Source organism: Bradyrhizobium sp. BR 10289, from assembly GCF_019455385.1.
GTDB lineage: Bacteria > Pseudomonadota > Alphaproteobacteria > Rhizobiales > Xanthobacteraceae > Bradyrhizobium.
The window spans coordinates 1-57671 of record NZ_JACOFR010000025.1 but is presented as its reverse complement, the minus strand read 5'-3'; the positions used below and the strand labels follow the sequence as shown (position 1 = coordinate 57671).

Sequence of the window (57671 nt, the reverse complement as noted above, 5' to 3'; positions counted from 1 at the left end):
GTCTACAATGCCCGCAAGCGCCAGGAGGACGGCGATGCCGCCGCCGCCTATTTCGAGCGCACCGAATGCGTGGCCGGCGTCCAGGACGCGCGCTTCCAGCAATTGATGCCGGATACGATCCACTGGCTCGGCCTGAAGCGCATCGACCGCTTCCTGTCGATGAGCGACATGAAATATGACGCGCTGACCTCGCAGGGCATCGACATCGTCGAACGCGTGCCGATCCCGCTGGAGCTGATCCCCGCCGACGCCCATGTCGAGATCGCCGCGAAGAAGGCGGCCGGCTATTACACCACCGACATCGCGCCCGAGAAGGACGTGAACGGCGTGGTCGGGCGTTCGCTGGAAAAATACTGATCGCGATGGCGGACGCTTTGGAACGAGAGGCCCGCTCGCTGCTCAGCGCAGCAGCGGTCCGCGCGCGTGCCGGCAAAATGCTGGAGCTCGGCCTTGCCGGCGGGCTCGACCATTTCACTGTCGACCTCGACCGCATGGACGGCGTCGCCGATGCCGTGCTCGCGGTCACGCGAAAAGCCTATCCGACGCTGGAGGTGCCCTTCCACGCGCGGTGGCGGCATTTTGTGCTCGGCGGTGTCGACCGCTGGGCAGCTCTGGCGGATGCGGCCTCATGGTCCGATCGCGCCGCGCGGGCGCGGGCGGAGTTTGACCTCGCCATCGTCAGCGTGCTGCTCGATGCCGGCGCGGGCGCGACGTGGCGCTATCGCGACGCGGTGACGGGGAACGCCATCGGTCGATCGGAGGGGCTTGCGATCGCAAGCCTCGACATGTTTGCAAGCGGGCTGTTCTCCAGCGATGCGCGTGCGCCCTACCGGGCCGATGCGGACGTGCTCTCACAACTGCCGCTCGCCGCGCTGACGTCGGCGTTTCAGGTGAGCGATGCCAATCCGCTGCTCGGGCTCGAGGGGCGCACCGACCTGCTGCGACGCCTCGGCAAGCTGGTCGCCAAACGGGGGGACATTTTCGGCCTGAACGACACACCGCGCCCGGGCGGCCTGTTCGATCACATCGCCGCACAGGCCGTGAGCGATGCGCTTCCCGCGCCTGCGATCCTGTCCGCCGTGTTGAACCAGCTCGGGCCGATCTGGCCCTCGCGGCTGGAGCTATCAGGCATTCCGCTCGGCGATTGCTGGCGTCATCCCGCGATCAAGGCGGACGATGGCACCGCCGGCCTCGTGCCGTTGCACAAGCTGTCGCAATGGCTGAGCTACTCTCTGATCGAGCCGCTGCAGCGCGCGGGCTTCACGGTGACTGACATCGATGGCCTGACCGGGCTCGCCGAATACCGCAATGGCGGACTGTTCGTCGACCACGAAGTGCTGCGCTTGCGCGATGCCGCCGATGCCGAGCGTGCCCATGCGGTGGACTCGCTGCTCGTCGTGGAGTGGCGTGCGCTGACCGTGGCGCTGCTGGATCGCGTCGCCGAGCTCGTGCGCGTCAAGCTCGGCCGCACGCCTGACACATTGCCGCTCGCCAGCATTCTGGAAGGCGGCACCTGGGCCGCGGGCCGTGCTATTGCGTTTGCGCGCCGTCCGGATGGCTCGCCGCCGCTCAGGGTCATCAGCGACGGCACTGTGTTTTAAAGCATGAAAAAGATTTGCGACCACGCGCGTCATTGCTCGCAATGACGGCTCGATAGATTTCAGGAGCATCCGATCATGGAAGGCGTCACGATCGTCGATCATCCGCTGGTGCAGCACAAGCTGACGCTGGTCCGAGACAAGTCGATCTCGACAAAGTCGTTCCGCGAGCTGATCAAGGAGATCGGCATGCTGCTGTGCTACGAGGTGACGCGTGACCTGCCGCTCACCGACACCGTGATCGAGACGCCGCTGGCGACGATGCACTCGGCCAAGATCGCCGGCAAGAAGCTGGTGTTCGTGCCGATGCTGCGCGCCGGCACCACTTTCGTCGACGGCATGATGGACCTGGTGCCGACCGCGCGTGTCGCCCATATCGGGCTCTACCGCGAGCCCGAGAGTTTTGCCGCGGTCGAATATTTCTTCAAATCGCCCTCCGACCTCAGCGAGCGCCTCGCGATCGTGGTGACGCCCGTGGTTGCCACCGCCAACACCGCCGTCGCCGCAGTCGATCGGCTGAAGGAGCGCGGCGCCAAGGACATCCGCCTCGCCTGCCTGATCGCCGCCCCGGAAGGACTGGAGCGGCTGCGCGGCTTGCATCCGGACGTGCCGATCTGGACCGCCGCGGTGGACGAAGGCCTCGATGAGAACGGCTTTATCCTCCCCGGCCTCGGCGATGCCGGCGACCGTGCGTACGGGACGCGATAGGCGGGAAACCTAAATCTTCCCACTGCCGCAAATCCCCTTCAGCGCCTGCCACTCTGTGTCGGTCAACAGCGGCGGGCCGCTGGCGGGGCGGTCTTCCTTGGTCATGCGCGCGAGGCGATCCTCGGTCAGCGGGTGGCTGGCGAGGATGGTGAAGCCGGAGCCGCCTTCCTTGCCGGTGATGCGGAACATCAATTCGGCCGCGGGCTTCGGCGAGCGGCCGAGCGCGTGCATGATGTCGATCGCAAAGGTGTCGGCGGCGGTTTCGGCCTCGCGCGAATAGGAGGCTTCGACCACGCTGCGCGAGGCGAAGATCACGGCGGAGGAGCCGGTGACGTCACCGAACAACAGGCCGATCAGGAACGAAGTGCCGCCGTTGTAGATCAAGCCGCGCATGTTGTCGTGATGCTTGAGATGGCCGAGCTCGTGGGCGAGGACGCCGGCGAGCTCGTCGGGGTTTTCGGCCTTGTCGATCAGGGCGTTCAGCACGTAGACCTTGCCGCCCGGCAGCGCGAAGGCATTCGGTATCGCGCTCGGCAGCACGCCCGCCGTCATGCTGTCGTCATCGAGACCTGCGGCATCGCGCAGCCGGTTGACGAGCTTCGTGAACGCAGCCCTGCCCGCAGGGTCGTCGCATACGCGGCGGCCGAAGATGGTCTTGACCTGGACCTCCGAGGCATCGCCGATGCGGCGCTCGATCGGTTTCGGCACCAGCGGCGCGAGACGGTCGGCGGCAAGCGGAACGCCGAACAGCACGACGCAGACGATCGAGACGGCGGCGGCCACCGACCAGCCGACGATTTTCGCGACACCGCGCCCCGTCGTCAGGTGCTCGTCGAGACGGGCGCACCGCGCGATCACTTCCGCGCCGAGCGCGGTATCGCGGATCTCGAGCCGCGCCAGCGGCGGCGCGGAGATTGAGGCGAGACGCAGGATGCCGAGCGGGCTGTCGCTGCGGCGAATATCGTCATAGGCCCAGCGCACGGGCGCGGCGCCCTCCTCCACGATCTCGAGCGCATCGGCGAGCACGAGCGACACCTGCCGCTTGCGGCTCGATACGCCGTCGAAAAAGACAGTAATCTTTGCGGATGGCACCGCCGCCTCGGCAGATATGTCAGTCACGACCTAGAATCCTGCGACATCGAGTCCATCGGCAAAGCCTTCGCCGAGTGCGTTGGCGAGTTCGCCGCGCCCCTGCACGTCCGCCGCCGCGCCGATGTCGTGCACTTCGAGCGTTTCGAGCGCCTTCACCCAGATATCGTGCTGGAGATACATCCGCATGACGACGTTGAGTGCAAGCACCGTGGCAAGATAACCGATCACCATCGCCACCAGAAACGGGATGCTCCGCGCGAACGCGTCGGGTCCGGTCGGCGCCACGCCGGCCGCAGCGATAAGCCCGGTGACACCGGCGATATAGAGCCCGAACAGGACGCTCAGCAACATCCACCAGCCGATCACTTTCCAGTAGACGCCGTAGAACGCGTTGTGTGGTAGCTGCGAGGAGACATTCACGCCGCCGATGCGGAGGCCATCGAGCCACCAGCGCCATTCACGCGCCTTGAACTCGGCATAGACAAACGGGGCGAGCGGAAAAATCACCACCGCGACCGGGCTGAGCAGCCACAGCCACCAGCCGCGCTTGAAGAACTCCCAGCCGTCGCCCACGAAGTCACCGCGCAGATCGCCGTAATGGGTATGCTGCATCTTGTAGCGTTCGAGCGAGGCCTCGCGCCACGGCAGCGCGATGCCGAGCGTGAGGAACACCAGCAGGCCCCACGCCATGGCGCGGACCGAATAGGCCCAGCCCGAGCCGTCCATCCAGAACCGCACGCCGCGCCACACCGTGCGCGTCAGGCGATACCGCCGCGCGCGAAAGATCGCGAACTGGCCGAAAGCGTAGAAGCTGATGAAGAGCGGCGTCGAGGCGAAGCCCTGCCAGCGTTCGAACTCGATGCCGACGAGGAAATAGGCGAGATAGATCGGCACCAGGATCGCGAGCGCGACCAGAAAGCCGATTAGAAGCTCCTTGGCCCGTCCGGTGTATTCGGCGGCGTCGCCGTCGATCGCGGTGTTCGACCACAGATGACGGCGGATGTCGGTGACCATCCAGAAACGGTAGAAGCCGAAGGTGACCAGTTCCAGCATGGCCCCCTTGGTGACCATTTTGCGGAACACGGAGCGGTCGCCGGTGAAATCGACTCGCGTCGGCGGCAGCGGCGGGGGTAAGGGTTCGGAGCCGATGGGGGCCCATTGCATGTCGTTCACGGCGGCAACCTCGGGATGCTGACCTGATCCGATCAAACTATAGATCAGAGGTTAGTCGATCCCCAAGATTGACGGGTTCGATTTACCTCGATTTCGAGCGATTTCTGGCATGATTCCAGAGCGAGCGGCGTGCGGAGGGTCACGTTGACGGATCCGCGTGAGGATTCGTCGACCCTCGCGCAAAGGTTGGATGTGGCAAAACTCGCCCTTGCTCCGGCGCAGACAACGGGTTGTAATTGCAAATCAAATACCGCAGCGCAGAATTCATAAAAACGCGCGCGGGGGAAACGCCAGGGAGAACGGTCATGCACGGGACCATCGAGAGCGCGGCCAAGCTCGACGCATTGCGCAAGCGCGCATCATCACTTCCGCTGGAGCAGTTCGATCCCGGCGATCCCGAATTGTTCAGGACCGATACGTTCTGGCCCTATTTTGATCGCCTGCGCCGCGAAGATCCCGTGCATTATTGCAAGGACTCGATGTTCGGGCCGTATTGGTCGGTGACGCGCTACAACGACATCATGGAGATCGAGACCAACCACGCGGTGTTCTCCTCGGCCTCCGCGCTCGGCGGCATCACCATCCGCGACATCGATCCGGATCTGCGCCGCGAGAGCTTCATCTCGATGGACCCGCCACGGCATGCCGCCCAGCGCAAGACCGTGGCGCCGATGTTCACGCCGACGCATCTGGACAATCTCGCTATCAACATCCGCAAGCGCTCGGCCGAGTGCCTGGACAACCTGCCCCGCGGCGAGGTGTTCGACTGGGTCGACCAGGTTTCGATCGAGCTGACCACGCAGATGCTCGCCGTGCTGTTCGACTTTCCGTGGGAGGATCGCCGCAAGCTGACGCGCTGGTCCGACATCGCCACCACCATTCCCGGCCCCGACGGCCTCGTCGCCACCGACGAGGAACGGATGGCCGAACTCGGGGAATGCGCGGCATACTTCGCGCGCCTCTGGAAGGAACGTGCCGAGCAGCCGCCGAAGAGCGACCTGCTTTCGATGATGGCGCACGGCGCCGCCACGCGCGACATGGATGCGAAGAACTTCCTCGGCAATCTCATCCTTTTGATCGTCGGCGGTAACGACACCACCCGCAACACGATGTCGGGATCAATCTACGCACTGAGCCAGCATCCCGAGCAATACCGCAAGCTGCGCGAGAACCCCGCGCTGCTCGACAGCTTCGTGCCGGAAGTGATCCGCTGGCAGACGCCGCTGGCGCATATGCGCCGCACCGCACTGGCCGATTTCGAGTTTCGGGGAAAGCAGATCAAGAAAGGTGACAAGGTCGTGATGTGGTACGTCTCGGGCAACCGCGACGAGGAGGCGATCGAGAATCCTTACGATTTCGTCATCGACCGCGCCCGCCCGCGCACGCACCTGTCATTCGGCTTCGGCATCCACCGCTGCGTCGGCTTGCGGCTTGCTGAACTCCAGCTCAAGATTATTTGGGAGGAGATCCTCAAGCGGTTCGACCATATTGACGTGGTCGGCGAACCCAAACGGGTCTATTCGAGTTTCGTGAAGGGTCTTGAGACGTTGCCGGTGAAGATTGCGGCGTGATCTGAGGAGACTCCCTCTCCCGCTTGCGGGAGAGGGCCGGGGAGAGGGTCTCTCCGCGACGGGACAATCCCCAAGAGGAAAGAACCCTCACCCGCGCTACGCGCGAACTCTCCCGCAAGCGGGAGAGGTTAGTAACCAACTGGAGCCACCACCATGAACATCCAAGCGCCGGTGAAAGTGGACAAGGCCGAACGCATGCGCAGGGCCCGCGAGGAGGCCTATGCGACGCCGCTTTCACAATTCCATCCCGGCGCGCCCAGGCTGTTCCAGGATGACACGCTGTGGCCGTGGTTCGAGCGGCTGCGCAAGGAAGAGCCGGTGCATTACTGCACCAACGCCCCGATCGCGCCGTACTGGTCGGTGGTGAAATACAACGACATCATGCATGTCGACACCAACCACGGCATCTTCTCCTCGGACTCGACGCTCGGCGGCATCGCGATCCGCGACGTGCCGGAGGGCTATGACTGGCCGAGCTTCATCGCGATGGACCAGCCCAGGCATTCGGCGCAACGCAAGACGGTATCGCCGATGTTCACCCCTCAGCATCTGGACGAGCTCGCAAAGCTGATCCGGCAGCGCTCGCAGACCGTGCTCGACAATCTGCCGCGCAACGAGACCTTCAACTTCGTCGAGCGCGTTTCGATCGAGCTGACGACGCAGATGCTGGCGACCCTGTTCGACTTCCCCTGGGAGGAGCGGCGGAAGCTGACGCGCTGGTCCGACGTCTCGACCGCGCTGCCCAAGAGCGGCATCGTCGCTTCGGCCGAAGAGCGCCGCCGCGAGATGGACGAGTGCTACGCTTACATGTCCAAGCTGTGGAATGAGCGCGTCAATTCCGAGCCGCGTAACGATTTGCTGTCGCTGATGGCGCACAACCCGGCGACGCGCTACATGGATCCCGACAACCTCATGGGCAACATCATCCTGCTCATCGTCGGCGGCAACGACACTACGCGCAACACCATGAGCGGCTCGGTGCTGGCGCTGAGCGAGAACCCGGACCAGTTCGACAAGCTCCGCGCCAATCCGGAGCTGATCGATTCCATGGTGCCGGAGGTGATCCGCTGGCAGACCCCTTTGGCGCATATGCGCCGCACCGCGCTGGAGAATACCGAGATCGGCGGCAAGCAGATCAAGAAAGGTGACCGCGTTGTGATGTGGTACGTCTCCGGCAACCGCGACGAGGAGATGTTCGAGAGGCCGAACGACTTCATCATCGACCGCCCGCGGCCGCGCACCCACCTCTCCTTCGGCTTCGGCATCCACCGCTGCGTCGGCATGCGCCTCGCCGAGCTGCAACTGCGGATCGTCTGGGAAGAGATGCTGAAGCGCTTCGACCGCATCGAGGTGGTCGGCGAGCCGAAGCGAATCTATTCGAGCTTCATCAAGGGCTATGAGTCGCTGCCGGTGAGGATTCCGGCCTGAGCTCTCTCCGCCGTCATTGCGAGCTACGCTCGCAATGACGAGGGTGGAGCAGCGCGCTCGAATCTCCGACCGTCATCCTGAGGTGCGAGCCATGGGACGCAACGCGGCCCATGGGGAGCCTCGAAGGATGTATGGCCCCGATGCAGCCGGGCCGTCGTCCTTCGAGGCCCGCTCCGCGGCGCGATGCGCCGCAGAGCGCGCACCTCAGGATGACGGGGAGAGATAAGCGCCCGCCGCCTCCACACCGTCATCGCGAGTGCAGCGCCCCTGCCCAGCTATAAAATTCCGGCATGACAGTTCGCTCAATATGCGAAGGGCCGGTTGCAAGCTTGTGTCCTAAACCATCTCCAAGACGTCGCTGCGCTCCCTCGCCCCGCTTGCGGGGAGAGGGTTGGGGTGAGGGGGAGTCTCCCCGGGGACGGTGACAGTTGGACGCGCGGAGACTCCCCCTCACCCGGAATTTGCTGCGCAAATTCCGGCCTCTCCCCGCAAGCGGGGAGAGGCGAAGAAGGGGTCAACTCAACTTGATGTCCCACACGCCTTCCCTGCGGCAGGCGGCGACTTCGTCGCGCAACAGGGCGGTGATGGCCAGCGAGGCCGTGGAGGCCGGTCGATCGATTGGAGAGGCGAAAATGAGCTCGCGGGTCATCGGCTTGGAGACAGCCGTTGTTTCCAGCCGCCCGTCCGCCACCTCGCCGTGGACCGACGACGGCGGCAGCAGCGCAAAGCCGAGGCCTTCCTCGACCAGGCTAGTCAGCACCCGGAACGAATCCGCTTCCAGCTGGACGTTGAGCTTGATCTTGCGTTGGGCTGCCGCGTGCTCGATCAGCGCACGGAGGCCGTGGGAATGACTGGGCAGCACCAGGCGCTGCCGCAGCAGCCAGCCGACATCGACACTCTTCTTGCGGGCAAGGCCGCAGCCGCGCGGGCCGACGGCGACGATGTTGTCGCGGCCGAGGCTCTCGACGTTGAGATGCAGATCAGCCGAGCGGCCGTACAGGATGGCGAGGTCCATCTCGCCGCGATGCAGCCATTCGACCAGATGACCGCTGTAGCTCTCGACGATGCGCAGCGAGATGCCGGGAAACTTTTCCACGCAGCGCCGGGCAAAGCGCGCCGACAGCACGCAGCTCACGGTCGGAACGAGGCCCAGCACGACCTGGCCCGCCGGCGGCCCCTTCGCCGACTGGATGTCGTCGCGGATCTGGTCGATCTGCCGCACGATGCCGGAGGTGCGCGCGAGCAGCAGCCGGCCGGCCTCGGTCAGCACCATGCCGCGGCCGTTGCGGGTGAACAGTTCGACGCGCAGTTCGTGTTCCAAGAGCTTGATCTGCCGGGACAGCGCCGGCTGCGCCACGCGCAACGTGTCGGAGGCCTTGGAGAGGCTGCCGAGCTCCGCCACGCAACTGAAGGTCCTGAGCTGCCGGAAATCCACGCTTGCCAATCCTGGAAGGCTACTTCATACGCTATAGCAAATGAGCATAGGGGGCTGGCGATGTTTTCACAACGCCAGAGGATGGCCGGCGTTATCTTGACTGCCGCACCAAACAGGAAACGCCATGAGTGAAGACCACCATCTTGAGGATCACGCCGACATCCGCGAAGCCGTCGCAAAGCTGTGCGCGCAGTTTCCCGGCGAATACTGGCGCAAGCTCGACCGCGAGATGGCCTACCCCAAGGCGTTCGTCGATGCGCTGACCGAGGCCGGCTATCTCTCGGTGCTGATCCCCGAGGAATATGGTGGCGCCGGGCTGAAGTTGTCCGCTGCCGCGGCGATCCTGGAAGAGATCCAGCGCGCCGGCTGCAACGGGGGCGGCTGCCATGCCCAGATGTACACGATGGGCACCGTGCTCAGGCACGGCAATGACGAGCAGAAGGCAAAGTACCTGCCGAAGATCGCGAGCGGCGAATTGCGGCTGCAGGCCTTCGGCGTGACCGAGCCGACCAGTGGCACCGACACCTCCTCGCTGAAGACCTTCGCACGCAAGGACGGCAACGACGGCTACATCGTCAACGGTCAGAAGATCTGGACCAGCCGCGCCGAGCATTCCGATTTGATGGTGCTGCTGGCGCGCACCACGCCGAAGGAGCAGGTCAAGAAGCGCACCGATGGCCTCTCCGTGTTCATCGTCGACATGCGCGAGGCCAGGAACAATGGCCTCGAGATCCGCCCGATCCGCACCATGATGAACCACGCCACCACGGAAGTGTTCTTTACCGACATGAAGGTGCCCGCCGAGAACCTGATCGGCGAGGAAGGCAAGGGTTTTCGCTACATCCTCTCCGGCATGAACGCCGAGCGCATCCTGATCGCGGCCGAATGCATCGGCGACGCCAAATGGTTCATTGCGAAAGCGACCAACTACGCCAAAGAGCGCAGCGTTTTCGGCCGGCCGATCGGCCAGAACCAGGGCATCCAGTTCCCGATCGCCAAGGCCTACGCCTCGATGCGCGCGGCCGAGCTGATGGTGAAGGAAGCGACGCGCAAATACGAGGCCGGGCTCGACTGCGGCGCCGAGGCCAACATGGCCAAGATGCTGGCGGCGGATGCGTCGTGGGAAGCGGCGAACGCCTGCATCCAGACCCATGGCGGTTTTGGATTTGCCGAGGAATACGACGTCGAGCGCAAATTCCGCGAGACGCGACTGTATCAGGTCGCGCCGATCTCGACCAATCTCGTGCTGTCCTTTGTCGCCGAGCATGTGCTCGGCATGCCCCGCTCGTACTGAGGTCACGCAATGGGAGCACTTGACGGGATTAGGGTGATTGCGGTCGAGCAGGCAGTGGCGGCGCCATTCTGCTCCTCGCGGCTGGCCGACGCCGGCGCGGAGGTGATCAAGATCGAGCGGCCCGAGGGCGATTTCGCCCGCGGCTATGATGCCGCGGCCAAAGGGCAGAGCAGCTATTTCGTCTGGCTCAACCGCGGCAAGCAATCGGCCGTGGTCGATCTCGCCACCAAGGAAGGCTGCGCCGAGCTCGAAAAGCTGATCGCGAGCGCCGATGTGCTGATCCAGAATCTCAAACCGGGCTCGATGGACAAGCTCGGCTTTTCGCGCGAACGGCTGCTGAAGGATTATCCGAGGCTGATCTCGTGCACGATCACCGGCTATGGCGACGAGGGCCCCTACGCGCATCGCAAGGCCTATGACCTCCTGATCCAGGCCGAGAGCGGGCTTGCCTCGATCACCGGCAATCCTGACGGCGCCTCGCGCGTCGGCATGTCGATCGTCGATGTCGCCACCGGCGCGACCGCACATGCGGCGATCCTGGAAGCACTGATCGGGCGCGGGCGCACCGGCAAGGGCTGTGACATCCGCATCTCCATGTTCGACGTGATGGCGGACTGGTGTACCGTGCCGCTGCTCAACGCCGAGGCCGGCAATCCGCCCAAGCGCATGGGCCTGCGGCATCCCTCCATCGCGCCCTACGGCGTGTTCACCTCGAAGGACGGCAAGGACATTCTGATCTCGATCCAGAGCGAGCGCGAGTGGAAGACGCTGTGCGCGAAGGTGCTTGACAAGCCCGACCTGCCTGCCGATCCTCGCGTCGCCAATATGGTCGAACGCGTGCGTAATCGCGATTTCACTGACACCACGGTGGCGAACATTTTCGGCAAGATGACGCGCGATGAGCTCTTGAAGCGGCTGTCGGACGCCGACATCGCCTTCGCCGAGGTCAACACCATGGCCGACCTCACCAACCATCCGCATCTGCGCCGCATCGAGGTCGATACGCCGAACGGGCGCGTCAGCTATCCCGCGCCGGCGCCGATCATCGTCGGCGAGCCCCGCACTTACGGCCCGGTACCGGCGATCGGCGAAAAGCCAGCGAAGAAGTAACAGAGCGAGGCATCATGACCGAGAAGCTCGACATCGATCATTTGCGGCAATGGATCGGCCGCAGCACGGAGGCCGCCGACATCGTCACCGCGCAGCTCGTGAAGGGTCTGCGCGCGACGCTGTTCCAGGAGGTCGGCGAGCCGAAGACGGGCGATGCCGCGCCGTTCACGGTGCATTGGTGCTTGGCGCAGCCGGTGTTTCCGATGTCGATGCTCGGGCCCGACGGCCACCCGACCCGCGGTGGCTTCCTGCCGCCGGTGCCGCTGCCGCGCCGGATGTGGGCCGGCGGCGACATCGAGTTCCTGCAGCCGCTTCAGGTCGGCGATGAATCGACGCGGACCTCGCGCATCGCCGACGTCCAGGTCAAGACCGGCTCGACCGGCACGCTGTGCTTCGTCTCGGTCGAACATACCGTGACATCGCCGCGCGGCATTGCCATCCGCGAGCGGCAGGACATCGTCTATCGCGACGTCACGAGCGGCGCGCCAGCGGGCGCCAAGGCCCCGCCTCCGCCCCCGCAGGCGCAGCATCGCGAGACGCACGTGTCCGATCCCGTGCTGCTGTTCCGCTACTCCGCACTGACCTTCAACGGCCACCGCATCCATTACGACCGCGACTATGTCACCAAGGTCGAGGGCTATCCGGGCCTGATCTTCCACGGCCCGCTGCAGGCCGCGCTGATCATCGAGATGGCGGCGAAGTTGCGCGGCGGCAAGGCGCCGAAGAAGTTTACCTATCGCGGCGTGCAGCCGCTGTTCGAAGGGACCGAGTTCTCGGTCAACGCCAACGAGACCGCCGATGGCATGGAGCTGTGGACCGCGAATGCGGAGGGGCAGCCGACGATGAAGGGGACGGCGGTGTGGTGATCTGTTAGACCCTCACCCCGAGGAATTGAGAGGGACGGAAACCATGGCCAAGAACGGCAAGACCGGCAGCAAGTCCGTCACCGTGAAGCAGGCGACGCTCGACCTGCTGCGTGCCTTCGGCATCAGAAAGGTGTTCGGCAATCCTGGCTCGACCGAGCTGCCGTTCCTCTCCGACTGGCCTAATGACATCGACTACGTGCTGGCGCTGCAGGAGGCGTCTGCGGTCGGCATGGCCGACGGCTACGCTCAGGCGACGCGCAATGCCGGCTTCGTCAATCTGCACTCGGCCGCCGGCGTCGGCAATGCGCTCGGCAATATCTACACCGCGCACCGCAACCAGACGCCGCTCGTCATCACCGCCGGCCAGCAGGCGCGCTCGATCCTGCCGCTACAGGCATTCCTCTACGCCGAGCGCGCCTCTGAGTTTCCGCGGCCCTATGTGAAATACAGCGTCGAGCCGGCGCGGCCCGAGGACGTGCCCGCCGCGATCGCGCGCGCCTATTACACCGCGATGCAGCCGCCGTGCGGGCCGACCTTCGTGTCGATCCCGATCGACGACTGGACGCATGCGACGGCTCCCATCGAGGCGCGCAGGGTCAGCCGCGAGATCGGGCCCGAGCCGGACGCGATGAAAGCGCTGGTCGCGGCGCTCGGTTGGGCAAAGCACCCTGCCTTCGTGGTCGGCCCCGGCATCGACCGCGCCGGCGCGGTGGACCTGATGGTGCGCGTCGCCGAGAAGGCGAAGGCGATCGTCTGGGTCAGTCCGTTCTCGGCACGCTGCTCGTTCCCGGAGCGTCACCCGCAATTCGCGGGCTTTTTGCATGCTTCACCGGCGCAGCTCTCGGACGCGCTGCGCGAGCACGACCTGGTCGTCGTGATTGGCGCACCCGTGTTCACGTTCCATGTCGAGGGTCATGCCGCGATTTTTGACGGCGGCGCGACGATCTTCCAGATCACCGATGATGCGGATGCGGCGGCGGTGACGCCGGTTGGCACCAGCATCATCGCGACGATGAAGCCGGCGCTCAGCCTGCTGCTCGATTTGCTGCCGGAGAGCAAGCGTGCCACACCAAAGGGCCGCACATTGCCGCCAGCGCCGCAAGCCGCCGATCCCCTGCCGGTGGAATTCCTGTTGCACTCACTGTCCAAGGCGATGCCGGATGACGCATCACTCGTCGAGGAAGTGCCCTCGCATCGGCCAGCAATGCAAAAGTTCCTGCCGATGCGTGGTCAGGACAGTTTTTACACGATGTCGAGCGGCGGCCTCGGCTACTCCTTGCCCGCCGCCGTCGGCATGGCCCTCGGCAAGCCGAATAGCCGCACCGTGTGCCTGATCGGCGACGGCTCGGCGATGTATTCGATCCAGGCGCTGTGGACCGCCGCGCAGCGAAAACTGCCGCTGACCATCGTCGTCATCAACAATTCCGGCTACGGCGCGATGCGCTCGTTCAGCCAGGTGATGCAGGTGCGGAACGTGCCGGGCCTTGAGCTGCCGGGCATCGATTTCGTCCGGCTCGCCGAAGGCATGGGCTGCCATGCGGTGCGGGTGAGCGAGGCCGCGGAGCTTGGCGAGGCGCTCAAGCACGGGATGACGTATGAGGGGACGAGCCTCGTGGAGGTCGTCGTGGATTCGGCGGTGCCGGTGCTGTACGGGCAGAAGCATTGACGCCTTACGACGCCAGAAATCCCCCGTCCGCCGCGAGCACATGCCCGACGACGTAGGATGACGCATCCGACGACAGCCACACCACGGCTTCCGCCACCTCCTCCGGGCTTCCCATCCGCCGCAGCGGCAGGCCGGCGCTCACCGTTGCGATATCGCCGACGCCTGAGCGCAGCATCATGTCGGTGACGACGCGGCCGGGCGCGATGGCGTTGATGCGGACGCCGCGCGGCGCGTTCTCCATCGCCGCCGAGCGGGTCAGCGAGATCGCGGCCGCCTTGGAAGCCGAATAAAGCGAAAAGCCCGGATTGGGGTTGCGCACACCGCTGACGGAGGCATTGACGACGATGGTGCCACTTCCTTTTGCCAGCATCGCCGGCAATTGGTGGCGCAGGCACAGGAATAGCGCGCGGACATTGGTGTCGAACACGGTGTCGTAGATCTCAGTGCCCTGCTCCTCCAGCGGCGCGCGGCGTTCCTGGAAGCCGGCATTGTTGAAGGCGACGTCGAGCCGGCCGCAGCGCTCGACGGACCTCGCCACGAGACGCGCGACGTCGTCCTCTTTGGTGATGTCGGCCTTGATCGCGATCGCGTCGGTGCCCAGTTCACGGCATGCGGCGGCTGTGGCCTCGATCTCGGCTTCGCGCCGGCCGGCCACGAGGATCGCCTCAGCGCCTTCGGACGCCATCCGCAGGGCCGTGGCGCGGCCGATGCCGGTGCCGCCGCCCGTGACGAGGCAGACCTTGCCCCTCATCCGCTGACCAGAAGGCAAAGTTCCGCTCATGACCCGCTCCAAAACGCTTGCGCGCGTCGCTGCGCACATATAGTTGTATGATACAACTATATGCGGAAAGTCAAGATGGCCGGGCTTGCACTGATCGATGACATCCGCGCCGCTTCGCGGTTGATGGTGCGCGAGCTCGGCTTCATGGATGCGACGGTGGCGGCGTCGGATTATCCGCCGTCGGCCGTGCACACGATCCTGGAGATCGGCATCCGCGGCCCCATGACTTCAGGCGAGCTGGCCGATTTTCTGCTTCTGGAGAAGTCCAGCGTCAGCCGCCTGGTGCGCAAGCTGATCGATTGCGGCGAGTTGCGCGAGACGCCGGACGAGGCGGATGCGCGCAGCAAGAAGCTGTCGCTGACGGCGAAGGGCCGGCGCACGCTGGAGGCGCTGCATGCGTTCGGCCGGCAGCAGGTGAGCGGCGCGCTGGCGGTGCTGACGGAAGCGGAGCAGCGCACGGTGCGCGAGGGGATGATGCTTTATGCGCGGGCGTTGCGGGAGAGTCGGGTCGTGGATAAGGAGAAAGCAGTGACGTAGCCCGCTGGGTTGTTGAAGCTGCTTCTATATTCTCGGTGTCATCGCCCGGCTTGACCGGGCGATCCAGTACTCCGAGACGGTGGTGATAGAACCGATAAGCCACGGCGTACTGGATGCCCCGCTTTCGCGGAGCATGACAGCATCAACTGTGGAAGCGTCCCCCCTACGTCCCAAACTCTTCCCGCATCTTCGCCTGGATCTTCGCCATGCCCCCGATCCAGCGATCGTAATTCTCGGTCTTCTTGCGCATGTAGCCGAGCACCTGCGGGTGCGGCAGGATCAGGAACGTTTCCTCCGCAAGGCCCGCAAGCACGTCCCTCGCGACCTGCTCCGGCGTGAGATCGCCATCGCCGGATTGCGGGCCCTTGGGGATCGAGCGCAGCATGTTGGTGTCGACGCCCTGCGGACAGAGGATCGAGACCTTGATGTTGTCGGCCTTGTGCGAGATCGCGAGGTTTTCGGCAAAGCCGACCGCGGCGTGCTTGGTCGTGGAATAAGCTGGGCTGCCGACCTGCGACAGCAGGCCCGCGGCCGAGATGGTGTTGAGGAAATAGCCGCCGCCGCGCGTCTTCATGCGGGGGATGAGATGCCGCGCCGCATAGACATGCGCCATGACGTGGATCGCCCAGCTGCGCTGCCACGGCTCGTCGGAAGCGCCGCCGGCATTGACCGACATCGGATCGAAACCGCCGCCGATGCCGGCATTGGAGCAGAACAGGGCGATCGGTCCGAACTGCCGCTCGGTCTCCTCGATGACGTGGGAGATGTCCTTTTCCTGCGCGACGTCGCACTTGAACGCGGCGCCATCGATGGTGGCAGCGACTGCTCGTGCGTTGGCGGCGTCCATGTCCGCGACCACGACCTTCGCGGCACCTGCCTTATGAAAAGCCTCGCACAGCGCCTTGCCGATGCCGTTTGCGCCGCCCGTGACGACCACGACCTTGCCGGTCACCTGCATGCGACGTCTCCTCTTATACCGCTTCTGGACCGCTGCGCTTATTCCGCGCCGCGGTTCCTGCTCAGCTCAACACGAGGTCGAGCACCGCGGTATAATGGCATGCTGCGCCGGCCAACACAAAGCCGTGCCAGATCGCATTCTGGAAGCGCAGCCGCCGCCAGGCATGAAAGATCACGCCGAAACTGTAGAGCAGACCGCCGGCGAGGATGAAACCCAGCGCGACCGCGGGGAGCGCCTTGACCACGGAATCATAGAGCATCAATCCGCTCCAGCCCATCGCGAGATAGATGCCGACCGCGACGCGGTCGAACCGACCGGGATAGCGAAGCTTCAGCACGATGCCCAGGATCGCCACGCACCAGACACAGACGAGCAGCGCCAGCGCGAACACGCTGTCCTTTATTTCCAGGATGAACGGCGTGTAGGTCGAGGCGATCAGGAGGTAGATCGCGGAATGGTCGAAGCGGCGCAGCAGCCATTTGACCGGCGAGACCGGCCAGAGATTATAGGTCGCCGACAGCACCAGCATCGAGAGCAGGCCGGCGACGTAAATGGAAACGCCGACGATATCGGTGGCGTCGGCATAGAGCACCGCGAGCACCACCAACACGGTCGCGGCGACGGTCCCGCAAAACACGCCAACTGCGTGGATGACCCCATCGGCGATCAGCTCGGCGCGGTCGTAATTCCAGCCGATCACGTCGGCTGCGGCGTGAACGGAAGTGGATGCGAGTTGTTTCAGTTGGAAGACGGTCATGGCAATCCGCAAAGGCTTGGCACAAAGGCTTGGGACAATGCCCTCTTCTATGGGTCTTCAGGGGCCGGCGCGTCGTTCAATCGGCTGATTTGCCGACAAAGGCGGTGGAAGTATGAAGCTTGATTTTCCGCATGCAATTGCCACTTTTGTGAACGGTTACACATCCCGCCCGCCCAGGATCCATTAACGTTCATATGGCATTCAGTTTCCAGGATATGGTCGAAGAGGCGCGCGTGTCGGCCCGCGCGCTGATCGACTATGGCGAGCATTTCTTCAACCCGACAGTACGGCTTGGCGTCACCGGCCTGTCGCGCGCCGGTAAGACCGTATTCATCACCGCACTAATTCACGGCCTCACCCGCGGCGGCCGGTTTCCCGTATTCGAGGCCTATGCCTCGGGCCGGATCGCGCGGGCGCATCTGGCGCCGCAGCCCGACGATGCCGTGCCACGCTTTGCCTACGAGACCCATCTGCGCGCGCGCTGATCGAGGAGCGGCGCTGGCCGAACTCGACCGTCGACATCAGCGAGCTGCGCCTCGTCATCGACTACCAGCGCCCCAACGGCGCCGACCGCACCCTGACGCTCGACATCGTCGACTATCCCGGCGAGTGGCTGCTCGACCTGCCGCTGCTGCAAAAGAGTTATGAGCAATGGTCGGCGGAGAGCCTCGCCCTGTCGCGTGAGGCGCCGCGCGCACATCTCGCCGCCGACTGGCACGCGCATCTTGCAACGCTGAAGCCTGAGGCACGCGAGGACGAGCAGGCGACGCTCACGGCGGCAAAACTGTTCCGGGGCTATCTGCAGGCCTGCCGCGACGAGCGCTTTGCGATGAGCCTGCTGCCGCCCGGCCGCTTCCTGATGCCCGGCAATCTCGCCGACACCCCGGCGCTGACCTTTGCGCCGCTCGACGTGCCCGCGGGCGGGCAAGCGCCGGAGGGTTCGCTGTGGGCGATGATGGTGCGCCGCTTCGAGGCCTACAAAGACGTCGTGGTGCGGCCGTTCTTCAGGGATCACTTTGCGCGGCTCGATCGCCAGATCGTGCTGGCCGATGCGCTCGCCGCGTTCAACTCCGGCCCCGAGGCATTGCACGACCTCGAGGCCGCGCTCGCCGGCATTCTCGATTGCTTCAACGTCGGGCGCAGCACCATCCTCTCCAGCCTGTTCCGGCCGCGCATCGACCGCATCCTGTTCGCGGCCACCAAGGCGGATCATCTGCATCATTCCAGCCACGACCGGCTCGAAGCCGTGCTGCGCCGCGCGGTCTCCCGCGCCGTGGTGCGCGCGGAAACGACCGGCGCGGCGATCGACGTCGTGGCGCTCGCCGCCGTGCGCGCCACCCGCGAGGCCCAGGTCGCCCATGGCCGCGACAAATTGCCCTCGATCCTGGGAACACCGGCGGCGGGCGAAAGCGCCGGCGGCGAGTTTTTCGATGGCAACACGGAGGTGGCGACCTTTCCGGGCGACCTGCCGCTGGATCCCGAGCCATTGTTCAAGGGCTCCGATGCGTTCCGCGGGCTCTCGACGCAAGCCGCCGAGAAGAGCGATTTCCGCTTTCTGCGCTTCCGTCCGCCCAAGCTCGAGCGCGAGGGCACGGACGAGCCGACGCTGCCACACATCCGCCTCGACCGTGCCTTGCAGTTCCTGATCGGAGACAAGCTGTCATGAACGACCGATCCCAGCCGCGGCGGCCGGCGACATTCCGGCTCGACGATCCCGGCGTCGTCGTCACCGAGGCCGACGAGACGGCGCGGCTTGGCCGCACCATGATCCAGATCACGCCGGAGCACGATCCCCAGGCGCTGCCGGTGCCGATCGAGGCAGCGCTGCCCACACGGCGCGGCTTTCCCTGGGGCGCGCTGTTCTGGTCCGGCCTTGCCGGGCTGACGCTGCTCGGAACTGGTCTCGGCGTCGTGCATCTGATCGAGGATCTGTTCGCGCGCAGCGAAACGCTCGGCATCGTTGGCACTGCCTTCGCCTTCGTCACTGCGCTTGCGCTCGCGGTGGTGGTCGGCCGCGAGGCCTTTGGCCTGGCGCGCCTTGCGACGATCGAGAAGCTGCATGCGCGCGCGGCCACAGTCCTTGCCAGCGACGACCGCAAGGAGAGCCGCGTCATCGTGCAGGACCTCCTCAAGATCGCGCATCAGAACCCGCAGCTCGCGCGCGCCCGTGCCACGCTGGAGAGCCACACCGGCGAGATCATCGACGGCGCCGACATGATCCGCCTTGCCGAGCGCGAATTGATGTCGCCGCTGGATGCCGAGGCGCGGCGGCTGGTGTCCTCAGCCGCGCAAAAAGTCTCGATCGTGACGGCGGTCTCGCCCCGCGCCGCGATCGACGTGCTGTTCGTATTCGTCGCCGCGCTGCGCCTGATCCGCCAGCTCGCTTATCTCTACGGCGGCCGCCCCGGCGCGCTCGGCATGATCCGCCTGCTCCGTCACGTCATCGCCCACCTCGCCATCACCGGCGGCATGGCCGCGAGCGACAGCCTGGTGCAGCAGATGCTCGGCCATGGCATCGCGGCAAAGCTGTCGCAGCGGCTGGGCGAAGGTATGCTGAACGGGCTGCTGACGGCTCGGCTGGGCCTCGCCGCGATCGACGTGACGCGGCCGCTGCCGTTCGCGGCACTGCCGCCGCCAAAACTGTCGGACCTCGCGACGGATCTGTTGCGGAAGAAGGACGAGGAGGAGTAGTCCTTCGCCTCACGGTCGGTGCACCCTCTCCCCTTGTGGGAGAGGGTGGCTCGCCGCAGAGCGGCGAGACGGGCGAGGGGTATCTCTCGCCAATGCAAATCTATCCGTATGGATAGATACCCCTCATCCGGCGCCATAGCCGAAGCTTCGCTTCGGCGTTCTTAGGAACGGCGGCCGAAGGCCGCCTATGCCACCTTCTCCCACAAGGGGAGAAGGGAGAACTCCCGCCAGCACCTTCCACTGGAACAGCGGCGAGTCCTTCGGCGGCGACAGCTCCGGGGTCCAGCCGGAGAGCTTCTCGATCACATAGGTATCCGAGAGAACGCCGCGCCAGCGGCGTTCGACCTTGCCGAGTTGCTCGCGCCTGGCCGGGATCGAATCCCATATCGATGCACGGTCGTCGGGCTCGCGGCCGACATAGATGCCGGCGTGCCCCCTGATCCTGTCCATGCCGGGATCAGCGAAATCCTGGAAGCGGCCGCGCTCGGTGAGCTCAATCACCGGCACGCGGCCACGGAACAGCCAGCGCATCATGGCGTAGGTACGGTAGTCCGTGGTGGCGATCCAGGTTGCGCCTGTTTCGTCGAGCGCGGTCTGCACGCGGGCCGCGACCTGCTCATAGCCGGCCTCGCCACCGATCGGATCAATCTTGCCGAGGAGATTCCAGGGCGTGGCCACGTAGTAGAGGAATACGATGACGACGAAGGCGATGCCCGAGATGATTGCCGTCCTGACCCAGAACAGGCTCGACCGGATCAGCCGCGCCGGCCAGTTTTCACGCGAGAGCATCACGAAATTGACGGCGGCGGCGGCAAAGCCGACCGGCCACATGAACATCGGCCAGGTGTCCCCCACCCGGAGCGTCAGCGACTTGAACAAGAAGTAGAGGAACGGCACCAGCACTGCGGTGGAGAGCAAAATCGCAACCGGCTCACGCGTGCGGATGCCGCGCCACGCCGTCAGCACCAGCCCTGTCAGCACCACCGGCAGCATGACGAATCCGACCAGGCCGAATTGCAGACCGATGTAATCGCCGATCGTGCGCAGCGAGATGCCGTAATTGGCGGTGGCGCGCACGCCCTGGAAACGGAACGAGGCCCAGTCGTGCTGCGCGTTCCAGATCAGCACCGGCGAGAACACGGCAATTGCAACCAGCACCGCGAGATAAGGGTACGGGCTGCGCAGCCAGCGCCCGCGCCAATCCGGCACCAGCACAAAGGCGGCGACCGCGGGCGCGAACATGATCGCGGTGAATTTCGACAGCATCGACAACCCCGCGAACAGGCCGGCCGCGATCCACCAGCGTCCGTCGCCGCTTTGCGCGAGCCGCACCAGCGACCACATCATCGCCACCGCGAACGGGATCATGGCGACGTCGGGCGCGACCTTGGCCATCAGCAGGCCGTAATAAAGCGCGGCCTCCGGCATCAGCACCGCGAACATGATCGCGCGCGCATCGTGGGTGAGACGGCGGACGATGTCGGCGAGCAGCAGCTGCGTCACCAGCATCGCGACAATGCCGCCGAAGCGGACGCCGAGCACGGTGTCGCCGAAGATCGCCGTGCCGAAGCGGATCAGCCAGGCGATCATCGGGGGATGATCAAGGAAGCTGAGCGCTGCCTCTTTCGACCACGTCCAGTAGTAGGCCTCGTCGGTGCGCAGCTCGATGGACGAGGCATAGACGATGCGCAGCAGCGTCATCGCCGCGATGACCAGCACGGCGATGACGAAGGGCCGGCGCGCGGTGCCGGCGGGGGGCATGGTGATGTCGGAGGCTGTCGTCACGGCCGCGCTTTTCGCTAACCTCGCCGGGGGAGTCAATGTGGGGGGAGTCTCAACATAGGTGTCGTCCCGGGGCGCGACGCAGTCGCGAACCCGGGATCCATAACCACAGGGAGGGGTCGTAGCGCGGGCTGGTCACTCCGAATCTCCGCCAAACACCTCACTGTGGTTAAGGGTCCCGGATCTGAACTCCGCTTCGCTGCGCATGTCCGGGAACGACAGCGGAGGGTGGGTGCGCGCCTTCGCCACCCAACAAGTGCTTACGGTTCTGTAACCTTGCGCGCATGTGATCGGGCCGGCTGTCCACATCAGGAATTAAACGCTAGGCTGGCTGTTCTCCTTGATGAACTGATACAAGCGAATCATGGCCACCGCTCCCGTCCACATGCCCGAGCTCGTCCGCGCCACCAGCGTGCGGCAGGTGCGGCTGGTCTGCGGAACCATCCTGTTCGCTTACGTGGTCAGCCATCTCCTCAACCATGCGCTCGGCAACATCTCGGTCGATGCCATGGAGGTTGGCGTCGCCTACCACATGGCGTTCTGGCAGTTTCTCCCCGTCGCGATCGTGTTCTACACAGCAGCGCTGACGCATATGGGGCTCGGCCTCTACGCGCTGTATCAGCGCCGGCAGTTCCGCTGGCGGACGGTCGAACCACTGCAGCTCGTGCTGGGCCTCAGCATTCCGGTACTCGTCATGATGCATGTGGTCGGCGTGCGGCTCGGCCAGGTGCTGTATGGGCACCAGAAGCTCTATCCGCAGGAGCTCTATCTGTTCTTCTCGTCAAACCGCATCTGGACGATGACGGTGCTGCTGACCATCGCCTGGATCCACGGCTGCATCGGCATCTATTTCTGGCTTCGCCTGAAACCATTCTTCGCCCGCGCGGCGCCCTATCTGCTCGCGGCCGCCGTGCTGATCCCGACGCTGGCGCTGCTCGGCGTCTATCAGGGCGGCCGCAGCGTCATGCTGGAGGCTGAAGACGGCGAATGGCGGACGCACAATCTCACGCGCCGCCAGCTCGGCACGAGCGTCGAAGCCGAGACGCTCGACCGGATCAGCGGCGGCCTCACTATCGGCTATGTCGGCCTGCTCGCTCTGGCGCTGGCTGCGCGCGGGTTTCGGGCTTGGCGCGAGCGGCGCGGCGGCATGATCGCGCTGTCCTATGGCAACGGCAAAACCGTGCGCGTGCCGAAAGGCCTCTCCGTGCTGGAAGCGAGCCTGCGTCACAATGTGCCGCATGCCAGTGTCTGCGGCGGCCGCGCCCGCTGCTCGACCTGCCGCATCCGCATCATCGGCGATCATGGCGCCCTGCCCGAGCCGTCGCAGCGCGAGGCCTTCGTGCTGACCCGCGTCGGCACCACCGATCCCTCGATTCGCCTCGCCTGCCAGCTGCGGCCGGATTCCGATCTCTCCTTCTTCCAGCTGTTCACGCCGCAGACGCTGTCGGCGGGCGGGCAGGCCTCGACATCTGCCAGGATCGGCCAGGAGCGCTATCTCGTCAGTCTGTTCGTGGACATGCGCGGCTCGACACAGCTTGCCGAGAAGCGGCTGCCGTTCGACACCGTCTTCATCGTCAACCGCTTCCTCGGCGCGGTCTCGCAGGCGGTGATCGAGAATGGCGGCCAGCCGAACCAGTTCGTCGGCGACGGCATGCTGGCCCTGTTCGGTCTCACCGCCGATCCGCAAACCGCCTGCCGGCAGGCCCTGAAGGCGGCCGGCCGCATCGCCGCGAATATCGACGAACTCAACGAGCTGTTGAGCCACGATCTGCGCCAGCCGATCCGCTTCGGCATCGGCATTCACGGCGGCGAGGTCATCATCGGCGATATCGGTTATCGCGATCACATTGTGTTCACAGCGCTGGGCGATGCCGTCAACGTCGCCGCGCGGCTCCAGGACATGACCAAGACGCTGGCCTGCGAGGCCATCATCTCGGAGGAAGTGCGCCGCACCGCCGGCCTTGGCAACGACGTGCTACCGCAGCAGGAGGTCGCCATCCGCGGCCGCGACGAACCGATGGCGGTGCGTGTTGTGGCTGATGCGCGGGAGCTGATAGGACTCGTCGAGGGCGGTGCACGCGTGGCAGCTTGATCTCTCTTCACCTCGCCCCGCTTGCCGGGAGAGGTCGGATTCCATCGCAGATGCAATCCGGGTGAGGGGGACTCTCCGCGAATCCAACTCTCACCTCCCTCGCGGAGACTCCCCCTCACCCCAACCCTCTCCCCGCAAGCGGGGCGAGGGAGCACACCGTCACTGCCGCTACAGCTCGGCTCTCACGACATCCGTAACACCCGCTTGCTGCAACGCAGCGGCATGGGCTTGCTGCGAAAGCACGAATTGACTTCAACCAAATGGTTGAGACAGATGGACGCGGGACCCGCGGTGATGACCGCGCTCCAACGAAAGCTCCGGGAGGAGACGAGAATGTTCGATCGACGTAACCTGCTCAAAGGAGCGGGGCTCGCCGCGCTTGCGACGACGCTGAATTCCACCAGGGCGCTGGCCCTCGACACCGTCACGCTGCCCTTCGCCAATGGCGAACGGCCGCTGGTGAAATATCCGCAGAAGCGGCCGATGATCGGGCTGACCAGCCGGCCGCCGCAGCTCGAGACGCCGTTTGCGGTGTTCAACGAGGGCCCGCTGACGCCGAACAACGCGTTCTTCGTGCGCTATCACCTGTCCGACCTGCCCTACAATCTCGACCCCGACAAGTTCACGCTTCAAGTGAAAGGCAAGGTCGACAAGCCGCTGACACTGTCGCTGAAGGACATAAGGAAGATGAAGGCGACCGAGATCGTCGCCGTCAATCAATGTTCCGGCAACAGCCGCGGCTTTTCCGAGCCGCGCGTTGCCGGCGGCCAGCTCGCCAATGGCGCAATGGGTTGCGCACGCTGGCGCGGCGTGCCGCTCAAGACCGTGCTGGAGATGGCGGGCGTGCAGGCCGGCGCCAAACAAGTCACGTTCGGCGGCATGGACGGCCCGGTCAGCGACAAGACGCCCGACTTCGTCAAGGCGCTCGACATCGATCATGCCAATGACGGCGAGGTGATGCTGGCCTATGGCATGAACGGCGAGGACCTGCCGTTCCTCAACGGCTTTCCGCTGCGCCTGGTCGTGCCAGGTTATTACGGCACCTACTGGCTCAAGCATCTCAATGAGATCACCGTCATCGACAGCGTCTATGACGGCTTCTGGATGAAGTCGGCCTATCGCATTCCCGATACGCCCAACAATGCGGTCGAGCCCGGCACCGCACCGAAGGCGACGATCCCGATCAACCGCTTCACCATCCGCTCCTTCATCACCAGCGTGGCCGATGGGGCGAAGCTGAAGGCGGGCCGCACGACGCTGCGCGGCATCGCCTTTGACGGCGGCAAGGGCATCAAGGAGGTCCAGGTCTCCACCGATGGCGGCAAGACCTGGACCAATGCCAATCTCGGCAGGGATCTCGGCAAATATGCCTTCCGCGAATGGAAGCTGCCGGTGAAGCTCGTGGCTGGCCAGGTCGAGCTGAAGGTCCGCGCCACCGGCAATGGCGGCGAGACCCAGCCGGATACGCCGCGCTGGAATCCGGCGGGTTATTTGCGCAACGTCGTCGAAACCACGCGCGTCACCGTGGCCTGAAGGAGAATGATCATGCAGCGCACCGTTCTCCTCGCCAGCACGCTCGCCCTCGCCGCGTGGTCAGGCTCGGCCCTTGCCGCGCCGGTCAATTACAAAACCCCCGACGAGGTCGCTGCGTTCAAGCCCGGGCCCAATCTCGAGGTCGTGCAGGGCAATTGCACGGCCTGCCACTCGTCCGACTACATCGCCACGCAGCCGCCGATGAAGGACAGGAAAGCCTTCTGGCAGGCCGAGGTGACTAAGATGATCAAGGTCTATGGCGCGCCGATCGACGATGCCGATGTCGGCAAGATCGTCGACTATCTGGCCACGACGTATTGATCGATGGAGTGCGGCGTGCCGGCCTTTTGACCGCGAAACGGGCAAAACCGGCAAAAACGCCGCGAAGTTGAGCGGAATTCGGCGAAAGGCTGATGTGGTTTGAGCTACCAAGCCTGCCACATTCCGCGTATCCTATAGGACCGAACCGGCCGGTTGGCGGGGACTGGCGGTTCGAGATCTTGGAGGAAGACCCGCGGAGAAGTCGTGATGGCTAAAGGTACGGTCAAGTGGTTCAACCCGACGAAGGGTTATGGATTTATCCAGCCTGCGTCGGGCGGCAAGGATGTGTTCGTGCATATCTCGGCAGTGCAGAAGGCCGGTCTGTCCACCCTCAACGAGGGACAGACGGTTGAATACGAAGAGATCGCAAACCGGGGCAAGACCTCCGCAGAGAACCTCAAAGTATAAGCCCGCCAGCGTTTCGCTGCCTCCCGGATCAGGTCCGGGAGCGAGGCCAAAAAAATTTAGAAGACGGCCAGTGCATTCGACGACGGGCGTTGCGACTGCACACGGATAGCTATTTTCCCGCGAAGACCGCTTGTTCAACGCCACAGCAATGACAATCGCGACGGCACTTCCTAGCCCACCGGCAACGGGGCGTCGCGCTTGATCTCTTCCATCACCGCATAGGTTCGCGTCTCGCGCACACCCGGCATCGACAGCAGGGTCTCGCCGAGGAAACGCCGATACGCGGTCATGTCCGCGAGCCGCGCCTTCACAAGATAATCGAAGCCGCCGGCAACCATGTGACACTCCAGCACCTCGGGCGCGAGCTTCACCGCGCGAGCAAAGCGCTCGAAATTGTCGGGCGTGGTCTTGTCGAGCAGCACCTCGACGAACACGAGCAGGCCGAGGCCGAGCCGGTGCGGATTGAGCCGCGCGCCATAGCCCTCGACAAAGCCCTCCCGCTGCAACCGCTTCAACCGCTCGCCGATCGACGTCGGGGACAGGCCGATGCGCTCGGCCAGCTCGACATTGGCGATGCGCCCATCTTCCTGCAAAATCGAGAGGATTCTCCGGTCGATTCGATCGAGTTCCATAATTTATCTGGCTATATTTGTCTCTGACTTCAATTTCTAAGGCAAATCGGCTAATTTGTCTATCGAACTCCGGTCACGCAGGCTTTATCCTGAGTTTCAGCCACAGGACACGCCATGCCGAACATCCCGCCGCCCTTTACCGTTCCCTACGCCCCTGACGATGCCGAGATCGCCGCGCGACTGTTGCCGGCCTCGCATCTGGCCCCGCCGCAGGAGGCGCGGATCGACAAGACCGCGACGCGGCTGATCGAGGCGATCCGCAAGCGCGATGATCGCTTGGGCGGCGTCGAGGACATGCTGCGGGAGTTCGCGCTCTCGACCAAGGAAGGTCTCGCGCTGATGGTGCTGGCCGAGGCGCTGCTGCGCGTGCCCGATGCCCGCACCGCCGACCAGTTCATCGAGGACAAGCTCGGCGAGGGCGACTTCATCCATCACGAGACCAAGTCTACCGCTTTCCTGGTCAACGCCTCTGCCTGGGCGCTCGGCCTGTCGGCGCGGGTGATCCAGCCCGGCGAGACGCCTGACGGCACCATCGGCCGGCTGGTAAAGCGGCTCGGGGCGCCTGCGGTGCGTACCGCGACGCGCCAGGCGATGCGGCTGATGGGCAATCACTTCGTGCTGGGCGAGACCATCGCGCAGGCGCTGGAGCGGGGCCGCCCGCGCTCTGGCCAGAAGCCGCGCTATTCCTTCGACATGCTCGGCGAAGGCGCCCGCACGGCCGCAGATGCCAAGCGCTATTTCGACGCCTATGCCAGTGCGATCGAAACCATCGGCAAGGCGGCGGGCAGCCATCCCCTGCCCGATCGGCCCGGCATCTCCGTGAAACTCTCGGCGCTGCATCCGCGCTTCGAAGCGATCAGCCACGCGCGGGTGATGACCGAGCTGGTGCCGCTGCTGCTGGACCTCGCGCAGCGCGCCAAGGCCCATGACCTCAACTTCACCGTCGATGCCGAGGAGGCCGACCGGCTGGAGCTGTCGCTCGATGTCATCGCGGCAACGCTCGCCGATCCCTCGCTCAAAGGCTGGGATGGCTTCGGCCTGGCGATCCAGGCCTATCAGAAGCGGGCCAGTGCGGTGGTCGACTATGTCGATGCGCTGGCACGCGCGCATGACCGCAAGCTGATGGTGCGCCTCGTCAAGGGCGCCTATTGGGACACCGAGATCAAGCGTGCGCAGGAGCGCGGGCTCGACGGCTATCCCGTGTTCACGCGCAAGGCGATGACGGATCTGAACTATGTCGCCTGCGCCGCGAAGCTTCTGGCGTTGCGGCCGCGCATCTTCCCGCAATTCGCCACCCACAACGCACTGACGGTCGCGACCGTGCTAGAGATGGCCGGAGATGGCGGCGGCTTCGAATTCCAGCGTCTGCATGGCATGGGCGAAGCGCTGTACGAGCAGCTCGCCAAGGATCACCCCGAGATTGCCTACCGCACCTATGCCCCGGTCGGCAGCCATCGCGACCTGCTTGCCTATCTGGTGCGGCGCCTGCTGGAGAACGGCGCCAATTCTTCTTTCGTGGCGCAGGCCGCCGATTATCGCGTGCCTGTTACCGCGCTGTTGCAGCGCCCGGCGGATGCGATCGTGCGACCGCAAGCGGCGGCGCATCCCAAGATTCCGCTGCCGGGCGACCTGTTCGGACCGGAGCGGCGCAATTCACGCGGCGTCGAGTTTGGAGAGCGTGATGCGCTCGGCCAGTTGCTGAGGAACGTTAAGGCCGAAACGACCGGTCTCAAGCCGGTCACGGACGCCACGGCGGAGCAGGCCAATGCGGCTGTTGCTGCGGCACGCGCCGGCTTTGCCGCCTGGAGCCGAACGCCTGCAGGCGTGCGCGCGGCGGCGCTGGAACAGGCTGCGCATCTCTTGGAGAGCCGCAGCGCCCGCTTCATCGCGCTTTTGCAAACTGAAGGCGGCAAGACGCTCGACGATGCGCTCTCGGAACTGCGCGAGGCCGCCGACTTCTGCCGCTACTACGCCGCGCAGGGCCGCAAGCAATTCGGCAGCGAGACGGCGATGCCGGGCCCGACCGGCGAGAGCAATGCGCTCGCCATGCGCGGCCGCGGCGTGTTCGTCGCGATCTCGCCGTGGAATTTCCCGCTCGCGATCTTCCTCGGCCAGGTCACGGCCGCGCTGATGGCCGGCAACAGCGTCGTCGCAAAGCCCGCCGAGCAGACGCCGCGCATCGCGCGCGAAGCGGTGGTCCTGCTGCATGAGGCCGGCATCCCCACAAGCGCGCTGCATCTGGTCACCGGCGACGGAAGCATCGGCGCTGTGCTAACCGCCCACGACAATATCGCCGGCGTCGTCTTCACCGGCTCAACCGAGGTTGCACGCCTGATCAACCGGACGCTGGCCGCCAAGGACGGACCGATCGTGCCGCTGATCGCCGAGACCGGCGGCATCAATGCCATGATCGCCGATGCCACCGCGCTGCCCGAGCAGGTTGCCGACGATGTCGTGACATCCGCGTTCCGCTCCGCCGGCCAGCGCTGCTCGGCGCTGCGGCTGCTGTTCGTGCAGGAGGATGTCGCCGACCGCTTGATCGAGATGATCGCGGGCGCGGCGCGCGAATTGAAGATCGGTGATCCCGCCGACGTCGCGACCCATGTCGGTCCGGTGATCGACCTGGAGGCCAAGCAGCGGCTCGATGCACACATCGCGCGGATGAAGCGCGAAGCGCGGCTGCACTTTGCTGGCGCAGCGCCGGAGGGCTGCTTCGTCGCGCCGCACATCTTCGAGCTCAAGGACACCGGCCAGCTCACGGAGGAGGTGTTCGGCCCGATCCTGCATGTCGTGCGCTACCGCGCCGAAAGCCTCGAACGCGTCCTGCAGGCGATCGAGCGCAGCGGCTACGGCCTCACGCTCGGAATCCACTCCCGCATCGACGACACCGTCGAAGCCATCATCGACCGCGTCCAGGTCGGCAACATCTACGTCAACCGCAACATGATCGGTGCCGTGGTCGGCGTGCAGCCGTTCGGCGGCAACGGCCTGTCCGGAACCGGCCCCAAGGCCGGCGGCCCGCACTACCTCGCGCGGTTTGCGACAGAGCAGACCGTGACGATCAACACGGCCGCGGCCGGCGGCAACGCCGCACTGCTCGCGGGCGAGGAATAGATCTCAGGCAGGAAACTACAGGCAGGTGTCGTCCTTGCCGCTACGTCCGGAGCTGCCGCAAGGGGTGCGCTTCGACAGCTGCTGGATCTTCAGCCTGGACTGGGCCTGAGCCGCGATGTCGAACACATTCGCCGGCGTCATCTGGATGGCGCTGCGATAATCGTCCGTTGCCTTATCCACGTCGCCTTTGACCTCGAAAGCCGTGGCGCGCGCGAAATAGCGCTCGATCGTCGGCTTCTGCGCGATCGCCTTGCCGAGATCGTCCAGCGCCTTGTCGTATTGCTTCATCGAGGTGAAGGCGATCCCGCGCAGGCTGAGTGCATCCGGATCGTCCGGCCGGGTTGTCAGTACCTGGTTGAGGTCGGTCATGGCGCCGGCGACGTCCCTCTTGCCGAGATAGGCTCGCGCACGGAGCGTGCGCACGAAGCCGTCGAAGGCGGGCGTCTTGCCCACGAGCTGATCGAGCGCCACGATCGCGCGATCATATTGTCCTGACAGCAGCATCGCCAATCCCTGGCCGAGCTCGGCGGCCTGGTTGTTTGGATCGTGGTCGAGCGCATTCTTGACGTCGACCAGGCCTTCCGCACTATTCCCCTTCAACAGCAGCACCAGCCCGCGCGAAGCGCGCGCCGCGTCGTTGCCAGGATTGAGCACCAGCGAGCGGTCGAAATCGACGACGGCCTTGTCGTTCTGGTTCAGTCCCATATAGGCCTGACCGCGCTCGGAATAGGCCATGAAATCCTTGTCGTTGAGCGCGATCGCGCGGTCGTAATCGGCAATGGCGTCCTGGAATTTGCCCGAGAGGCGGTTTGCCATGCCGCGGCAGACATAGGCCCCCGCATTGTTCGGGTTGGCGCGGATGGCCTGATTGGCATCGACCATGCCCTGCTCGAGCTGCTTCATGCCGATCGAGGCGACGGAGCGCGAGGCCAGCAATTGCGAGTCGTTCGGCCGCATCCTGAGCAACGCATCGAGATCGTTCCGCGCCTCCGCGAACCGGGCCGTCGACAGCAGTGCAGCGACGCGCAGCTTGAGTGCGGTCTCGTTGCGCGGATTGGCCGACAGGATGGTGTTCAGCCGCGGGATCGCTTCGGCGTACTTCTTCTGTGCCACCAGTTGTTGCGCCTCGGCGAGGCCCGGAGGCGGCGCCGGGAATGTCCCTGCCGGTATCGTCGCCATCGGGACCGCGGCCGGCGGGATCGCAGGTGCGGGGGCTGCCGGTGGCGGTGTTACGAAGGCCTGCTTGGATGCGGCAGGCGGAAGCGTCGGCGCAGCAGGTGCGGGCGTGCCCCCGCCCTGCACTTTCGCAAGCTCGGCTTGCATCGCGAGCGCGGCCTGCCGCTGCTGCTGCTGGGCAAACGGATCGTTCGGGGCGATCGACAGCACCTTGTCGAAATCCGCGATCGCACGCGCATAATCGCCCTTGGAGCTGAACAGCTGTCCGCGCGCGTTGTAGGCGCCACGCTCGGGGTGCGGGGCCTGGGCGATCGCGCGGGAAAAATCCTCAATGGCGTGATCGATGTCGCCCTTGCGGCGATAGACCTGGCCGCGCCAAAAGAAGGCGTTGGGCAGGCTCGCATTCATCGAGATCGCCGTGTTGGTGTCGCTCAAGGCCAGATCGAGCTGTGCGGTCTCGACATAGACCCGCGCCCGGCCGACATAGGCGAGCGCATAATCCTGCCGCAGGGCGATGGCCTGGCTGAAATCCGCGGCGGCGTCGGTCCATTGCTTCTGGTCGCTTTTCAGGCCGCCGCGCGCTGCATACGCATTCGGACTTTTGGGGTCGATCTCGATCGCCTGATTGATGTCGGTCAGTGCGCCCTCGAAATTGCCTTTGCGCTGCCGGGCGAAGCCGCGCGACAGCAAGGCCGGCACGGATTTCGGGTTGAGCGCGACCGCGGCTTCCGCGTCGGCCAGCCCCGCATCGAAATTGGCGCGGCCCATGAACACACGCGACCTGTTCACATAGGCGCGCAGCCGCTCCTCGTCGCTGCGCGATTGATCGTTGATGATGGCGGTGCAAGCCGGCTCGATCTTCGCAGGCAGCGGGCCGTTGCAATCTTCGAGGTCACCCGCTTGGGCCGAAGCGGGCATGCCGCACAAGATCGTGAATGCGGCTGCCACCAACAGGCGGACGGACGGGATCGACATGGCCGGCAGTTCCTTCGAGACGACGACGCGCCGATTCCGGAACGAGCGCGCGGGCCAAGAAGCTGTACAACCGGGACGGGCGGATTGCCATAACCGTCAGGCATGCCGCCCCCGGCAAGGCGCCGGCCGGAAGCCGTTGCATCCCGCCAAAACATCGGTCAAATGGTTGCGCCGTCAGGGATTATGAATTCCAGCCAGCGGGAAACAACAAGAGCTAAGGGAGCAACGCCGCGATGGAAAAAGGCATTTTTGCGGGGCTGAAGGTTCTGGACTGCGCGAGCTTCATCGCCGCCCCTGCCGCTGCGACCGTGCTGTCGGATTTCGGCGCCGATGTCGTCAAGATCGAGCCGCCCGGCACCGGGGATCCCTACCGCAATCTGCCCAATCTGCCCGGCTATCCCACCGGCGAGCACAATTTCGCCTGGCTGCTGGAGGCCCGCAACAAGAAGAGCATCGCGCTCGACCTTGCAAAGCCGGAAGCGCAGGCCGTGCTCTACAGACTGGTGGAAGAGGCCGACGTCTTCATCACCAACATGCCGCCGCCGGTGCGCGCCAAGCTCGGCATCACCTATGACCACCTCGCCCATCTCAACGACCGGCTGATCTACGCCTCCTTCACCGGCTACGGCGAGAAGGGCGAAGAGGCCAACAAGCCCGGCTTCGACAGCAACGCCTATTGGGCGCGCTCCGGCCTGATGGACCTCGTCCGGGCCGACACCGACACCACACCGGCCCGTTCCGTCGCCGGGATGGGCGACCACCCCTGCGCCATGGCGTTCTACGGCGCCATCGTCACCGCGCTGTATCAGCGCGAGAAGACCGGCAAGGGCTCACATGTCGCCTCCAATCTGATGGCGAACGGGGTGTGGGCGGCGAGCGTGCTGGCGCAGGCCAAGCTCTGCGGGGCCAAGTTCGGCGAACGGCGGCCGCGCGAGCGCGCGCTCAACGCGGTCGCCAATCACTATCAGTGCAAGGACGGCCGCTGGCTGATCCTGTCACTGCTGAACGAGGAGAAGCAGTTTCCGACGCTGGCCAAGTGCCTCGGGCGCGAAGACCTCATCACCGATCCGCGCTTCGCCACCAAACCCGACCGCCACGCCCGCTCGGTGGAGCTGATCAAGATTTTTGACGAGACCTTTGCGACCAAGGATCTCGCCGAATGGCGCAAGATCCTCGACGGCAACGGCCTTGTTTTCGGCATCGTCGCCATTCTCGACGATATTCCCAACGACAAGCAGATGCTCGACAACGAGGTGCTGGTGCCGTTCGAGAACGACACCATGCTCACCATCTCCAGCCCGATCTGGATCGAAGGCGCCAAGAAGGTCCAGCCGCGCAAGCCGCCGGCGGTCGGCGAGCACAGTGACGAGATTTTGCGCGGGGCGGGATACGACGAGCAGGCGATCAAGAAGCTGCGGGGTTCGGGGGCGGTGGGCTGAGCTCGCGCCGCATATTCCGTCTTTGCGAGGGGCGAAGCGACTAAGCAATCCAGAATCCCACCCCGCATGCATTACTGGATTGCTTCGCTTCGCTCGCAATGACGGCGAGAGTAGCGCCGGCTATTTCAACGCCAGCCAGCCCAGCGTGAAGAGAATCCCGCCGACGATGACGACCACCGCGACCGCCCAGGTGCTGACGCGGATGCTGCCGGTGATCTGCTTGGCCTCCTCATTTCGCGCAATCTCGCGATTGCGTTCCTTGTTGGCTTCGCTCGTCTCCGTCATGGGTCATCCAAATCGGCTGGAGGTGGCCTAACGCGTCCTGATGAAGCACATGCCGATGCGGCTCGAGGCCGCGGCGGCCTGACAGGTCAGACCCTTAGCACAGCTCCATGACGTAAAACTCTTATCGGGCGTTCCCGATCCCGCATTTTGCAGGGAACAATGTGCGCCCCAGCCGTCCTGATATTCGGTGCCGGCGAGCTCGGCGCTGCCGCGGGTTTGCGGGCGGCTGGCAAATCCGCGCGAGAAATCAGGGCGTTTGCCTGCGGCGAAGGCGGTCAGGATGTCACGGCGGCGGATCTGGTCGCCGACGAAATGCGGCGAGGCTGGCACGATGGTGGAATTGGACGGCTTGTCCGCAAGCCAGTCCACGCCGGGGAAATGGAAGCCGCCGATGCCGCGGGTCTGGTGGCAGCCGGCGCAGGTGACGTCGTTGAGACGGCGCTGGAAACCCGCGACCGAGCGGATGTTCTGCATATCGATGCCGCGCGCGGCAGCCTGCTTCAGCGCGCCGACCACGTCGTCGTCGGTGAAGACGGGATCGGCCTTGCCCTCGCCCGTTCCTTCCCCTTGCATCATGCCGAACTCCGGCTGCATCGCCGATGCATCGAGGCCGGCGGGCGTCGGCACCAATGCAGCCTTGGCCAAAAACTTTTCCGGGATCAGCACCGTGCCGCGATCGAACGCGCGGAGATTGTCCGGCGCAAGCAGCCAGGACGTGAATTCCCGCCGGAGATCGGCGTCGGCCAGAATCCTGTCGCGGTCGATCTGGTTCTCCAGCGTCGATTCCTCGAACGTCTTCGTTGCGGCGTCGTACTTGAACACCTTGAGCAGATAGTCGGAGCGGAAGTCGTGCAGTGCCGATTTCGGCGCGATCGAGATCTGGATATTTGTCTCGATGCGATCGAGCATCGCATCGTCGGGTGATCGGCCGCCGCCGATCAGGCCCTGCCAGTCGCCATTGTCGAGCCAGCGCCGCGCGACCTCGGCGCAGGTGACGGGCTTGCCGCCCGCATCGACCTGATGAGGATCTCGTGCCTTCATCACCAGGTTGAATGTCATCGGCAGGCGCGTCGCGCTCGTGCTGCCGTTGGGCCTGGTCTCGAAACGGGCGAGACGGTAGATCAGCCGGATCTCGCCGCAGGCCTCCTCCGAGACATAGGCACGGTCCATGCGGTTGACGATGCCGGCGAGGACAAAGCGTGTGTCGCGGGATTTCAGATTGGCGCGGTCGAACAGCTGCACGTCAAAGCCTTCGCCGACGCCGATGGTCTCGGTCGGCCAGGCCGCCTTCTGCTGCGCGACATAGCGATCGAACTCCGCATCGATGGCGGGGGGAATATCCTTGAGCTGCGGCAGCGACCCGAACAGCATATCGGTCGTGAGCGGAAAGTTCGCGTTGCGCTCCGGCCAGAGCAGCCGCGAGATCGTCAGCCTGTCGTCATGGTCGAGCTTGCGCAGGAGATCGCGATCGGTGATCGCAGTGCCGCGCATGGGCTGTGCGTTCTCTGCGGCAAAAGACGGCACGACGCCGCCGAGCAAGACGACGACAGCAAGGAGAATTCGCAACGCGCGGCTCATGCCTTCAGTAACACCGGCGGCGCGAGCCTATTCAAGCAAAAAGGCGCTTCACAGGGTGGTGAAGCGCCTTTTCAAAAGTGCTATATCGGACGCTTAGCGCGAGACGATCAGGCCCTTGCTGGTGACGACCACCCAGCGGCCGTCCTGGCGGCGGATCGCATCGACGCGGCCGATGCCGGGGATGGGATCGCCCGGATAGACCTCGTAGAGGCCGTCGCGACCTTCGATCAGCGCACCGCCATTGGCGGCATTGCGCAGCCTCCAGCCTTCGATCGTCGGCAAACGTCCGACCTCGGTCTTGGGAGCGGCGGGCGCGGGAGCCGGTGCGGCGGCGGCGGTCGCAACCTGGGTCGGCGCGATCGAGCCGGTGGTCTCCTTGGGCGCCGCGGGAGCTGCTGCAGCCTGCGCGGGGGCTGCCGGCGGCGTGGCGCGGAGCTTGTCGACGGTCTCGGACAGTTTTGCGATCTTGGCCATCGGCTCGGCCTGCGCCTTTTCGAGCTTGTCGAGGCGATCATTGGCGCGATTGAACTGGCTGAGGCCGGTCTTGGAGGTGTGCTCGACATTGGCCTTGAGCGCAACGATGTCGGCATCGATCCGCGCAATGGACGCATCCAGCGCGCTGGTATCGGCGACCTGAGCAGGCGCGACGGCCGGGGCAGCAAAATGCATCACGCCGGCGGTCGCGAGCGCGCCGCTGATGGCGCCGACGCTCGCCGCAATCGCCACCACCGCGGCCATCGCCGACAGGCGGCGCTTGGCTCCGGTCTCGCGGGGCTCCTCCGCCTTCACATGCGGGGCAAACTCCTCACGATCCCAGGAGCGCTCCGACGGCGCCATGACGATGAGCTTGCCGAGCTTCGGCTCAGCTTTGGTCTCGCCCTTCGGCTCAGCCTTTATCTCGGTCTTGATCTCAGTCTTGATCTCACTCTTGGGCACCACGATCGGGGGCGGCTCGACCTTGGGGGCTTCCGCCTTCACCGGATCAGGTTTGGGCAGCGTCTCGTGGTCGGGGGCAATCGAAGGGGCCTCGATGCCGGCAGGCTCGACGGCCTGCAGCGCGGTCGCCGCAGCTTCAACGACGCCAGTATCCTGGGCGGCCTGCTCAGTCATCGGTTCGCTCACGGCTCAAATACTCCAGTCTCGGTTGACCTTTTGGTAACTTTCATTGCTTGCGAAATCCTTACCCGCGGACCCGCTTACCGAAATTTTAGGAACTCTTCCGGGGCCGAATTGGGTCGGGAAAGTGGAACCGGCGTGGCAGGCATGAAACAATTTGTAACCGGGTGAAGATGAACGGCCACGGAATGGGACGGACAGACCAGTGCTTCCCGCGGCTGGGCGCGCACCATCCTGATCGATGCCGGGTTGTCCTCGAGCTATCGGCGATGGCGTAGTGCCTGACTTTCGCGGGCCCGCCGGAACACACCGCAGGAAGCGATGCGAATTGCGATCGCAGAATCGCATAGCCTCTTGAGGAGCGCACTGGACGCGCGCTCGAATTTCGAGCCGATCATGCAATTGGCCAGGGATCTGGACAAGCCGGACGATTTAGAGGGCGCGACGACACATCAGGGCTGGCCGTTGATCATGGCTTGCTCGACCGCACTGCCCGTTAGGTCCCATTTGCGCAGCAGCTCCTGATAGCTGCCATCGACCATGAGCGCCGCGAGCGCCTGCTTGAGCTTCAGCCCGAACGGCGCATCGTCTTTGGCGAATCCGAGTCCCATGTCCTGAACGAGGAATGGCTTGCCGAGAATGACGTAGCGGTTGCCCTCGATCGTGTTCTGATACGGGATGGTCTCGGCGCCCTGGACGGCTGCATCCGCGCGCCCCTGGTTCAACTGCAGCCGCGTATCCGGTGATCCGTCCGTGCCCACGACAACCACGGCAGGCTTGCCGGCTGCGGTGCAATGCTCGTCGCTCCATTTCTCGACCGCCGCGGGCCAGATGGTCCGGCGCGCGGTGGCGACCCGTTTGCCGCACAGCGCATCCAGATCAGGAAAGCGCGCGGCATTGGCACGCAGCGTGAAGAACACCGTGTTGGCGTGGAGGTAATCGAGAAAACTCACGGTTTCCCGACGCTCCGGCGTATCGGCCATACCAGCCACGATGACGTCCGCCCGCTTGGTCTCGACCGAACTGATCAGCTGATCGAAGCTCGAATCGATCCAATTGACCTTGACGCCGATCCTGGCGGCGATCGCCTCAACGATATCGACGTCGAAACCGATCAGCTTGCCGGATGCCGGGTCCTTGAATTCGAAAGGAGGATATTTCGGCACCGTCGCCGCATTGAGGATTGTCTTCGCCCCCTGCGCGTTAGCGATACCCGTAGCCTGGCCGAGCCCGATCACAACGGCGAGGGCTGCAAAACAAAGGCTGGATCGTGACAACATGATATTTCCCCTGTGCGCGCCGATGGCGTCGAATGGCTAGCCCAGCACCGCCGAGATGAAATCGCGTGTGCGGGCCTGGGTTGGCCTGCCGAGGACCTGTTCCGGCGAGCCGGCTTCGACCGCCAGCCCCTGATCCATGAACAGCACCCGGTTCGCGACTTCGCGCGCGAATCCCAGTTCGTGCGTGACGACGATCATGGTCATTCCGCTCCGCGCGAGGTCGCGCATGACGGAAAGCACTTCACCGACGAGCTCCGGATCGAGCGCGGAGGTCGGCTCGTCGAACAGCATCAACGCCGGCTTCATCGCGAGCGCGCGGGCGATTGCGACCCGCTGCTGCTGGCCGCCCGACAGCTCGATCGGATAAGCCCCGCATTTGTGCGCAAGACCCACGCGCGCGAGCAGCTCTTTGGCGGCCAATTCGGCCTGCCTGCGCTCCATCTTCAAGACCTGAACCGGGCCTTCAATGACGTTCTCCAGGGCGGTCTTGTGCGGAAACAGGTTGAAGCGCTGGAACACCATGCCGGTCGCAAGTCGTTGCCGCGCGATCTCGCGCTCGGACAGCTCGAACAGCTTGCGGCCGGTGCGCCGGTAACCGACAAGTTCGCCGTTGACCCACAGGGCACCACCATCGATGACTTCGAGCTGGTTGATGCAGCGCAGGAAGGTGCTCTTGCCCGAGCCTGACGGGCCGACAATGCACAGCACCTCGCCACGGTCGATTTCGAGATCAATGCCCTTCAGTGCTTCGAACCCGCCGAAGGATTTGCGCGGGGCGACAGATTTGACGATGGGCGTCACGTCGATGCCCCGGCTCGTCTCGTTGCGCCGAAGGCGCCGGCGCCGCGTGCAAAATATCGTTCGACCCGTCCTTGGAGGGTGGAGAGCACCGTGACGACGACGACGTACCAGATGCCCGCGACGATCAGCAGCTCGATGACACGGTTGTTCGCGTAATAGATGTTTTCGGCGCTATAGACGATTTCCGGAAACTGGATCACGCTCGCCAGCGAGGTCAGCTTCACCATGCCGATCAGTTCGTTGCCGATCGGTGGGACGATCACGCGCATGGCCTGGGGAAGGATGATCCGGCGCAGCGCTTGCAAGTTAGGCATGCCGATCGCCTTGGCCGCCTCGTATTGGCCCTGGTCGACAGACAACAGGCCGGCGCGCACCACCTCGGACGTATAGGCTCCCTGATTGATGCCGAGCCCCAGCAACGAAGCGAGGAAGGGCGTCATCACTTCGACGGTCGGCACCTCGACAAGCCCGGGAATGCCGAGACTGGGGAAGACCAGGGCAAGGTTGAACCACAGCAACAGTTGCAGCAGCACGGGCGTGCCGCGGAAGAACCAGACATAGCCGGCCGCCGCGCAATTGATCACCGGGTTCGCCGACAGCCGCATGACGGCGACGGTCACGCCGATGGAGACGCCGAGCAGCATTGCGAGCGCCGTCATCAGCACCGTGTTGCCAAGGCCCACGACGATGCTGCGCACCGCAAGATATTGTCCGACGACGGCCCATTCGATCCGGCCGTGGGCAAACGCCATGACGACCCAGGACACGAGCGCGACGATCAGCGCGGCGCTGACATAGCGGCCGACGTGCTTCCGCCGCACATGCTCGAACTCCGAGATGTCCTCGGTAAAGCCGTCTCGCCCGCCCAGGACGGGATTTTCACTCAATACGCTTGCCATGACGGTGTCTTCGTCGTCCTGCGATGCTCGCTGCACATTCATTTGCGCGATCGCCAGCGTGCCGCCGGCTCGTCGCCGCGGGTCTGGAGCTACCGGCTTGCCTTTGGATTCTCGCTTTAGTAAATCGTTTTACTAAACTACAAGGACCGGAAGGAATGTCAATGCATCATGTCACGAAAGAGGATCTGATCGCCCAGATCGAGCGCGATCGAGCCTCCCACATCGCGTTTCTCCAGGCGTTCATTCGGGAGCCGTCGCCCAATCCGCCAGGCGATACGCGGCGGGCCGCGCGCGTCGTGACGCATTACCTCGCAAACCGCGGCATCGAGCCGTCGATCGTCGCCCCGCGGGAGGACCTGCCCAATATCGTCGCCGAATTCGAGGGGAGACGCAGCGGACGGCGCCTGGTGATGAACGGCCATATCGACGTGTTTCCGGTGGGTGACGGCAGCGGCTGGACGCGCGATCCCTGGTCGGGCGCGCTGGAAGATGGCTGCGTGCATGGCCGCGGAGCCTGCGACATGAAGGCCGGCACCGCCGCCTCGATCATCGCGTTCAGCTACCTGCACGCCCGCCGCGCCGCGCTGTCGGGCAGCCTTGGCCTCACCGCCGTGTCGGATGAGGAGACTGGCGGACGCTGGGGCAGCCGCTGGCTGCTCGAAAACGACACGCGATGGCATGGCGACTGCATGATCAACGCGGAGCCGAGTGGGCTGCAGACCGTCCGCTTCGCCGAAAAAGGCACGCTGCGGCTGACCTTCACGGTCCGGACCGCCGGCGCGCATGGCGCCTATCTGCACAAATCGGAGAGCGCGACGCGGATCGCTGCGAGCCTGATCACCCGGCTTGGACAGATCGAGGCGATCGTCCCCGACCTCTCACCTTCTTTGCGCAACTATCTCGCCTTGCCCGAAGTGCGCGCGGCAGCGGACGGCGCGATGGGCGCCGGCGCCGCCGACGTCCTGACCCGCCTCACGCTGAACATCGGCACCGTCCAGGGCGGGCTGAAGGTCAACATGATCCCCGCGTCCTGCGTCTTCGAGGCGGACATTCGGTTGCCGATCGGCCTGGATGCCGCTCGAGTGATGCAGACCATCCACACCATTCTCGCCGACTACCCGCAGGCGGAAGTCGCCATTCAGGAGGCCGCCAGCAATCCTCCGAATTCATGCGCACACGACCACCCGATGGTCGGCATCCTCGCGCGCAACGCCGAGACCGTCTCCGGTCTGCGCCCGGTCGCGGTTCCCTCGCTCGGCGCAACCGATTGCAAGTTCTGGCGCTATCACAAGGTGCCCGCTTATATCTATGGGCCGGCACCGACGCGCATGGCGGCTGCCAACGAATGCGTGTCGGTCGAGGAGTTCATGACGGTCATCAAGACCCACACGCTATCGGCCTGGGACTACCTGACTGACGGTGGATAGCCCGGCGCCGGCCGCTTTCCGATGCTATAGGATTCGAGAGCCGGACCGATACCTGTCGCCCCGGCGCGAGATCATCCAGAGGCGAGGCTTGGTGGCTGGCAAGAGAGTAACGATAGCCGATGTCGCGAAGGCGACGGGCGTCTCGCCCGGCGCGATATCGCGCATCCTGAACAACGACCCGACCCTCAACGTGCGGGACGAGACCAAGGAGACGGTGCGGCGCGCGATCGCGGAGCTGGGCTACGTCCCCAATCCGCAGGCGCGCGGCCTCCGCCTGGCGCGCTCGGGCAGCCTCGCGATGATCGTGCCAGAGATCAACAGCCCGGCCTTCGTCGCGATCATTCAGGGCGCGCAACGGGCGGCCTACGAACTCGGATATTCGATGCTGATCGGCGGCATCGGCGAGGAAGGCGAGGACCCGAACCTCGCCGCGCGTATTCTCTCCAGCAACAGGGTGGACGGCTTTCTGATCTCCACCGGCAAACAGGAAGCGCGGCAATTGGCGGCCGTACAGCGGCTTGGAGCGCCGGCCGTGCTCGTCAATCGTTACCTGAACGAGCAGCTGCCGCATGTGGTGCTGGATGACAAATCCGGCGTGGCGCTCGCCATCAATCATCTGGCCGACCTCGGCCACGAGCGGATCGGATTTCTCGGCAGCACGCGACGATTCCTCGGCACACGGCGTCTGGCGGGATTCAAGCAGGGGCTTGCCGAACGCGGGCTGCGCTTCGACAAGCGGCTCGTAGTGGATTGCGGCTACGACCGGGAGGGCGGCGAAGCAGGTGCGCACACGGTGCTCGCCCTCGCGGACCGTCCGACCGCGCTCTTTGCCACCAACCATCTGGTCGCCGCGGGCGCGCTACGCGTGGCGCGAGAACTGGCCCTCGATGTTCCCGGCGCGTTATCCATCGCAAGTTTCTATGACGGACCCGTTGCCGACCTGCTGACGCCGGCCGTGACGTCGGTCGCCTACCCGCTTGACCAACTGGGTTATGAGGCTGTGCGGATGCTGGTTCGTCTGATCACGGGCGAAGGAGCGGGGCCCACCGGCATCACCATTCCACCGACCGGCCTCGTCGTCAGACAGTCGACTTGTGCCGTCTCCGGCTAAGTGCGCAAGATCGCGCCACTGGCCGGAACGAGGCCGGCTACATCACCACCGGCGCATCCGGCAGCTCGTTCGGATGCGAGCCATCGGGCGGAAAGTGCCTAGCCAGCTCTTTCGACACCGCCGCGATGCCGGCGATGACGCCGTGCTCGAACCGGCCCGCTTTGAACTCCGCCTCCATCGCGCGGCAGATCGCCTCCCAACCGGCGGCGCCGACCTTCGCGTCGATGCCGCGGTCGGCGATGATCTCGACGTCGCGGTCGGCGAGCAGGAGATAGATCAGGACGCCGTTGTTGTGCGCGGTGTCCCAGATGCGCAGATGCGAGAACAGATCGAGCGCGCGCTCGCGGGCGAGCTGGCCGCGGAACAGCGGGCGGCCGTCGAGTGCGCCTTCGACGACGAAGCGGACCTGGCCGGAATGGGTGGCCTCGCCCTGCCTGATCGCCTGCTCGATGCGGGCGAGCGCGTCCTGCGGAAACACGCGCTTTGCGCGCCAATGATGTTGCAGCAGATGGCGGGTGATGCGTTTGAGGCTCATGACTACCAGCTCCCCGAGGCGCCGCCGCCACCGAAGCTGCCGCCACCGCCGCTAAAACTGCCGCTGTCGCTCGACGACGAGCCGCTGCTCCAGCCCCCCGACGAGGAGCCGCTCGACCACGAGCCGCCGCTTGATCGTCCCGTCCCAGATCCGACCCCCAACAGATCGGCGACGAAGGTCAGGACGGCGCCGAGCACACCGGCGCCGAGGCCGATCACAGCAGACTCCAGTACGAACCAGGCGAGGAGCCCGACTATCACCCCGGTCACCACTGAGCCCAACAGCCGGCCGAACATGGCGCGCAGAAATCCGCCGACGACCAACGGTCCGAACAGCACGAAATAAAAGAGCGGCTCGATGTCGTTCCAGCTGCCGAAGTTCACGCTGCGCGAGGGCGTCGGCAGCGGCTCGCCGTCGATGATGCGGATGATCCGGTCGGCGCCTGCGGAAATGCCGCCGGCGAAATCGCCCTCCCTGAATTTCGGCGTGATGACCTCGTCGATGATGCGCCGCGAGGTGACGTCGGTGAGCGCGCCTTCGAGGCCGTAGCCGACCTCGATGCGCAAATGCCGGTCGTTCTTGGCGACGACGAGGATGGCGCCGTCATCGACCTTCTTGCGCCCGATCTTCCAAGCCTCCGCAACGCGGATCGAGAACTGCTCGATGGTCTCGGGCTGCGTGGTCGGCACGATCAGCACGGCGATCTGGCTGCCCTTGCGCGTCTCGAAGTCGCGCAGCTTTTGCGTCAGCGCAGCAATGTCGCTGCTCGAGAGCGTGCCGGTCTGGTCGACCACGCGGCCGGTGAGTTGCGGGATGGCGACGTCGGCGAAGGCGGGGAAGACGAACGTAAGGAGGAGCGCGATGACGATCGCTGCACACCAAACATTCGCTGTCATCGCCCGGCTTGACCGGGCGATCCAGTATTCCAGAGACGCCGGCGGATTACGGAGAGGCCGCGGCGTACTGGATTCCCCGCCTGCGCGGGGAATGACAGCGGCGGGTGGGGTGCGCATTGGAGCCGAACGCGCTTACTTCGACGGCGCCGGGTTGAAATCCACCTTCGGCGCGGTCGAGATCGCCTTCTCGTTCTCGACGGTGAAATTCGGCTTCTCCTTGTAGCCGAACACCATCGCGGTGAGGTTGCTCGGGAACGAGCGGACGGTGACGTTATAGTCCTGGACCGATTTGATGTAGCGGTTGCGGGCCACAGTGATGCGGTTCTCGGTGCCCTCGAGCTGCGACATCAGATCCTTGAACAGGGCGTCCGACTTCAACTGCGGATAATTCTCGGTGACGACCAGCAAGCGCGACAGCGCGCTGGATAGCTCGCCTTGCGCGGCCTGGAACTTCTGGAACGCCGCGGGATCGTTCAGCACTTCCGGCGTTGCCTGGATGCTGCCGACCTTGGCGCGGGCATTGGTGACGCCGAGCAGCACGTCCTTCTCCTGCTGCGCAAAGCCCTTCACCGAATTGACGAGGTTGGGCACGAGATCGGCGCGGCGCTGATACTGGTTCACCACCTCGGACCAGTTGGCCTTGATCTGCTCGTCCTCGCTCTGGATCGCGTTGTAGCCGCAATTGGTGAGGCTGAGCGAGGCCAGCGCCGCCAGCACGGTGAGGATCTTGCGCATCAAATTTCTCCCGGTGGAATCGGGGGGCAAACTATCAGATCGAACGCATGCGGCGCCAGATCTCCTGATCGGGCGGCGCGAAAAGCAGCCGGCTCACGCAAGCCGCTTGCTTAATCCCGACCGAAATAGTCAACATGGACGAATAACAATAACGAATATCAGGGGAGCGCGATGTCCTCGTTCGAGACCATCCTCGTGGAGCGGCCGGAGCCGTCGATCGCCCGCGTCGTGATGAACCGGCCCGAGGCGCGCAACGCGCAGAACCTGCAAATGACCTACGACCTCAACGCCGCCTTCGACGAAGCGGTGCAGGACGACGCCGTCAAGGTCATCATCCTCGCCGGCAACGGGCCGCACTTCTCCTCCGGCCACGATCTGCGCCCCGGGTCTAGGAACGCCGCCGGCGTCGATTTTCCGCCGATCGGAAATTGGGGCGGCTTCGCCGAGCCGAATGCACACGGCCGGTTCGCGCGCGAACAGGAAATATATCTCCAGATCACACGGCGCTGGCGCAATCTCGCCAAGCCCATGATTGCCGAGGTGCACGGCAAGTGCATCGCCGGCGGATTGATGCTGGCCTGGGCTTGCGACCTCATCGTTGCCAGCGACGATGCACAGTTCTGCGACCCCGTGGTGACGATGGGTGTCTGCGGCGTCGAATGGTTCGTGCATCCCTGGGAGCTCGGCCCGCGCAAGGCCAAGGAGTTTCTGTTCACCGCCGACAGCTGGAGCGCCGAGGAGGCGCACCGGCTCGGCATGGTCAACCAGGTCGTACCGCGCGCAGAGCTTTCATCGCGCGTGCTGGAGCTCGCGCGCCGGATCGCGTCAAAGCCATCCTTTGCGCTGAAGCTGACCAAGGAGGCGGTGAACCGCTCCGTCGACGTCACGGGCCAGCCCGCCGCGATCGACCAGGCCTTCGCGCTGCATCAGCTGTGTCACGCCCACAATCTTCAGGAGTTCGGCATGGTGGTTGATCCATCCGGACTGCATCCCTCCGTGCGCAAGCCGCCGGCGGCTGCGGAGTAGACCATGGACCTCAATCTCAGGGATGAGCAGCGCCTGCTGCGCGACAGCGCGGAACGCTACGATGCCGATCATCGCCGCAGATGGCGAACGAGATGATGCGGGGATTTGAGGGACTGTTGCGCAACACACTCCGGCCGTCGTCCCGGACAAGCGTAAGCGCAGATCCGGGACCCATACTCCGCGGCAATCGCTTTGCGACGACTCGGAGTTGCCAGTGCGTGCAACTAACCAATTCGGTGGTTATGGGTCCCGGATCGGCGCGCGCTTTTGGCGCGCTTGTCCGGGCCGACAGTTGAGATTGTCGCGATGACGCGGACTAACCCGCCGCCTTCGCGTCCCTGATCGCTTTCCAGATCTTCTGCGGCGTCAGCGGCGTGTTGAGCTGGGTGATGCCGAGCTCGGCGAGCGCATCCATCACGCCGTTGGTGACGCAGGGCGGGCCGCCGATCGCGCCGGATTCGCCGCAGCCTTTGGCGCCGAGCGGATTGGTACAGCAGGGCGCGGAATCGTCCAGCGTCACCACGATCGGCGGCACGTCGTCGGCGCGCGGGATGCAATAGTCCTGGTAGCTCGCGGTGAGGAGCTGACCGTCGGCGTCATACGAGACGCCCTCATACAGCGCCTGGCCGATACCTTGCGCGACGCCGCCGTGGATCTGGCCGGTGACCAGCATCGGATTCACGGCGACGCCGACGTCGTCGACCGTAGTGTAGCGCACGACCTTGGAGACGCCGGTCTCCGGATCGATCTCGACCTCGCAGATATGGGTGCCGTTCGGCCAGCTGGGACCATCGACCTCGCCTTCGGAATCGACGCTGAGTTTTGCGCCACTCTCCTTCTCGGCGAGATCGAACAGGCTTATGCGGCGGTCGGTGCCGACCACGGTGAGCATGCCGCCCTGGTATTCGATGTCCTCGACCGAGGTCTCGAGCACGTTGGCCGCCTTCTCGCGCGCCTTCTGGATCAGGTCGTTGGAGGAGACGGCGACGGCCGTGCCGCCGACGAACAGCGAGCGCGAGCCGACGCTGCCAAAGCCCATGGCGAGATCGGTGTCGCCTTGCACGACATCGATCTTGTCGAGGGGAATGCCGAGCGAGTCGGAGATCATCTGGGTGTAGGTGGTCTGCAGCCCCTGCCCCATCGCCATGGTGCCGGAATGCAGCACGACGCGGCCCTGCGAGGTCGCGTGCAGGCTGACCTTCTCGGTGTGGGCGCGGCCGCCGGTCCACTCGATGTAGGAGGTGAGGCCGCGGCCGTAGAGCAGGCCCTTCTTCTTCGCGGCCTTCTTGCGCGCGGCGAAACCGTCCCAGTCGGCGAGCTTCACGGCGCGGTCGAGCATGTGCGCAAAGGCACCGGAATCGTAAACCTGGCCGGCGGCGTTGGTGTAGGGCAGCTGCGCCGGCTTGATGTAGTTGGCTTTGCGGATCGCGCGCGGATCCATGCCGATCTTGCGCGCGGCGGCGTCGAACAGGCGCTCGACGATGAAGACAGCCTCGGGGCGGCCCGCGCCGCGATAGGCGCCGACGGGTGCGGTGTGGGTCATCACCGACTTGATCTCGAAATGCACCAGCGGCAGATCGTAGACACCCGTCTGCACGAACGGCCCGAGCACCAGCGGAATGATGTTCGCCGCGCCTGAGGAATAGGCGCCGGTGCAACCGATCGAGGTGACGCGATAGGCCAGCACCTTGCCCTTCTCATCCAGTGCGAAGGACGCCGTCGAGGTGAGATCCCGGCCATGGGTGCCGCCGACGAACTCGTCGGTGCGATCGCCGCGCCAGCGGATTTTTTTGTTCAGCTTGGTTGCTGCGTAAGCGACGATGCCGTCTTCGGGATAGAGGTTGGTCTTCTGGCCAAAACCGCCGCCGATGTCGCCGACCAGAACGCGCACGCTATCCTTGGGACGCTTCAGCACGGCTTCCGCCAGCACGTCACGGGTCGAGGCCGGGGTCTGCGACTGTACGTGCAGGAGCAGACGGCCGGTCTTCGCGTCGATCTCGGCAATGGTCGAGCGCGGCTCCATTGCTGACGGCACGAGGCGCTGGCTGACGAGATCGAGCTCTACCGTGTGCGCGGCCTTGGCAAAGGCCTCGTCCACCTTGGCGGCATCGCCGTAAGACATCGCGCCGACGATGTTGTCGGGCGCCTCCGGCCACACCACGGGCGCGCCGGGCTTGACGGCCTCGACTGGATCGACAACCGCCGGCTGCACGTCGTATTCGACCACGATCGCCTCGGCCGCGCTCTGGGCTTCCGCGCGCGAAGACGCCACCACCGCGGCCACAGCCTCGCCGGTGTAACGCACGACCTCATGGGCAAGCAGGCGCCGCGGCGGCACCGTCATCGGCTTGCCGTCGGGGCGCTTGAAGATGCTGAGCGTCGGAATGGTGCCGATGTCGTCCTTGACGAGATCCGCGCCGGTATAGATCGCGGTGACGCCGGGCATCTCAGCCGCGGCGCTGGTGTCGATCGAGACGATCTTCGCGTGCGCATGCGGCGAGCGCAGCACGTGCAACCACAGCGCGCCGTCCTGCGGCTTGTCGTCGATGAATTGCCCCTTCCCGGTCAGCAGCCGCTGGTCTTCCAAACGCTTGACGGGCTGGCCCGCTCCGAAACGCAAATTGCCGGGAAGGATATTCATTCCGTGGGATCCTCAGGGTCTTTTCGAAACTGCGGGCAGCCTTTTAGCGGATCGAGGTATGCGAGGCCAGCCGCGGTTTTAGGCGGTGAACCTACGGATTCGTCATGCCCGGGCTTGTCCCGGGCATCCACGTTCTTTCGTGCGGTGAGACGTGGATGGCCGGGTCAAGCCCGGCCATGACGACGACAAGGACAGCTCAGGCCAGCTCTCGCAACGCGGCTTCCACGACCTTGCGCGCCTCGGCAGTCAGCGGGGCCTGCGGTGGGACGGGGTCGCCAACATCATAGCCTTGGATCGAAAGGCCGGCCTTGATGCAGGCGGCGAGGTTGAAGCGGGCGAAGGCCTCGTTGATGCGCCACAGCCGGCGCTGGAGCGCCATGGCCTCATCCCAGCGGCCGGCCTTGCAGAGGTCGTAGAGCGCGACGCTCTGGCGCGGGATGATGCAGGCCGGACCCGCCATCCAGCCGAGGCCGCCGATCAGCATCACCGCGGCGGGGATATGGGCGGAGGCCGAGAATACCCGCAAGGCATCGCCGCAGCGGTTCATGATCGAGAGCAGCCGGCCGGTGTTGGTCGAGGCGTCCTTGATGTAGCCGATGCGCGGATGTTCGGCGAGGCGCGCGATCACGTCGAGGGTGAGATCGGAGCGCTGGAATTGCGGATTGGTGTAGATGACGACGGGAATGTCGACGGCATCCGCGATGGCGCGGAAATAGGACTCGACCTGGGCATCGCTCAGCGGGAAGTACGCCTCCAGGATCGCAAGGATGCCGTCGGCGCCGAGCCTCTCATAGCCCTTCGCCTGCACCACCGCGTCCGCCGTCGAGGTAGAGGCGACGCCCGCCACGATAGGCACGCGCCCCTGCGCCGCCTCGATCGTGGTCTGCACGACAGCCGTTCGCTGCGGCACGCCGAGATAGGCGAACTCGCCGGTCGAGCCGAGCGGCGTCAGCCCGTGCACGCCGGCACCGATCAGGTCGTCGCAGAGCTTTGCGAGGACGTCGGTGCGTACCGTGCCGTCGGCATCGACGGGCGAGACGAGATAGGGAAAGACGCCGTGGAAGTCGGACATGTCAGGCAGTGTTCCCAAACAGCGGGCGCTACGCGGCCCGTTCATCGCTGCTAACACGCGGAAAAATCGCCAGCAAGCGCGCGCATTGACCACTTCTTAAGGACGTTGCGCGCAGGGCTGTCATGTCGCGCCTTGCCCCGAACCGCTTGTTAGGAAGTGGCGGCGATGGTGCCGGCATGCCTCTCACAATGATGTCCAGGTATCTGCATCCCGACCCGCGCATCCGGCGCGAGCTCGTCGATCTCCTGTACACTTCGCTGCCGCAGGTCTGCGCCATCGGCGTCACCTCCGTGACGGGCGCCGCGGCGCTGGCCATCATGAGCGGCGATACCGGTTACGCCGTGATCTCGGTCTTCATCCTCGTCACGGCGGCGGCCCGGATCTATTCGCTGTTCCGCTACAAGTCGCGCGCGGCGCACTTCTCCGATGCAGACGTGATCCGCTGGGAACGGCTGTACGGGGCAGGCGCATCGGCGTTCGGCCTTGCGCTGGGCATGCTGTCGTATCGGGCGCTCCAGCTCGATGACGCGCCAGGCGCCTGGATCGCGTTCGGGCTGTCGATGTCCTTCTGCGTCGGCATGGTCTCGCGAGCCGCGATCCGCCCCTGGATCATCCTGAATACCGCGGCCGTCCTGTTGACGCCGACCATCATGGCCGGCCTGCTGCGGCCGGAGCTTGCCTACAAGCTCGGCGCCGTGATGCTGGTGTTCTTCTGGCTGACCTTGCGCGAGGCCTCCAAGCATCTGTCTGCGGCCTTCGTCGAACGTATCGAAGACAAGCTCCGCCTGGCGCGGCAAGCCACCCATGATTTCCTGACGGGACTTCCGAACCGCGCGGCCTTCTTCCAGGCACTGGCGTCGACGCGCGGCAAGTTCGCCATTGTCGCCATCGATCTCGACGGCTTCAAGCCCGTCAACGACCGTCACGGCCATCAAGCCGGCGACGATCTGCTGCGTCAGGTGGCTGAAAGGTTGTCGTTCTGCATCGGCGACACCGGCATCGCCGCTCGTTTCGGCGGCGACGAGTTCATGATGCTCAAGCCGATTGCCGAGGGCGACGACGGACGCGAGGAAGCACTTGCGCTGGCGCGCCAAGCCATCCGCGATCTCTCGATGCCCTTTTTGCTGACGGACATTCCGGTCCGCATCGGCGCGAGCGCCGGCATTCTCGTCAGCGATGCCGCGGCAGCGATCTCGACGTCGCAATTGCTTGAGCGGGTCGATCGCGCCCTCTACGTGGCCAAGCGTGCCGGAGGCGGCGGCTGGACCTGGTCGGAAGACGACATCGGACTGGAACGTCGGGCTGGCTGAACCAGCCCTGCCTGTTTACGCCCGGAGCAGCCGCACCCGCGTGCCCCAGGGATCGATCGCCTCCACGCCATCGGCCAGCGCGGTGACTTGCGTGCCGCCCTTGCGCAGGCGCTGCTCCTGGGCGGCGAGGATGTCGGGCTTCGCCATCACCAGCGAAAACCAGGCAAGGCCGGTCGCTTGATCATCGCGCCGGCCGGCGCCCTCGCTCTGCCAGACATTCATGCCGAGGTGATGGTGATAGCGGCCCGACGACAGGAACGCGGCGCCGTTGCGGCTGCGGGTCGGATCGAGGCCGATGGCGCCGTGGTAGAAGCTCTGCGCCTGCGCGAGATCGCCGACCCGCAGGTGCATGTGGCCGATGCGCAAACCGTCCGGCGCCCTGGCGTAGTCAGGCACGCGCGTGTTGGTCAGCGACAGCAGGTCGGGGATGTCGAGCTCGTCGGTCGCCATCTTCACGCTGCCTTCGCTCCACTGCCATTGCGAGGGATCGCGGTCGGCGTAGACCTCGATGCCGTTGCCTTCGGGATCGTCGAGATAGACCGATTCGCTGACGAGGTGATCAGCAAAGCCCGACAGCTTCACGCGATGCGAGGCGGCATAGACCAGCCAGCGCGCGAGGTCCTTGCGCGTCGGCATCAGGAAGGCGGTGTGATAGAGGCCTGCGGCATTGCGCGGCTCGATCGCAGCATCGGGGCGGGCTTCCAGCACCAGCAGCGTGATGCCTGATGTGCCGAGCTTCGCGACCGTTGCCGAACGCTCCATCACGGTGAGGCCGATCACGTCGCGGTAGTAATCTGCCACCGTGGTGAGGTTCTTCACCCGTAGTGTCACCATGCCGACCCGCATCGGTGTGCGGCTGGCATAGGTCGGCCCGGTACCCTGCGGGTTACCTTCGGCGCGCGCGGCCGCTGCGGCTGCCATCGCAAGCGAGCTGGCGCCGGCGAGTTGAAGCAGGGTGCGGCGGGTGAGATCGATGGTCATCAGTCAGGGCTCGCTGGAAAGGTCTAGGGCCATATGGCGTAATTTTCGGATTGCTACACGTTCCCGTGAGCGGCTCCCAATCACATGTTCGTCGCCCGTGGTCCTACGGAAGGTTTTTCCTGCCCACCCGGCCAGTTTCGCAATTGCCCGCGACATCCCAGATTGAGGACAACTTCAGGAGCTCGCCATGACCGACCTTACTCCTCTGTCCTCACTGTCGACCGCGCTCGCGGACCTCGTGGCGCGCGCCGCTCCGTCCATCGTCTCCGTGCATTCGCATCGGTCCCGCTCGACCGGGTTTGTCTGGAAAGACGGCCTGATCGTCACCGCCGACGAGGCGCTGGCCGACGAGGGCGAGGTCGAGATCGGCCTTGCCGACGGCAGCCGCGTGGCCGCCACGATCGTCGGCCGTGACCACACCACCGACATGGCGCTGTTGCGCGCCGAGATCGCCGTCGCGCCGGCCAAGCTCGTCGCGAAAATCCCGCCGCTCGGCGCGTTGTCGGTCGTGGTTGCCACCAACCGCGAGACACCGAGCGCCGCGCTCGGAATGGTCTCGACATCGGGTAAGGGCTGGCGCTCCTTGCGCGGCGGCGACATCGATGCGCGGATCGAGCTCGACGTCCGCTTGCGGCCGAGCCAGGAGGGCGGCCTTGCGCTCGATGCATCAGGCGAAGCCTTCGGCATGGCGGTGCTCGGGCCACGCCGCGTGCTCGTCATTCCGACCGCAACGATCGAGCGCGTCGCACCGCAGCTCGAGGCGCGCGGCCGCATTGCGCGCGGATATCTCGGCCTCGGGCTCCAGCCGGTGCGGCTCGACGATGGCATCGGCGCGATGGTGATGAATGTCGACAAAGCCGGCCCCTCGGCGGCGGCCGGCATCCGCCAGGGCGATGTGATCGTCGCGGTCAACGACCAGAAGCTCTCCGGCGTGCGCGCGCTGTCGCGGACGCTGGGACCGGCGAGCGTCGGCGCGGTGGTCGATGTCGCGGTGCGCCGCGGCGGTGAGCCCGTCAGCTTCAAGGTCACGGTCGGCGAGAGGCCGGAGGCGTGAGCGCGGACACAACGGACGAGATCGTCCTGTCGCTGGAGATCGACGATCCTGCGCTGGCCGATCGCCTGGCGATGCTGCTCGGCAGGGTCGCCGGGCTGCGTCTCGCCGCGCCCGGCGAGCAGGCCACGGCAACCATCGTCGCGCGCGATCCCCGCAGCAGACCTGCGGACATCGCACTGACGCAGCGCGAGCTCGACGTGCTGGCGCTGATGGCGGAAGGGGCCTCCAACAAGATGATCGCGCGCCAGCTCGGCATCTCCGTGCACACGGTGAAATTCCATGTCGGCTCGCTGCTCGACAAGCTGGATGCCACCGGCCGCACCGATGCGGTGGCGCATGCGGCCCGTCGCGGCGTGATCGAGCTATGATTTTGCCGGGAAGCTGAGCCGGACCGTCAGGCCCGGCGCGTTGTCATGCAGCGCAATCTCGGCGCCATGAAGGCGCGCGACTGCGGCCACAAGGCTAAGACCGAGACCGTTGCCCGGCGTGTAGCGGCTCTGCTCAAGCCGGTAGAATCGCTTGAAGACGTGATCGCGCTCCGCGGCGGGAATGCCTGGACCATCGTCGGCGATCGCGATGCCGGCGCCACCATCGGCGCTGCGGCAGGTCACCGTGACCTGCCCGCCCTTGCGGCCATGCTTGATCGCGTTGTCGACGAGATTGGCGACGGCGTCGAACAGCAGGTCGCGATCGCCGGTGATCGCAACCTCGCGATCGCCGTCAAGGCTGAGGCGGGTTTCGACCTGCTCGGCCGCGGCGTCGTAGAGCTCGACGACCTCGCCGGCAATTTCGGTCAGGTTCAGCGGGCGAAAGGCGCTTCGGCGGGCGCGGGTCTCGATCTCCGAGATCCGGGTGATCGAGGCGAACATGCCGAGCACGGCATCGAGATCGGCGATGGTGTCGCCGATCAGCGTCGCATCGGCCTCGCTGTTGCGCGGCGCGTGATAGGCCTTTTCCAGCCGGCCGCGCATCCGCGTCAGCGGCGTGCGCAGATCGTGGGCGACGTTGTCGCTGACCTGCTTGACCTCGCCCATCAGCGTCTCGATGCGGTCGAGCATCAGGTTGAGGTTCTCGGCAACGCGGTCCCACTCGTCGTGACTGCCGCGCAGGGGAATGCGCCGGTCGAGGGCGGACAGCATGATGGCACGGCTGGTGGCGTTGATCTCCTCGATCCGTCCAACCGTGCGCCGCGTCACCAGCACCGCGGCGAGTCCCGCCAGCACCGCCAGCAACACGGCGACCGCGACCATCGCGAGCTCGATCATCGCGGTAAAACTGCTGTGATCGCCGGCGTCGCCGACCCGGCTCTTCACATAGGCGATCGTGCCGAAATAGACATAGGCCATGATCGACGCAACGATCAGCCCGAATATGGCGATCGCGACCAGCGCGAGGCGAAAGGTCGAGGAGCGGAGCGTCTTAGCCAGGAGCACGGAGACAATATCCGATGCCGCGGATGGTGTGGATCAGCGGATAGGCCTGGGCATCGTCGACCTTGCGGCGGACGCGGCCGACATAGACGTCGATGATGTTGGTGGAGGGATCGAAATGCAGGTCCCAGACGTGCTGGAGCAGCATCGCGCGGGAGACGACGCGGCCCTCGTTGCGGACGAGATATTCGAGCAGCTGGAATTCGCGCGGCAGCAGCGGGATCTTGCGGCCGTGGCGGGAGGCGCTGCGCGTGATCAGGTCGATGGCGAGGTCACCGACGCGCAGCACCGTTTCCTTGGCGATGGTCTCGCTGCGGCGACCGAGTGCCTCCAGCCGTGCCAGCAATTCGGTGAAGGAGAACGGCTTGACCAGATAATCGTCGCCGCCGGCGCGCAGGCCGCGGACGCGGTCGTCGACCTCGCCGAGCGCCGAGATGATCAGGAAGGGCGCGGCGATGCCGTCGTCGCGCAACTGGCGCATCACGGTGATGCCGTCGATGTCGGGCAGCATGCGGTCGATGGTGATCACGGCATAGTCGCGCGCGGCGCCATGGCTGAGGGCTTCGCGGCCCGTGGCGGCGAGATCGACGTCATAGCCGGAGGTCGTCAGCTCCTCGACGAGCTGACCTGCGGTTTCCGGATCGTCCTCGACGACCAGGATGCGGCGGTGACCTCCGGTCATGCAAAACTCCGCGCGACGATCGCCACCAGACTATCCCGTTCCGGGGCGAGGCGGAACAGCCCGATGGCGATCTCGACAATGGTGCGGTACGGCGATGCGACTACCAATAGTCTCCGCACACATTGACCCATTGCCATCCATAGGGCGTCAAGCTCCTGCGCCAGCAGCCGTCGTCATAGCCATTGTAATAGTTGGCGTAGTAGTAGGGCGCGCCGAAGAAGGCGAAACGGCGGAAGTGATTGTGATGGAAGAAGGCGTGGCGGCCGATGAACGGACGGCCGGCAAAGTGCGGCCCGATCGCGGCATGCGCGAAGCGCGCGCCACCGAAGCCCGGTCCGCCGGCAAAGCGTGCGCCGCCAAAGCCGCCGGCTCGCATCCCGCCGAAGCCGCCATGCATTCCCATTCCGCCGCCACCGAAATGCGCGCCGCCGCCAAAGCCACCATGGCCGCCACCGCCGAAGCCACCACCGCCATGGCCTCCGCCACCACCACCGCCGCCGCGCGCGAGCACCGGCGAAGCGACCGCCATCATCGCCGCGAGCGTCGCGGCAGTGAGGCCCTTGAGAAGCCTGTTGTTCATCGAAGCATCCTCCTTGCAGTGCGGCGGTCACCGCGCCGCACTGGGAAGATGGGATGACGGGGCAAGTACCTCAACTTACAAAGGCGCCAGATTCTGACGCGGGTGTTAGTGTAGGTGACGCTCTCTCACTCTTTCGCCCCGTTCTGAGAGGCCGCGGCGAGCTTCGCTCGCGCTGATTGAGTTGGCGAGAGCAGCGAGAGAGTCGGAGGGACCGTTGATCTGGTTGACCTCGTGCCTTGCCCCTCACCCGGATCGCTAACGCGATCCGACCTCTCCCCGCAAAGGGCGGGGAGAGGTTTAGGACTCACGCCCGCTTGCCGTTGTTCTTTTCAGCGGCGCGGCGCATCGCTTCGGCGAGGGCACCGCCACCGCCGGACGATTCCTGCTTGCGCGGGGCGGACGACGTCATGCGCGACGGATTTCGCGAGGAATTGTCGCGCTGCATGCCCGGTGCATCCTTCTTGGCGCCGACCTCGTCGTCGAGACGCAGGGTCAGCGATATGCGCTTGCGGGCGACCTCGAAGTCCAGCACCTTCACTTTCACGATATCGCCGGGCTTCACCACCTCGCGCGGATCCTTGATGTAGGTCTTGGACATCGCCGAGATGTGAACGAGGCCGTCCTGGTGCACGCCGATGTCGACGAAGGCGCCGAAGGCGGCGACGTTGGTCACGGTGCCCTCGAGGATCATGCCCTTCTTGAGGTCCTTGATCTCCTCGACGCCTTCCTTGAACACCGCGGCCTTGAACGCCGGACGCGGGTCGCGGCCGGGCTTTTCCAATTCCTTCAGAATGTCGGTGACAGTCGGCAGACCGAAGGTCTCGTCGACGAAGTCCTTCGGCTTCAAGGTGCGCACGATCTCGCTGGAGCCGATCAGCGCCTTGATGTCGCTCTTGGTGGCCGCGAGGATGCGGCGCACCACCGGATAGGCTTCCGGATGCACGCCGGAGGCATCGAGCGGATCCTCGCCGCCGAGGATGCGCAGGAACCCCGCGCACTGTTCGAACGCCTTCGGGCCGAGCCGCGGCACCTCCTTCAGCGCCTTGCGCGACTTGAACGGGCCGTTGGCGTCGCGATGGGCCACGATGCTCTGTGCCAGGCCCGAGCCGACGCCCGACACGCGCGCGAGCAGCGGCGCGGAGGCGGTATTGACGTCGACGCCGACGGCGTTCACGCAGTCTTCGACCACGGCATCGAGCGACTTCGCCAGCTTGGCCTGGCCGAGGTCGTGCTGATACTGGCCGACGCCGATCGCCTTGGGCTCGATCTTGACGAGCTCGGCGAGCGGATCCTGCAGACGGCGAGCGATCGAGACGGCGCCGCGCAGGGTGACGTCGAGGCCGGGCAGTTCCTCCGAAGCAAACGCCGAGGCCGAATAGACCGAGGCGCCGGCTTCCGACACGACGATCTTGTTCATCTTCAATTCGGCGAGGCCTTTGACAAGCTCGCCGGCGAGCTTGTCGGTCTCGCGCGAAGCGGTGCCGTTGCCGATCGCGATCAGCTCGACCTTGTGTTTCAGCGCGAGCTTGCCGAGGATGGCCAGCGACTCGTTCCACTGCCGCTGCGGCTCGTGCGGATAGATCACGGCGGTGTCCACCACCTTGCCGGTGGCATCGACCACGGCAACCTTGACGCCGGTGCGGTAGCCGGGATCGAGCCCCATGGTCACGCGCGTGCCGGCGGGCGCGGCCAGCAGCAGGTCGCGCAAATTCGAGGCGAACACGCGCACGGCTTCAGTCTCGGCCGCGTTCCACAGCCGCATGCGCAAATCGATGTTGAGATGCACCTGAATCTTGGTGCGCCAGGCCCAGCGCACGGTATCGACCAGCCAGCGGTCGCCGGGACGCTTGAGATCGGCGATGCCGAACCGCTTCATAATCTTCAGCTCATAGGCGCCAGGCACGCCGGCCGGCGGCGCTTCCTCCGCCTGGATCTGGAGATCGAGGATCTCCTCCTTCTCGCCGCGGAACATCGCCAAAATTCTATGCGAGGGCAGCTTGGTCAGCGGCTCCGAGAAGTCGAAATAGTCGGCGAATTTTTCGCCCTCAGTCTTCTTGCCGTCGCGCACCTTGGAGGCCATGCGCGCGTTGGTCCACATGTCTTCGCGCAGCGCGCCGATCAGATCGGCGTCCTCGTCGAAACGTTCGACCAGGATGGCGCGCGCACCGTCGAGGGCAGCGGCCGCGTCCGCAACGCCCTTCTCGGCGTTGACATAGGCTTCAGCCACGTCCTTGGGATCGTTGCCGGGCTCGGCGATGAGCTGATTGGCGAGCGGCTCGAGGCCGGCCTCCTTGGCGATCTCCGCCTTGGTGCGGCGCTTCGGCTTGAACGGCAGATAGATGTCTTCGAGGCGCGCCTTGCTGTCGGCCGCCATGATCGAGGCCTCCAGCGCGGCGTCGAGCTTGCCCTGCTCGCGGACCGATTCGAGGATCGCCTTGCGGCGGTCTTCCAGCTCGCGCAGGTAAACCAGGCGCTCCTCCAGGGTGCGCAATTGCGCGTCGTCGAGCGCACCGGTCGCTTCCTTGCGGTAGCGGGCGATGAAGGGAACCGTGGCGCCGCCGTCGAGCAGCGTCACCGCCGCCTCGACCTGCTCCGCCCGGACCCCAAGCTCCTGCGCAATTTTCTGGTTGATATTTGCCACGCGAGAATCCTTCTAGCCAAGCACGCGACGCGGCGACGAACCACCGGCTGCGGGACGCCGCTTATGGACCAACCGGGGTTGATTCATCAAGGTACTGCGACAGACCGTCGACAGAGGATTTTTTGCTGAACCGATGCGTTCCCGCCACATTCGTGGGGGCGATGGGATGGATTAACGCTCGCCATGACGCATGTGAGATGTTCATGTCGCTCTCCAAGTACCGCTGTCATTCCCCGCGAATGCGGGAAATCCAGTAAGCCGCAGCCTGTCGATTCAATCACAACCGTCTCGGCGTAATGGATCGCCCGGTCAAAGCCGGGCGATGACAGTGAGTGTGTGGTTGCGGACATGCATATTCATCCTCGCGGCTATTTCGCCCGAGCTTTGCTTCATCTCTTGCCCTCTCATCCAAGAGGGCGCAGGGAAGACCGGGTGCCGACTGGCACCCGCGGTC

The 57671-nt window shown here is 65.2% G+C and carries 48 protein-coding genes and 1 pseudogene (1 of these 49 running past the window's edge); 24 read left to right on the top strand and 25 right to left on the bottom strand.

Translation table 11 applies throughout. The features are described 5' to 3' along the window. From HYH08_RS30510 to upp, 3 genes are all read left to right on the top strand, one after another. Nucleotides 1-357, top strand: the end of a protein-coding gene (locus tag HYH08_RS30510; RefSeq protein ID WP_220013531.1) for a GTP cyclohydrolase II. It extends 900 nt beyond the left edge of the window; the window shows 357 of its 1257 coding nt (coding positions 901-1257); the start codon falls outside the window, past its left edge; the stop codon is at nt 355-357. 5 nt (nt 358-362) lie between these two features. After that, a complete protein-coding gene (locus HYH08_RS30505) occupies nt 363-1601 on the top strand; it encodes a URC4/urg3 family protein (RefSeq protein WP_220013530.1) in 1239 nt (412 codons plus the stop codon). A gap of 75 nt (nt 1602-1676) precedes the next feature. After that, complete coding sequence (upp, locus tag HYH08_RS30500) at nt 1677-2306, top strand: uracil phosphoribosyltransferase (RefSeq protein ID WP_220013529.1); 630 nt, start codon at nt 1677-1679, stop codon at nt 2304-2306. A gap of 9 nt (nt 2307-2315) precedes the next feature. Here upp and HYH08_RS30495 read toward each other — a convergent pair whose 3' ends face one another. Continuing rightward, the gene (locus tag HYH08_RS30495; RefSeq protein ID WP_220013528.1) at nt 2316-3425 is read right to left on the bottom strand and encodes a M48 family metallopeptidase; all 1110 of its coding nucleotides are present in this window, start codon (nt 3423-3425) and stop codon (nt 2316-2318) included. Between the two features lie 3 nt (nt 3426-3428). Next, entirely contained in the window at nt 3429-4571 is a 1143-nt protein-coding gene (locus HYH08_RS30490; protein WP_349631474.1) for a YjgN family protein, read from the bottom strand. Nucleotides 4572-4876: 305 nt separating this feature from the next. Between HYH08_RS30490 and HYH08_RS30485 the strand changes: the two genes are divergently transcribed. Further along, nucleotides 4877-6142 carry a cytochrome P450 gene (locus HYH08_RS30485; protein ID WP_220013527.1) on the top strand — a complete coding sequence of 422 codons (1266 nt, stop codon included), beginning with the start codon at nt 4877-4879 and terminating at the stop codon, nt 6140-6142. Nucleotides 6143-6295: 153 nt separating this feature from the next. Continuing rightward, nucleotides 6296-7570, top strand: coding sequence for a cytochrome P450 (locus tag HYH08_RS30480; RefSeq protein ID WP_220013526.1), 1275 nt, complete (start codon nt 6296-6298; stop codon nt 7568-7570). Between the two features lie 514 nt (nt 7571-8084). Here HYH08_RS30480 and HYH08_RS30475 read toward each other — a convergent pair. Beyond that, nucleotides 8085-9005 carry a LysR substrate-binding domain-containing protein gene (locus HYH08_RS30475; RefSeq protein WP_220013525.1) on the bottom strand — a complete coding sequence of 307 codons (921 nt, stop codon included), beginning with the start codon at nt 9003-9005 and terminating at the stop codon, nt 8085-8087. A 124-nt stretch (nt 9006-9129) separates the two neighbouring features. On the opposite strand from HYH08_RS30475, the gene HYH08_RS30470 reads away from it, so the two are divergent. From HYH08_RS30470 to mdlC, 4 genes are read left to right on the top strand one after another with little or no spacing between them, the layout of a single operon-like run. Continuing rightward, nucleotides 9130-10299 (top strand): acyl-CoA dehydrogenase family protein, encoded by a 1170-nt coding sequence (locus HYH08_RS30470; RefSeq protein ID WP_220013524.1) that lies wholly within the window; start codon nt 9130-9132, stop codon nt 10297-10299. A gap of 9 nt (nt 10300-10308) precedes the next feature. Then, the gene (locus HYH08_RS30465; RefSeq protein WP_220013523.1) at nt 10309-11409 is read left to right on the top strand and encodes a CaiB/BaiF CoA transferase family protein; all 1101 of its coding nucleotides are present in this window, start codon (nt 10309-10311) and stop codon (nt 11407-11409) included. 14 nt (nt 11410-11423) lie between these two features. Beyond that, entirely contained in the window at nt 11424-12275 is an 852-nt protein-coding gene (locus HYH08_RS30460) for an HTD2 family dehydratase (protein WP_220013522.1), read from the top strand. A gap of 43 nt (nt 12276-12318) precedes the next feature. Continuing rightward, the gene (gene mdlC, locus HYH08_RS30455; RefSeq protein WP_220013521.1) at nt 12319-13941 is read left to right on the top strand and encodes a benzoylformate decarboxylase; all 1623 of its coding nucleotides are present in this window, start codon (nt 12319-12321) and stop codon (nt 13939-13941) included. 4 nt (nt 13942-13945) lie between these two features. On the opposite strand, the gene HYH08_RS30450 is transcribed toward mdlC, so the two are convergent. Then, nucleotides 13946-14722 carry an SDR family NAD(P)-dependent oxidoreductase gene (locus HYH08_RS30450; protein WP_220013519.1) on the bottom strand — a complete coding sequence of 259 codons (777 nt, stop codon included), beginning with the start codon at nt 14720-14722 and terminating at the stop codon, nt 13946-13948. A gap of 75 nt (nt 14723-14797) precedes the next feature. Here HYH08_RS30450 and HYH08_RS30445 point away from each other — a divergent pair, with 75 nt between their 5' ends. Then, a complete protein-coding gene (locus tag HYH08_RS30445; RefSeq protein WP_220013518.1) occupies nt 14798-15259 on the top strand; it encodes a MarR family winged helix-turn-helix transcriptional regulator in 462 nt (153 codons plus the stop codon). A 163-nt stretch (nt 15260-15422) separates the two neighbouring features. Here the strand turns inward: HYH08_RS30445 and HYH08_RS30440 are convergent, their stop codons facing one another. Both HYH08_RS30440 and trhA read right to left on the bottom strand, forming a co-directional pair. Continuing rightward, nucleotides 15423-16217, bottom strand: coding sequence for an SDR family oxidoreductase (locus tag HYH08_RS30440; RefSeq protein WP_220013516.1), 795 nt, complete (start codon nt 16215-16217; stop codon nt 15423-15425). A gap of 61 nt (nt 16218-16278) precedes the next feature. Then, nucleotides 16279-16974, bottom strand: coding sequence for a PAQR family membrane homeostasis protein TrhA (gene trhA, locus HYH08_RS30435; protein ID WP_220013515.1), 696 nt, complete (start codon nt 16972-16974; stop codon nt 16279-16281). 194 nt (nt 16975-17168) lie between these two features. Between trhA and HYH08_RS30430 the strand changes: the two are divergent. Continuing rightward, nucleotides 17169-18640, top strand: a pseudogene (locus tag HYH08_RS30430) (YcjX family GTP-binding protein). After that, nucleotides 18637-19665, top strand: a complete 1029-nt coding sequence (locus HYH08_RS30425; protein ID WP_220013514.1) for a YcjF family protein — start codon at nt 18637-18639, stop codon at nt 19663-19665. Before HYH08_RS30430 ends, HYH08_RS30425 begins: the two are co-directional and overlap by 4 nt. A gap of 123 nt (nt 19666-19788) precedes the next feature. Here HYH08_RS30425 and HYH08_RS30420 read toward each other — a convergent pair whose 3' ends face one another. After that, a complete protein-coding gene (locus tag HYH08_RS30420) occupies nt 19789-21426 on the bottom strand; it encodes a glycosyltransferase family 39 protein (RefSeq protein ID WP_228748180.1) in 1638 nt (545 codons plus the stop codon). 385 nt (nt 21427-21811) lie between these two features. Between HYH08_RS30420 and HYH08_RS30415 the strand changes: the two genes are divergently transcribed. The 4 genes from HYH08_RS30415 (at nt 21812) to HYH08_RS30400 (ending at nt 25801) form a co-directional block, all read left to right on the top strand. Beyond that, a complete protein-coding gene (locus HYH08_RS30415; protein ID WP_220013513.1) occupies nt 21812-23539 on the top strand; it encodes an adenylate/guanylate cyclase domain-containing protein in 1728 nt (575 codons plus the stop codon). Between the two features lie 333 nt (nt 23540-23872). Next, nucleotides 23873-25072 (top strand): SorA family sulfite dehydrogenase catalytic subunit, encoded by a 1200-nt coding sequence (sorA, locus tag HYH08_RS30410; protein WP_220013512.1) that lies wholly within the window; start codon nt 23873-23875, stop codon nt 25070-25072. 12 nt (nt 25073-25084) lie between these two features. Continuing rightward, entirely contained in the window at nt 25085-25393 is a 309-nt protein-coding gene (gene sorB / locus HYH08_RS30405; protein WP_220013511.1) for a SorB family sulfite dehydrogenase c-type cytochrome subunit, read from the top strand. 207 nt (nt 25394-25600) lie between these two features. Next, nucleotides 25601-25801 (top strand): cold-shock protein, encoded by a 201-nt coding sequence (locus HYH08_RS30400; RefSeq protein WP_008563500.1) that lies wholly within the window; start codon nt 25601-25603, stop codon nt 25799-25801. A gap of 170 nt (nt 25802-25971) precedes the next feature. On the opposite strand, the gene HYH08_RS30395 is transcribed toward HYH08_RS30400, so the two are convergent. Then, a complete protein-coding gene (locus HYH08_RS30395; RefSeq protein WP_122401136.1) occupies nt 25972-26433 on the bottom strand; it encodes an Lrp/AsnC ligand binding domain-containing protein in 462 nt (153 codons plus the stop codon). Between the two features lie 114 nt (nt 26434-26547). On the opposite strand from HYH08_RS30395, the gene putA reads away from it, so the two are divergent. Further along, nucleotides 26548-29547: a bifunctional proline dehydrogenase/L-glutamate gamma-semialdehyde dehydrogenase PutA gene (putA, locus tag HYH08_RS30390; protein WP_220013510.1), complete on the top strand. Its 3000-nt coding sequence runs from the start codon at nt 26548-26550 to the stop codon at nt 29545-29547. Between the two features lie 15 nt (nt 29548-29562). Here putA and HYH08_RS30385 read toward each other — a convergent pair whose 3' ends face one another. Then, entirely contained in the window at nt 29563-31698 is a 2136-nt protein-coding gene (locus tag HYH08_RS30385; protein ID WP_220013509.1) for a tetratricopeptide repeat protein, read from the bottom strand. 233 nt (nt 31699-31931) lie between these two features. Here HYH08_RS30385 and HYH08_RS30380 point away from each other — a divergent pair, with 233 nt between their 5' ends. Beyond that, the gene (locus tag HYH08_RS30380) at nt 31932-33137 is read left to right on the top strand and encodes a CaiB/BaiF CoA transferase family protein (RefSeq protein ID WP_220013508.1); all 1206 of its coding nucleotides are present in this window, start codon (nt 31932-31934) and stop codon (nt 33135-33137) included. A gap of 120 nt (nt 33138-33257) precedes the next feature. Here the strand turns inward: HYH08_RS30380 and HYH08_RS30375 are convergent, their stop codons facing one another. The 6 genes from HYH08_RS30375 to HYH08_RS30350 form a co-directional block, all read right to left on the bottom strand. Beyond that, on the bottom strand, nt 33258-33422 hold the full coding sequence (locus tag HYH08_RS30375) for a hypothetical protein (protein WP_220013507.1): 165 nt from the start codon (nt 33420-33422) through the stop codon (nt 33258-33260). Between the two features lie 27 nt (nt 33423-33449). Continuing rightward, complete coding sequence (locus HYH08_RS30370) at nt 33450-35000, bottom strand: hypothetical protein (RefSeq protein WP_220013506.1); 1551 nt, start codon at nt 34998-35000, stop codon at nt 33450-33452. A gap of 93 nt (nt 35001-35093) precedes the next feature. Beyond that, entirely contained in the window at nt 35094-36110 is a 1017-nt protein-coding gene (locus HYH08_RS30365; RefSeq protein ID WP_220013569.1) for a hypothetical protein, read from the bottom strand. Nucleotides 36111-36568: 458 nt separating this feature from the next. Next, nucleotides 36569-37354, bottom strand: a complete 786-nt coding sequence (locus HYH08_RS30360; protein WP_349631473.1) for an ABC transporter substrate-binding protein — start codon at nt 37352-37354, stop codon at nt 36569-36571. A 78-nt stretch (nt 37355-37432) separates the two neighbouring features. Beyond that, on the bottom strand, nt 37433-38197 hold the full coding sequence (locus HYH08_RS30355; protein ID WP_220013504.1) for an amino acid ABC transporter ATP-binding protein: 765 nt from the start codon (nt 38195-38197) through the stop codon (nt 37433-37435). Continuing rightward, nucleotides 38194-39096 (bottom strand): amino acid ABC transporter permease, encoded by a 903-nt coding sequence (locus HYH08_RS30350; RefSeq protein ID WP_220013503.1) that lies wholly within the window; start codon nt 39094-39096, stop codon nt 38194-38196. The genes HYH08_RS30355 and HYH08_RS30350 overlap by 4 nt, the downstream gene beginning before the upstream one ends. Nucleotides 39097-39257: 161 nt before the next feature. Between HYH08_RS30350 and HYH08_RS30345 the strand changes: the two genes are divergently transcribed. After that, entirely contained in the window at nt 39258-40523 is a 1266-nt protein-coding gene (locus tag HYH08_RS30345; protein ID WP_220013502.1) for a M20/M25/M40 family metallo-hydrolase, read from the top strand. Nucleotides 40524-40614: 91 nt separating this feature from the next. Continuing rightward, the gene (locus tag HYH08_RS30340; RefSeq protein ID WP_220013568.1) at nt 40615-41634 is read left to right on the top strand and encodes a LacI family DNA-binding transcriptional regulator; all 1020 of its coding nucleotides are present in this window, start codon (nt 40615-40617) and stop codon (nt 41632-41634) included. 37 nt (nt 41635-41671) lie between these two features. On the opposite strand, the gene HYH08_RS30335 is transcribed toward HYH08_RS30340, so the two are convergent. From HYH08_RS30335 to HYH08_RS30325, 3 genes are all read right to left on the bottom strand, one after another. Beyond that, the gene (locus HYH08_RS30335) at nt 41672-42169 is read right to left on the bottom strand and encodes a TPM domain-containing protein (RefSeq protein ID WP_220013501.1); all 498 of its coding nucleotides are present in this window, start codon (nt 42167-42169) and stop codon (nt 41672-41674) included. A 2-nt stretch (nt 42170-42171) separates the two neighbouring features. Then, complete coding sequence (locus tag HYH08_RS30330) at nt 42172-43065, bottom strand: TPM domain-containing protein (RefSeq protein ID WP_220013500.1); 894 nt, start codon at nt 43063-43065, stop codon at nt 42172-42174. A 132-nt stretch (nt 43066-43197) separates the two neighbouring features. After that, nucleotides 43198-43800: a LemA family protein gene (locus HYH08_RS30325; RefSeq protein WP_220013499.1), complete on the bottom strand. Its 603-nt coding sequence runs from the start codon at nt 43798-43800 to the stop codon at nt 43198-43200. A 171-nt stretch (nt 43801-43971) separates the two neighbouring features. Between HYH08_RS30325 and HYH08_RS30320 the strand changes: the two genes are divergently transcribed. Then, the gene (locus HYH08_RS30320) at nt 43972-44826 is read left to right on the top strand and encodes an enoyl-CoA hydratase (RefSeq protein WP_220013498.1); all 855 of its coding nucleotides are present in this window, start codon (nt 43972-43974) and stop codon (nt 44824-44826) included. A 316-nt stretch (nt 44827-45142) separates the two neighbouring features. On the opposite strand, the gene HYH08_RS30315 is transcribed toward HYH08_RS30320, so the two are convergent. Further along, nucleotides 45143-47467, bottom strand: a complete 2325-nt coding sequence (locus HYH08_RS30315) for a xanthine dehydrogenase family protein molybdopterin-binding subunit (protein WP_220013497.1) — start codon at nt 47465-47467, stop codon at nt 45143-45145. 196 nt (nt 47468-47663) lie between these two features. Beyond that, on the bottom strand, nt 47664-48539 hold the full coding sequence (locus HYH08_RS30310) for a dihydrodipicolinate synthase family protein (protein ID WP_220013496.1): 876 nt from the start codon (nt 48537-48539) through the stop codon (nt 47664-47666). 188 nt (nt 48540-48727) lie between these two features. Here HYH08_RS30310 and HYH08_RS30305 point away from each other — a divergent pair, with 188 nt between their 5' ends. Further along, entirely contained in the window at nt 48728-49849 is a 1122-nt protein-coding gene (locus HYH08_RS30305) for a diguanylate cyclase domain-containing protein (RefSeq protein ID WP_502789086.1), read from the top strand. 15 nt (nt 49850-49864) lie between these two features. Here HYH08_RS30305 and HYH08_RS30300 read toward each other — a convergent pair whose 3' ends face one another. Beyond that, the gene (locus tag HYH08_RS30300) at nt 49865-50830 is read right to left on the bottom strand and encodes a VOC family protein (protein WP_220013494.1); all 966 of its coding nucleotides are present in this window, start codon (nt 50828-50830) and stop codon (nt 49865-49867) included. Between the two features lie 187 nt (nt 50831-51017). Here HYH08_RS30300 and HYH08_RS30295 point away from each other — a divergent pair, with 187 nt between their 5' ends. Both HYH08_RS30295 and HYH08_RS30290 read left to right on the top strand, forming a co-directional pair. After that, nucleotides 51018-51884 (top strand): S1C family serine protease, encoded by an 867-nt coding sequence (locus tag HYH08_RS30295; protein ID WP_220013493.1) that lies wholly within the window; start codon nt 51018-51020, stop codon nt 51882-51884. Further along, entirely contained in the window at nt 51881-52252 is a 372-nt protein-coding gene (locus HYH08_RS30290; RefSeq protein WP_220013492.1) for a response regulator transcription factor, read from the top strand. Before HYH08_RS30295 ends, HYH08_RS30290 begins: the two co-directional genes overlap by 4 nt. Here HYH08_RS30290 and HYH08_RS30285 read toward each other — a convergent pair. The 4 genes from HYH08_RS30285 to HYH08_RS30270 all read right to left on the bottom strand — a co-directional run bounded on the left by HYH08_RS30285 (nt 52247) and on the right by HYH08_RS30270 (nt 57217). Continuing rightward, nucleotides 52247-53317 carry a sensor histidine kinase gene (locus tag HYH08_RS30285; protein ID WP_220013491.1) on the bottom strand — a complete coding sequence of 357 codons (1071 nt, stop codon included), beginning with the start codon at nt 53315-53317 and terminating at the stop codon, nt 52247-52249. The genes HYH08_RS30290 and HYH08_RS30285 overlap by 6 nt on opposite strands. Then, the gene (locus tag HYH08_RS30280) at nt 53304-53996 is read right to left on the bottom strand and encodes a response regulator transcription factor (protein WP_220013490.1); all 693 of its coding nucleotides are present in this window, start codon (nt 53994-53996) and stop codon (nt 53304-53306) included. The genes HYH08_RS30285 and HYH08_RS30280 overlap by 14 nt, the downstream gene beginning before the upstream one ends. Nucleotides 53997-54096: 100 nt before the next feature. After that, nucleotides 54097-54576: a hypothetical protein gene (locus tag HYH08_RS30275; RefSeq protein ID WP_220013489.1), complete on the bottom strand. Its 480-nt coding sequence runs from the start codon at nt 54574-54576 to the stop codon at nt 54097-54099. A gap of 304 nt (nt 54577-54880) precedes the next feature. Then, entirely contained in the window at nt 54881-57217 is a 2337-nt protein-coding gene (locus HYH08_RS30270) for a Tex family protein (protein WP_220013487.1), read from the bottom strand. Nucleotides 57218-57671: the final 454 nt, after the last annotated feature.

Coding starts and splice junctions, on each gene's coding strand:
- HYH08_RS30505 (WP_220013530.1), top strand. CDS start 363: ATGGCGGACGCTTTGGAACGAGAGGCCCGCTCGCTGCTCAGCGCAGCA.
- upp (WP_220013529.1), top strand. CDS start 1,677: ATGGAAGGCGTCACGATCGTCGATCATCCGCTGGTGCAGCACAAGCTG.
- HYH08_RS30485 (WP_220013527.1), top strand. CDS start 4,877: ATGCACGGGACCATCGAGAGCGCGGCCAAGCTCGACGCATTGCGCAAG.
- HYH08_RS30480 (WP_220013526.1), top strand. CDS start 6,296: ATGAACATCCAAGCGCCGGTGAAAGTGGACAAGGCCGAACGCATGCGC.
- HYH08_RS30470 (WP_220013524.1), top strand. CDS start 9,130: ATGAGTGAAGACCACCATCTTGAGGATCACGCCGACATCCGCGAAGCC.
- HYH08_RS30465 (WP_220013523.1), top strand. CDS start 10,309: ATGGGAGCACTTGACGGGATTAGGGTGATTGCGGTCGAGCAGGCAGTG.
- HYH08_RS30460 (WP_220013522.1), top strand. CDS start 11,424: ATGACCGAGAAGCTCGACATCGATCATTTGCGGCAATGGATCGGCCGC.
- mdlC (WP_220013521.1), top strand. CDS start 12,319: ATGGCCAAGAACGGCAAGACCGGCAGCAAGTCCGTCACCGTGAAGCAG.
- HYH08_RS30450 (WP_220013519.1), bottom strand. CDS start 14,722: ATGAGCGGAACTTTGCCTTCTGGTCAGCGGATGAGGGGCAAGGTCTGC.
- HYH08_RS30445 (WP_220013518.1), top strand. CDS start 14,798: ATGGCCGGGCTTGCACTGATCGATGACATCCGCGCCGCTTCGCGGTTG.
- HYH08_RS30440 (WP_220013516.1), bottom strand. CDS start 16,217: ATGCAGGTGACCGGCAAGGTCGTGGTCGTCACGGGCGGCGCAAACGGC.
- trhA (WP_220013515.1), bottom strand. CDS start 16,974: ATGACCGTCTTCCAACTGAAACAACTCGCATCCACTTCCGTTCACGCC.
- HYH08_RS30425 (WP_220013514.1), top strand. CDS start 18,637: ATGAACGACCGATCCCAGCCGCGGCGGCCGGCGACATTCCGGCTCGAC.
- HYH08_RS30420 (WP_228748180.1), bottom strand. CDS start 21,426: ATGCCCCCCGCCGGCACCGCGCGCCGGCCCTTCGTCATCGCCGTGCTG.
- HYH08_RS30415 (WP_220013513.1), top strand. CDS start 21,812: ATGGCCACCGCTCCCGTCCACATGCCCGAGCTCGTCCGCGCCACCAGC.
- sorA (WP_220013512.1), top strand. CDS start 23,873: ATGTTCGATCGACGTAACCTGCTCAAAGGAGCGGGGCTCGCCGCGCTT.
- sorB (WP_220013511.1), top strand. CDS start 25,085: ATGCAGCGCACCGTTCTCCTCGCCAGCACGCTCGCCCTCGCCGCGTGG.
- HYH08_RS30400 (WP_008563500.1), top strand. CDS start 25,601: ATGGCTAAAGGTACGGTCAAGTGGTTCAACCCGACGAAGGGTTATGGA.
- HYH08_RS30395 (WP_122401136.1), bottom strand. CDS start 26,433: ATGGAACTCGATCGAATCGACCGGAGAATCCTCTCGATTTTGCAGGAA.
- putA (WP_220013510.1), top strand. CDS start 26,548: ATGCCGAACATCCCGCCGCCCTTTACCGTTCCCTACGCCCCTGACGAT.
- HYH08_RS30385 (WP_220013509.1), bottom strand. CDS start 31,698: ATGTCGATCCCGTCCGTCCGCCTGTTGGTGGCAGCCGCATTCACGATC.
- HYH08_RS30380 (WP_220013508.1), top strand. CDS start 31,932: ATGGAAAAAGGCATTTTTGCGGGGCTGAAGGTTCTGGACTGCGCGAGC.
- HYH08_RS30375 (WP_220013507.1), bottom strand. CDS start 33,422: ATGACGGAGACGAGCGAAGCCAACAAGGAACGCAATCGCGAGATTGCG.
- HYH08_RS30370 (WP_220013506.1), bottom strand. CDS start 35,000: ATGAGCCGCGCGTTGCGAATTCTCCTTGCTGTCGTCGTCTTGCTCGGC.
- HYH08_RS30365 (WP_220013569.1), bottom strand. CDS start 36,110: ATGACTGAGCAGGCCGCCCAGGATACTGGCGTCGTTGAAGCTGCGGCG.
- HYH08_RS30350 (WP_220013503.1), bottom strand. CDS start 39,096: ATGGCAAGCGTATTGAGTGAAAATCCCGTCCTGGGCGGGCGAGACGGC.
- HYH08_RS30345 (WP_220013502.1), top strand. CDS start 39,258: ATGCATCATGTCACGAAAGAGGATCTGATCGCCCAGATCGAGCGCGAT.
- HYH08_RS30335 (WP_220013501.1), bottom strand. CDS start 42,169: ATGAGCCTCAAACGCATCACCCGCCATCTGCTGCAACATCATTGGCGC.
- HYH08_RS30330 (WP_220013500.1), bottom strand. CDS start 43,065: ATGACAGCGAATGTTTGGTGTGCAGCGATCGTCATCGCGCTCCTCCTT.
- HYH08_RS30325 (WP_220013499.1), bottom strand. CDS start 43,800: ATGCGCAAGATCCTCACCGTGCTGGCGGCGCTGGCCTCGCTCAGCCTC.
- HYH08_RS30320 (WP_220013498.1), top strand. CDS start 43,972: ATGTCCTCGTTCGAGACCATCCTCGTGGAGCGGCCGGAGCCGTCGATC.
- HYH08_RS30315 (WP_220013497.1), bottom strand. CDS start 47,467: ATGAATATCCTTCCCGGCAATTTGCGTTTCGGAGCGGGCCAGCCCGTC.
- HYH08_RS30310 (WP_220013496.1), bottom strand. CDS start 48,539: ATGTCCGACTTCCACGGCGTCTTTCCCTATCTCGTCTCGCCCGTCGAT.
- HYH08_RS30305 (WP_502789086.1), top strand. CDS start 48,728: ATGATGTCCAGGTATCTGCATCCCGACCCGCGCATCCGGCGCGAGCTC.
- HYH08_RS30300 (WP_220013494.1), bottom strand. CDS start 50,830: ATGACCATCGATCTCACCCGCCGCACCCTGCTTCAACTCGCCGGCGCC.
- HYH08_RS30295 (WP_220013493.1), top strand. CDS start 51,018: ATGACCGACCTTACTCCTCTGTCCTCACTGTCGACCGCGCTCGCGGAC.
- HYH08_RS30280 (WP_220013490.1), bottom strand. CDS start 53,996: ATGACCGGAGGTCACCGCCGCATCCTGGTCGTCGAGGACGATCCGGAA.
- HYH08_RS30275 (WP_220013489.1), bottom strand. CDS start 54,576: ATGAACAACAGGCTTCTCAAGGGCCTCACTGCCGCGACGCTCGCGGCG.